We start from the raw sequence: 57236 nt of genomic DNA, 5'->3' as shown, positions 1-57236 counted from the left end.
TCGCTGACATCCACGGCGCAGCACATGCACCCGTTGCTCAGCGACACCATGGAATCGACCTGACCGGCCACCATCATCGAATCGATGTTCACTGCGCCGAAGTCGTTGACGATGACGCCGACCCGGACCCCGCGGTTGTTGCGCAGCACGTGATTGAGCAGAGTGGTCTTTCCCGAACCGAGAAATCCGGCGACGATGACGACGGGAATCCGCTTCTTCGCCAACGCTGCGACCTCCGTGGACCTCGATGAGCTACCGGGCGCCCATCCTAGCGTCCGGCACACGGGTGGGAGTCAGCCCACCGCGGCGAGGATCGCCGCGGTGACGTCGGCAGCGGGTGCCATCGGCAGCGCATGGTGTGTGGCTGCGGGAATCGTCGTGACCGTGGCCGCCGGGAGCAACCGGCGGACGTTCGCCGCCACCTTGCCCGGATCGTGCGCCCGGCTGCTGCCGGCCAGCACCACAGCGGTGTGCGCGGTCAGTCGCTCCAGCGCGTCGGGCTTCGGGCGTGGCGGCACCACGAGCGTGGTGCGGCCGAAGGCCGCCGTCCCGAGCGCGGCGACGCCGAGCCACCTCGGGTCGACTCCGGCGCCGCCGGTCTCCCAGTCGATCAGGCTCCGCTGCCGCGTCTCCGTCGGCCGGATCAGCACCGGCAACGCCCGGAGCAGGTATTTCGAGTTCATGCGCGCAAAGCAGGACGTCGGGTCGAGCAGCACCAGGCTGTCGACGCGACGGGGATCGTGCAGCGCGTAGGCGAGGGCGATCATGGCTCCGTACGAATGGCCGACCACTGCGGACGCGTTCACCCCGAGGTGGTCGAGCACCGCGTCGAGCCACTCGAACAGGGTCTCGACCGTGCGCAGTGGTGCACCGTCGTTCACGCTGCGCCCCACGTCGCCCATGACGTCGACCGCGAACACCCGGTGACTGCGGGCGAGCGCCGCGACGTTCGCGATCCACACGGTCGACGTCGCCCCGCCCCCGGGGAGCAGGAGAAGCGGCGCCCCCGACTCCGGTCCGCACACGTTGACCCGGGTGGGCCCGAACGGTGTCGGGACGTCGACGGGTGTGACGTTCACCGGCCAGTGGTCCAGCAGCGCGTCGTAGGCCCGGACGAAGTCGTCGACCGTCGACATCAGCCCTCCTCGAATTATCTCGATAGTCGAGATACTAGACAATCGAAGGAATAGTCGCAGTAGATTGCGGGGCGTGGACCCGGACGAAGGCGCACAGACCGTGCACCGGCTGCGTGCCCTGGCAGTCGAGCTGAACCTGCTCGGTGCCGAATTCGCACAACTGCACGGACTGCACACCACCGATCTCCGCGCCCTGATCTGCATCCTCGACGCACACCGGGCGGGCCTCGCCGCCACACCCGGATGGCTCGGAAGTCAGCTCGGCATCAACTCCGCCTCCGTGACGGCCCTCCTCGACCGGATGGAGAAAGCAGGCCTGATCCGGCGCGACCGGGATGCCGACGACCGCCGCAGGTCGTTGCTCGCCGTCACCCCCCGGGCCGTCGACCTCGGTCAGACGTTCTTCGGACCGCTCATCGACCGGGTGACCGCCGTCCTCGACGACTTCGACGCTGTCGAAAGAGCCACCATTTCACGGTTTCTCGACGGCGTGAACCGTGCTGTCGCCGTCGAACGCCAGGCCGTCGCTCACCGCACGGACGGCGCGGAGTCGAGGTCGCGGACGCGACGCGCCGGCGACCCCGCATAGAGCCCGTTCGGCTCGCAGTCGCGGGTGACCACCGTGCCCGCCCCGACGACACAGCCGTCCCCCACCGTCACTCCGGGGAGGATGATCGCGCCTGCGCCGATCCAGCACCCGTCTCCGACCACGATCGGACGGTCGACCACTCGCCCGCCCCGGCCGGAACTCGGACCGATCTCGTGAGTGCTCGTGATGAACTGGGCACGGTGCCCGACAGCGACCTGCCTGCCCAGCGTGATGGGTGCGGTGCCGTCGAACAGCACTCCGCGGTTGACGAACGTCCCCAGCCCCATCGTGACGTTCCTGCTGCCGAAATAGCAGCCGGAATAGATGCCGGCTCCCCACACTTTCGCGCCCGCCGCCATCAGCAGCAGGACGCGCAGCCACACGGGGACGAACGCGGAGGCCTGGACGATGGTGACGAACCGCATCCCGTCACCCTATCCCCACGGATCAGGTTCGCTACCGGTCGTTGCTCGTCGTTAACTACGACATCGCCCGAAGATCCGAGGCGCGGCGTACGATGTGGGCGCCATCGTAGATGCCCGAGGGGGGACAGTGACACAACTGGATAGCGACGGATTCGCTGCACTGATGGAGTCCATCCCCCATGCGATCAGCGTTCACGACCGGGAACGAAACCTCGTGTTCAGCAACCCCGCGTGCGCGGCCCTGATCGGCTACGACACCGACGAATTCGCCGACCTCGAACACGAGAAACTCTTCCACCCCGACGACGCCGAACTGTGGGGCACCATGCTCGCCCGGGTCCTGGGCCCGGAAAGCACCAGCGCGACAGCACATCTGCGCATCCGCCACCGGGAAGGCCACTGGATCTGGGTGCGCGTCGCGGCATCCACGTTCACCGCGGGCACCGAAAGGTTGGTCGCCCTCGTACTCCAGGACGAATCAGACACGATCTGGGGCAACCCCACGGCCGCGAGGCAACCGATCCGATAACCACCCGCTCACCGACCATCGCCGGACGCCGCGCCACTGCACGGCGGAGTGCGGACGGTCGCGCCACATCGCCGGCAGAAATGAGTACGGTGCCCACCGTTGTTCGACGTCGCGCACCCGCAGACCTCCCACCCCACCAGGCACGTGTTGGCGGCCAGCGTGTGCCCGTTCGGACAGCGCCCCGGCGCGGTTTCGGTTCTGGCGGCCACACGTCGAATCTACCCGATAGTCGAACATATGTGCGATTCTACCCTGGGTTCCGTCGCCGCGATGGTCGGTCACATGTAGTTGCCGGGCGAACCGTCCTCCTGCCCGTCCTCCCGCTCCACCAGGAACCAGCTCCCGGGGGCGTAGATCAGCTCCCGGGCGGCACGGACGATGACGAGCGCCCCGGACTCGTGGATGCTGTAGCTGTCGTCGTCGCCGAAGTCGGTGACGGCGAACTCCGCCAATTGGTCGAATGATCGATGCGTCACAGTGAATGTCATGACGCCAGTGTCCCACCGGGACAAGAGGATGAACGAGGAAAGCCTCCCACCCGCATGGTCTGCGGATGAGAGGCTTCTCTCGAAAGTGGAGCTAAGGGGACTCGAACCCCTGACCCCCACACTGCCAGTGTGGTGCGCTACCAGCTGCGCCATAGCCCCGTATTCGGTTGTTCTCCGCACTCGGAATGACTTCCTCCGTGCTCGAAGAAAGTTACACCATTGCCGACCTGGCCAACAAATCGCCTGGTCAGAGGCGCTTCGCGCCCGTGCGTGGTTAAGGAGTCCAGACACTCGTCAACCGCGCACGGGCGGCGGAGCCGCCTACAGCTGCGACACCCAGTTCTCGTTGGACAATGCATCGATCACGGTGCCGTCCTCGACCACGGCAGGGGTGCCGGTAGCGCCGCTCGCGGCGAGGGCCTGACGGCCCGCCTCGGCGTGTGTCCGGGCCTGCTCGACCTTCGCGCCGGTGGTGATGCACTGGGCGGCCGCGTCGGACGCTCCGGCGTCACTGGCGATCTGCGCGAGCTCCTCGTTGGTGTGATCGGAGCTGCCGTTCTCCTTCGGCTGGTTCGACGGGGAGAACAGCGCCGCGTGGAACGCCGAATACGCCACGGCGTCACCGGTTTCTGCGACGCACTCGGACGCCGCGACGGCGCGGGTGGAGTAGTCACCGCTGGCCGAGAGCTGGTCGAGGAAGTTCAGGACGTGGTAGCGGACCGCTACCTTGCCGTCGTCGATGGCCTGCGCGAGTTCCTGGCCGTTCTTGTTCTCGAGCTCAGCGCAGTACGGGCACATGGGATCTTCGAACAGGTCGATCGTGGTGGCCGCATCGGGACGGCCGAGAAGCACGACGCCGTCAGCCTGCAGCGCCACCTGGACCTCGGAGTTCTGGACCCCGCCGTAACCGTCGTTGCGCGGCTTGCTGCGGTTGCTCTGCCAGATCACGCCACCGATGACCAGTACGGCGATGACCAGTACGGCGAGCCCACCGAGAATGTAGGTGGACCGGCTGGATTCCGGCTGCGGGTTGTACTTGTTCTTCGAGCTCACGTGGATGCAGTCCTTCGACGTCGGATCGATTTACCGGATGCTTACTCTGCCATCGCCTGCTGAGGGGTCACTGAGAAAGTGGTGCGTGAGCCGAGTCCCAGTGCGACCGGGGTACGGGGAAACACGATCAGCCACACCGCCAGTGCGAGGAAGCCCACATCCCGGAGGATTTCCTTGGTGTAGTCCCAGCCGTTCACGTCGGCCGCACCGCCGCCGCCGAAGCATCCGCAGTCGATGGACAGCCCGCGGGCCCACACCGAGACGATCACGCCGATGAGCACGAGCAGGAGCACGACGGACACCGCGGCCGTGGCGCGGACGGCGAGCCCGATCAGCAGGAGCAGACCGAGGGCGATCTCGAAGAACGGCAACGTGTTGGCGACGGGCCGGACGAGGTCCTCGGGGAGCAGTTGATACGCGCGGACCGCGATGATCGTCTGGGCGGGGTCGGCGACTTTGAGTGCGCCGGAGACCAGCCAGACGGCGGCGAGAGACAGCCGGGCGAGAAGGGAGACGACCTTGATCCACACCCGAACGAGCGTACCGAAGACGCCGGTCAGACCGCCTCGACCGACACCTTGGGCGCCGGCTTGTTCGGCACGAGCAGCCAGCCCACTGCGGCGAGAAGCATGACCCCGCCGGTCACGCCGAATGCGACCGCGTACGACAGGTGCTGGGCGAGCAGACCCGCCCCGACCGGGCCGAGGACCCCGCCGACATCGGCGACCATCTGGAAGGTGGCCAGCACGGGACCACCGCGGGACTTCGCGCCCACGACGTCGGCGACCGCGGCTTGCTGCGCGGGACTCATCACTCCGGAACCGATGCCTGCGATGCCGGACAGCACCAGGAACACCAGCAGGTTCTCGCTGAGGCCCATCCCGACGGTGCTGGCGCCACACACCAGCAGTCCGATCAGGACGAACAGCTTCCGGCCGTAGACGTCGGACAACCGTCCGGACACGATGAGGACGAGCGCATTGCCGACGGCGAAGACGGTGAGGGCGATGCCTGCGAGCGCGGCGTCGCGGTGCAGTGCCTCGACGACGAACAGTGGGACCATCGCCACCCGCACCCCGAAGATCACCCCGCCGAACGCGAAATTCGAGCCGAGCGCGGCGCGGTAGACGGGCTGCCCGAGGGCCTCCCGGAGCGTCATGGCGGCTCCGGCGGCGGTGGCGTCGGGCGCCGTCAGGTGCGAACCCCGCAGGCTGACGAAGACGACCGCGGCCGCGATGACGAGGGCGATCGCGTAGATGACGAACGGAACCCGGAGCCCGAATCCGACGAGCAGCCCGCCGACGAGGGGTCCGGAGATCGATCCCATCAGGAAGCTCGTCGCGTAGAGCCCGGACACTCGACCGCGGCTGTCCACGGGTGCGATGCGGATCACCAGGCCCATCGCCGACACCGTGAACATCGTCGAGCCGATGCCGCCGAGTGCGCGGAAGACGAGCAACTGCCAGTAGTCCCCCGCGACCGCGCAGGCGGCGGTCGAGGCGGCGACGATCAGGAGTCCGGAGATGTAGACCGGCCGCTCCCCCAGTTTCTGCACGAGCCGGCCGCTGACCGGGGCGAAGACCAGGCGCATGAACGCGAAGGACGAGATCACGACGGTGGCCGCCGTCACGCTCACGTCGAAGCTGCGGGCGAATTGTGGGAGGGCGGGTGCAACGATCCCGAATCCGAGTGCGATGACGAAGCTGGCCGAGACCAGCACCCAGATTTCCGAAGGGAGCCGCGGGCTGCGCCCGGCGGGCAGCCCGGCTGCGCGAGTGTTCATAGTTGAATCCGATGGTAGGTGCCCCCGGTTCCGCGGCAGCACCTACCCCGGCCGAGTTCCTACTTCAGGACGTCGGCCACCAGTTCCCTGGCCGCCGCCTGTACCTCCGCGAGATGGTCCGGGCCTTTGAAGGATTCGGCGTAGATCTTGTAGACGTCCTCGGTGCCCGACGGCCGCGCCGCGAACCACGCCGACTCGGTGGTGACCTTCAGCCCGCCGAGGGCTGCCCCGTTACCGGGGGCACTCGTCAGCGTCGCGGTGATCGGCTCCCCCGCCAGTTCGGTTGCCGACACCTGTTCGGGCGACAGTTTCGCCAGTACCGCCTTCTGCTCCCGGGTGGCGGGGGCATCGATGCGCGCGTAGGCGGGGCTGCCGAACTGCTCTGCCAGTTCCCGGTACCGGACCGACGGTGTCTTGCCCGTCACCGCCGTCATCTCCGAGGCGAGCAGGGCCAGGATGATCCCGTCCTTGTCGGTGGTCCACACCCCGCCGTCGTGGCGCAGGAACGATGCGCCCGCACTCTCCTCGCCGCCGAAGCCGAGCGAGCCCTCGAGAAGTCCGGGGACGAACCACTTGAAACCGACCGGCACTTCCAGCAGTTCACGGCCGAGGCTCCCGACCACCCGGTCGATCATCGACGAACTGACGAGCGTCTTACCCACCTTCACCGTCGAACCCCACCCCGTGCGGTGCGAGAACAGGTAGTCGATGGCCACCGCGAGGTAGTGATTGGGATTCATCAGTCCCCCATCGGGAGTGACGATCCCGTGCCGGTCCGCGTCGGCGTCGTTTCCGGTGGAGATGTCGAACCGGTCCTTGGCTCCGATCAGCGAGGCCATGGCGTCGGGCGACGAGCAGTCCATGCGGATCCTGCCGTCGGTGTCGAGCGTCATGAACCGCCATGTGGCATCGACGAGCGGATTGACGACCTCGAGATCGAGCCGATGGGTGTCGGCGATCGCACCCCAGTAGTCGACGCTCGCTCCGCCCAGCGGGTCGGCGCCGATCCGGACTCCGGCGCTCCGGATGGCGTCGAGATCGAGCACGCCGGGCAGGTCGTCGATGTAGAAGCGGAGGAAGTCGTACCGCTCGGCCCGCTGGATCGCCCGGTCCGCGGAGACTCTCCGCACACCCGAGAGGTCCCGGCGGAGTAACTCGTTCGCACGGTCGGCGATGATCGTCGTCGCCTCGGAGCCTGCGGGGCCACCGTGCGGCGGGTTGTACTTGAAGCCGCCGTCGCGCGGCGGGTTGTGCGACGGCGTCACGACGATGCCGTCGGCCCGCGACTCCGGGCCGCTGCGGTTGTAGCGGAGAATCGCGTGACTGACCGCGGGAGTCGGGGTGTACCGGTTCCGCGAATCGATCAGCACCGTCACGTCGTTCGCGGCCAGCACCTCCAGAGCCGACGTCCACGCCGGCTCCGACAGGGCATGGGTGTCGCGCCCGACGAACAGCGGTCCGTCGATGCCCTGGGACGCCCGGTACTCGACGATGGCCTGGGTGGTGGCCAGGATGTGTGCCTCGTTGAAGGCGTTGTCGAGGCTCGACCCCCGGTGCCCCGATGTCCCGAACACCACCTGCTGCAAGGGATTCTCGGGATCGGGCACGCCGCTGTAGTACGCCGTCACCAGGTGCGCGATGTCTACGAGATCCTCCGGCAGTGCCACCTGACCCGCTCTGTCGTGCGCCACGAGACCTCCTGGAAATTCATCGGGATCGAACTCGACTACCCACCCATCCTGCACCCTCGCACCGGAGTCTGCCCTCAAGACGTCAATCGGAATCCCAGCCAGGCGGCGGCCAGTCCGGCCGCCACACTCGCGACCACGTAGACGACGGACGTGAGCACCAGGCGGATCCGCAGCAGTCCCACCGATTCCACCGCGAACGTCGAGTACGTGGTCAGGCCGCCGCAGAAGCCCGTGCCCAGTAACGCGAACGTCTGCTCGGACATCGACGCCCCCGACAGCAGTCCGAGGATCAGGCACCCGGCGACGTTCACGAGGAAGGTGGCCACCGGAAAGCTGCGGTACGAGTCGACGTACCGGCCGGTGAGGTATCGCGCCGTCGCACCGAGCGCGCCGCCCAGCGCGACGAGGAGAACGGTCATGCCGCCGCCTTCCGCGCCAGCCGGTGCCGGTGACCGGCGAGCATCCCGAGCCGCGCCGCGAGCAGGGCAGGAATCAGGGTGGCCACCACGTAGAGCGTCGCGGTGACGGCGTCCTCCCGCACCGCGTCCACAGCGAACGTCGAGAACGTGGTGAAACCGCCGAGGACGCCGACTCCCAGGAACAGTCGCCACAACCGGTCCGGCCCGACCGTCTCGGCGAGGTAGCCGAGCAGCAGTGACCCGACCACGTTGATCAGAAGGACCGTCCAGATGCCCGGCCACAGCTCGGACAACAGGAATCTCGCGGACGCACCGAGCGCGCCACCCAGCGCGACCACGGCCACGGGTTTCGTCAGGGACACGGCACACATCGTGTCACGGCGGCGGGCCGCGGCGTTCGAACTCCGCCGGGCACAAAAAATCCGGGCCGGACACCTGGTGGTGTCCGGCCCGGACCTTGGTGGAGCTGCCGGGAATTGAACCCGGGTCCTCCGCAGCAAAGCTAGGGCTTCTCCGTGTGCAGTTTGCTATGTCTCTACTTGGATCTCCCAGTCTCGCAAACAAGCCAGGATGACGATCCCAGTCGCTGTTGGTTGTCCCATTCGACTCCGCGACCGAGTCGAACGGTAAAGCCCTCTAGCTGATGCCAGTACCCGGACCGAGGGCGAACCCGGACTGACAGACACGCAGTCGCTACTTAGGCAGCGAGTGCGTAGTCGCGCTGATTGGAATCGGCGCTTATATGTTTGCAGCGACGCTTACGGTGGTCTCTTGCCTGCACCGACACGCTTCCCCTACCTCAACGTACGCAGTCGAAACCGTTCAGCCCCGTACGTGCCCCACGAGTCTCGCGGGGCCACCTAGTGTAACGCGAACCCGGTCCGGTTTCATCCCGGTTTTCGTCCCGAGTGTCGGCGGCCGTATTTCAGCTGGCCACGGCGATCATTCCGACGGCCGCGAGGGCGAGGAGCATGCCCGCCTGCTGCATTCTGCTCACCCGTTCGCCGAGCATCACCATCGCCAGCAACACGGTGGCCGCGGGGTACAGCGACCCGATCACGCTGACGAGCGACAGCAGCCCGCCCTGGAACGCGTACATCATGGCCGCGTTGGCCAGGACGTCGAGGAAACTCACGTACACGGCGAGCTTGAGGGGTTCACCGTGGGGCAGCACGAAGTGGCCGGCGGACAACGCGACCAGCCACACCACCGCAGTCGCCGCGGCACGCGACACGGCGAGCGCCCACATCCCGCCGTCGTCACCGATCTGGTGCAACGACACGAACGAGAGCGCGAACGCGATGCCGGATCCGACCGTCAGCAGCGCCACGGTCCGGGTGAAGCGCAGCACCCTGCCCCCGGCCACCTCCCCCGCGGTCTCGTCGGGAGATTCCCGGCTGACGAGGACGACGGCGACGAGGGCCACGGCGATCCCGACGTACGCGACGGGCCCGGGCCGCTCACCGAATGCGAGCCCGATCAGCACCGGAATGCCCGCGACCAGCACGGCCGTCAGCGGCGACACCACCGACATCGGTCCCGACGCCAGCGCGAGGTAGAACCACCAGACAGCCACGCCACCGGCAGCTCCCGCGAGGGCGCCCCAGACGAGGGCGGACGAGGTGAGGGTGCCTCCGGCGAACGGGGCGATCGCGAGCACGATCAGCAGCGACAGCGGGTACGACACGATGACGACGCGAAGCGCCGCCACCCGGCGGGACGCGACTCCCCCGATGAAATCGCTCACGCCGTAACCGATCGCGGCCACGAGCGCGAGCAGGATCGATGTCAGCGCATGCCCTTGACTCGGCGGCCGAGTTCGCGGGTCACCTCACGCTCGGCGGTCCGCCTGGCCAGATCCTGGCGCTTGTCGTAGTCCTGCTTACCCTTCGCGAGCGCGAGCTCCACCTTGACCTTGCCGTCGGAGAAGTACATCGACAGGGGAACCAGGGTCTGGTTTCCCTCCCGCGTCTTGCCGACGAGATGCTCGATCTCCCGCTTGTGCAGCAGCAACTTCCGGGTACGGCGCGGCGCGTGGTTGGTCCACGTGCCTTGCGTGTATTCGGGAATGTGCAGGGAGCGCAGCCACACCTCACCGTCGTCGACGGTGGCGAACGCGTCGACCAGCGACGCCTTGCCCTCGCGCAGACTCTTCACCTCGGTACCGACGAGGGCGATCCCCGCCTCGTAGACGTCGAGGATGGTGTAGTTGTGACGCGCCTTGCGATTGGTCGCAATGACCTTGCGGCCCTTTTCCTTCACGTTCCGGGCCTTTCAGTCCGCGATGTCCGAGGTGAACAGTTCGTACCCTCCAGCATAGGAGAAGAAGCAAGCCGAATTATTCGCGGACGTACAAGCGCAGGGTCACGTACGCGGTGACCGCCGCCATTCCGACGCCCACGAGCACCAGCACCGGTGAGACGAACAGCACGTCGCTGTTGGAGATCCGGGCCACGATGTTGGCCTCGTACACGTCGGCGAGCACGTCGTCGATGAACATGTTCTTCGCGGTGAACAGGCCGACGATGGCGAGGACGGCACCCACCAGCGCGGCGACCACCGCCTCGAGCAGGAACGGCAACTGCGTGTACCAGCGGGTGGCACCGACCAGCCTCATGATGCCGACCTCGGTGCGCCGGGTGAACGCCGCGATCTGAACCATGTTCGCGATCAGCAGGATTGCCGCCACGGCCTGCACGATCGCGATCGCGAACGCGGCGTTGCGCACACCGTTGAGGACGCTGAAGAGCCGCTCCACCAGCTCGCGCTGGTTCAGGACGCTCTCGACTCCCGGGCGGGTGCCGAACTTCTCGTTGATCACGCCGAACCGCTCGGGATCGCTGAGCTTGACCTTGAACGAGGCCGGGAAGCTGTCGGGGCTGACCAGTGCGGCGAGTTCGGGCTGATCCTTGAACACCCGCTCCGTCGCGTCCTTCACGGCGTCGTCCCGGTTGAGGTACTCCACCGACACCACCGACGGCGTCTCCTCCAGTTCCGTGCGCAACGTCTTGCAGATCTCCCCCTCACAACCCGGGTCCGACGTGGAGATGTCGTCGGTGAGGAAGATCTGCACCTCGACGCGGTCCAGGAAGATCTGCTGGGTCTTGCCGGCCATCTGCACCACCAGCAACCCGCTGCCGAACAGGCCGAGCGAGATCGCGGTGGTGAGGATCATCGCGATGGTCATGGTGACGTTGCGACGGAGTCCGGTCAGGACCTCACTGAAAATGAAACTGGCACGCATCGGGGAATCAGAGTCCTTCGTAGGAGACTTGGGGACAGTACTGAAGCTGGAGTGCAGGGAGGGCGGCTAACGCCCCACGCCGTACACACCCCGAGCCTCGTCGCGCACCACTCTGCCGAGGTCCAGTTCCACCACCCGACGGCGCATCGAGTCGACGATGTGGTGGTCGTGGGTGGCCATCACCACCGTCGTTCCGGTGCGGTTGATCCGTTCGAGCAGCAGCATGATGTCCTGGCTGGTCTCCGGGTCGAGGTTTCCCGTCGGCTCGTCGCACAGCAGCACCAGCGGCCGGTTCACGAACGCCCGCGCGATGGCGACGCGCTGCTGCTCACCGCCCGACAGTTCGGTGGGGAGACGGTCCGCCTTACCGGACAGCCCGACCATCTCGAGCACCTCGGGGACGGTCCGGGAGATCATCGCGCGCGGCTTCCCGATCACCTCGAGCGCGAACGCGACGTTCTCGGACACGGTCTTCTTCTGCAGGAGCCGGAAGTCCTGGAAGACGACGCCCATGCTCTGCCGCAGCTTCGGCACACGCCGGGCGGACAGCTTGTTGACGTGGAAGTCCGCGATGTGAATGTCACCCGACGTCGGCGACTCCTCCTTCAGGAGCAGTCGCATGAAGGTCGACTTTCCCGAGCCCGACGGGCCGATGAGGAAGACGAACTCGCCCTTGTCCACCTCGACGCTCACCTTGTCCAGGGCGGGCCTCGTGGAGGTCTTGTACGACTTCGACACATTCTCGACGCTGATCACGAGGAGCCAGTCTAGACGTTATCGAACAGTGACCAAATGGAGCGACGCGCGGGCGTCATCGCCCGCTCGGCGGTGTCGCCGACGTCGTCGGGACGGAAGACGTGGTCGGCGGCATGCCCGTCGGCGGCGGCGGGAACGGATTGGGAATCCCGAACGGCAACGTCGGGGTGGACGTCACCTGACTGGTCCCGGTGGGCGCCGTCTCCTGCGGGGTCGGCTCGGGTGTCGTCTCGGTGGTCGTGACCGTCTCCGACGTCGGCTCGGTGGTCGTCTCGATCTCCGACGTCGGGAGCGTGGTCTCCTGAAGGGGCGCCTCCCGGGTGGGAACGACCGCCGGAGCGACGGGTCCCTGGACCACCTCCTCGGCGGGATTGAGGTACGTGTACAGCGTGTACAGCACTACCCAGAGGATGCACAGCACCAGCGTCGACGTGCGTACCCGTCCACCGAAGATCTTCGCGGGAAGGAACGACGAGTGCAGAATCCGGTCCAGTCCGCGCCGGGGTTCGTCGGTCATCCCTCGCCCTCCGCTGCCCGGACCGTCTGGAGGTCCGGTTCGACGGTGATTCCCTGCCGTCTCATCGCGGTGGCGATGCGCACGCGCAGCGCGCGACCCACCTGGAACTGCTTACCCGGCAGGGTTCGCGCCACGACGCGAACACTGACCTCGTCGACCGTCAGACTCTCCACTCCCATCACTGTCGGCTCGTCGAGCAGTAGTTTCTTCAGTCCGCGATCCGCGAAGGCCTCGACACCGACCTGGTGCAGCACCTCGTTGACCCGGTTGATGTCCGACGTGGCCGGGACGGGAACATCGATCACCGCACGCGCCCAGTCCTTGGACAGATTGATCGCCTTGACGATCTGGCCGTTGGGAACGGTGATGACCTCACCGTCCGAGTTCCGCATCCGGGTGACCCGCAGCGTGACGTCCTCGATCACGCCCTCGGCGTCTTCCGACGATCCCGTCACCGCGAGTTGCACCGTGTCGCCGAAGCCGTACTGGCGTTCGGTGATGATGAAGAAGCCGGCGAGGATGTCCTGCACCACGCGCTGCGCGCCGAAGCCGAGCGCCGCACCGAGCACGGTGGCCGGGGCCACCAGGCTGCCGATCGGCAGGCTCAGCTGGTCCAGCACCTTCATCGTCGCGATGACATAGATGATGGTGATGATCACCCAGGTGATCACCTGGGCCACCGAGTGCCGGTGCTTGGTCGCCTCGGACCGCACGAGGGCGTCGCCCTGCATGTAGTTGCTGTCGATCCGGTCGGTGACCTTGCTGCCGCCCCAATTGACGAATCGCGCCATCAGGATGGCTCCGAGCACGGTGAGCGACACCGCGAGCCCCGTCGACGAGAGCCAGTCGAGCAGGTTCTGGGTGGGAGCGAACATCGCCGCCGTCGCTTCCATAGGTATTAGGACGCCTGATTCTCGCGCATCCGCCACCGGATGCCCGATTCGAGGAATCCGTCGATGTCTCCGTCGAGCACCGACGACGGGTTGTTGACCTCGTACTCGGTGCGCAGATCCTTGACCATCTGGTACGGGTGCAGCACGTACGACCGCATCTGGTTGCCCCAGGAACTGCCGCCGTCGCCCTTGAGCGCGTCCATCTCGGCGCGCTCCTCCTTGCGCTTGACCTCGAGCAGCTTGGCCTGCAGGACCCGCATCGCCGACACCTTGTTCTGCAGCTGCGACTTCTCGTTCTGACAGGTCACGACGATGCCGGTCGGGATGTGTGTCAACCGGACCGCGGAGTCGGTGGTGTTGACGGACTGCCCACCGGGGCCCGAGGAGCGGTACACGTCGACGCGGACGTCGTTCTCGTTGACGTCGATGTGGTCGGTGGTCTCGACCACGGGCAGCACCTCGACCTCGGCGAACGACGTCTGGCGGCGGCCCTGGTTGTCGAACGGGCTGATCCGGACCAGCCGGTGCGTGCCCATCTCGACGGACAGGGTTCCGTAGCTGTACGGCGCCTTGACGGCGAACGTCGCGCTCTTGATGCCGGCCTCTTCCGCGTAGGACGTGTCGTAGACCTCGACGCCGTAGCCGTGCTTCTCCGCCCAGCGGATGTACATGCGCATCAGCATCTCGGCCCAGTCGGCGGCGTCGACGCCACCGGCGCCGGAGCGGATGTTGACCAGCGCGTCACGCTCGTCGTATTCGCCGGAGAGCATCGTCTTGACTTCCATCGCGGCGATGTCCTCGCGCAGGCTGTGCCGCTCGGCGTCGGCGTCCGCGACGGCCTCCGCGCCCTCGTCCTCGGCGAGTTCGTACAGCACCGGCATGTCGTCGAGCCGCGTCCGCAGTTCCTCGACGCGGCGCAGTTCGGCCTGGGAATGCGAGAGCTGGCTGGTGACCTGCTGGGCGTGCTCCTGGTCGTTCCACAGCTCCGGATCGGCGGCCTGGTGTTCGAGCTCGTCGATGCGGCGGCGCAACTCCTCCACGTCCAGCACCGATTCGACGGTACGGAGGGTGGTGTCGAGCTCGCTGAGGTCTGCGGATACGTCGGGATGCACGGTTCCCAAGGTTACCGGGTGCGCGCCCGGGCCCTCTCACCCCTGCTTCCCAGCCGAAGTCACCCCTTCCGATCGCGTCGAGTCAAACCCTTGCGGACCCCGGATGCACCTTGTTGCATGCACGGGTACGCACTTGTTCGTGCCGCCATTCCGGACGGAGTCGACGATGACCGTGACCGACCAGTACCTGAAGAACAACGAGGAGTACGCCGCCGGATTCACCGGGCCGCTGCCCCTCCCCCCGAGCAAGCACGTCGCGGTCCTCGCCTGCATGGACGCGCGTCTGGACGTCTACCGGATCCTCGGCATCCAGGAGGGTGAATCGCACGTCATCCGCAATGCCGGCGGGGTGGTAACCGACGACGAGATCCGGTCTCTCGCGATCAGCCAGCGACTGCTCGGCACCACCGAGATCATCCTCATCCACCACACGGACTGCGGGATGCTTACATTCACGGACGACGACTTCAAGAAGTCCATCCAGGACGAGGTCGGTATCAAGCCGGCCTGGTCGGCCGAGGCGTTCTCCGACCTCGACGAGGACGTCCGGCAGTCGCTGCGCCGCATCCAGTCCAGCCCGTTCATCACGGCGACCACGTCCCTCCGAGGGTTCGTCTTCGACGTCGCCACCGGCAAGCTCGCCGAAGTGAAGATCGACTGAGTCCGCCCCGGCGCGGTACGAGTAATCTGTGCGACCGTGACCGACCTCCACGCCGACCTGCAGCTCGCCCTCCGAATCGCCGACGAGGCGGACGCGATCACCAGGGCCCGATTCGGGGCGCTCGACCTGTCGGTCGACGACAAGCCGGACCTCACACCGGTCACCGACGCCGACCTGGCTGTGGAACGCGCAGTGCGCGCGACGCTGGAAGCCGAGCGGCCCGCCGACGCCGTCCTGGGTGAGGAGTTCGGCGGCGACGCGCAGTTCGCGGGACGTCAATGGGTGGTCGACCCGATCGACGGCACCAAGAACTTCGTCCGCGGCGTCCCCATCTGGGCCACGCTGATCGCGTTGCTCGAGGACGGCGTTCCCACCGTCGGCGTGGTGAGTGCCCCGGCACTCGCGCGCCGCTGGTGGGCCGCGTCCGGCGGGGGCGCCTGGTCGACGTTCGACGGGTCCGAGCCCGCACGCCTCGCCGTCTCCTCCGTCGACCGACTGGGATCGGCCAGTCTCACGTTCTCGAGTCTGTCGGGTTGGAAGGACCTCGGGATCCGCGAACAGTTCCTCTCCCTCACCGACGACGTGTGGCGGGTCCGCGGATTCGGTGACTTCTTCTCCTACTGCCTGCTCGCCGAGGGCGCCGTCGACATCGCCGCCGAGCCCGAGGTGTCGCTGTGGGACCTCGCGCCCCTCGACGTTCTGGTGCGCGAGGCCGGCGGCCGCTTCACCAACCTCGCCGGCGCCGACGGCCCGCACGGAGGCAGCGCACTGGCCACCAACACGCTGCTCCACGACGAGGCGCTGTCCCGCCTGCGCTCGAACCGACACGGGGACTAACACAGACAACGGGTTCCGACAAGACTCCGACGGAGGAGTCCGGCTCACCCATCCTCGGCCCCGAGGAGGACGGAACGTCGGCGTCGGTCCCGAAGAATTTCTCCTGAGCCAATTCCGCCGCGATCCGCGCGGCGACGGAACCCAGGAGAATCGTGACAGCCCTTGCAAGACGTACCTTTCTGATGGGATTGGCGGCCGCGCCGTTCGTGGTGACCGCCGCCTGCGCCTCCGGAGGATCGGAATCCGCCGCCCCCGCCCGCGGGAAATTCGCCCGGCGACTGCCGATTCCGCCGTTGGCCGCGTCCACTGTGGACGATTCCGGGGTCCGCCACTTCACGCTCACTGCACGAGCGGGCACGTCCGAGATCCTGCCCGGTCGCGGGACCCCCACCTGGGGGTACGGCGAATCGATGCTCGGCCCGACCCTTCGCGCCCGGCGAGGTGAAGCGGTCGCCTTCGCCATCGACAACGAATTGCCCGAGCCGACGTCGGTGCACTGGCACGGCATGCACGTCCCGGCCAGGTGCGACGGCGGACCGCACCAGTCGATCGAGCCCGGCGCGCGGTGGGAACCGTCGTGGACGGTGAACCAGCCGGCCGCCACGCTCTGGTACCACCCGCATCCGCACGGCTCCACCGAGAAGCACGTCTACCGCGGCCTCGCCGGACTCTTCCTCGTCGACGACGACACGACCGACACCCTCGATCTACCGAAAACGTATGGGCTGGACGATATTCCGCTGATCATCCAGGACAGGCGGTTCACCGCGGACGGTGCACTGGACGAATCGGACCCGACGGACGTCGGCCTGCTCGGCGACACGATCGTCACGAACGGAATCGCCGGCGCACACCTTCCCGTCAGCACCGGTCTGATCAGATTGCGCGTCCTCAACGGCTCGTCGGGCCGCCTCTACAACCTCGGCTTCTCCGACGAGCGCGAGTTCCACCTGATCGCGACGGACGGGGGCCTCCTCGGCGAACCGGTACCCCTTCGACGGATCCAGGTCAGTCCGGGAGAACGGATCGAACTCGTCGTCGCAGCGGGTGACGGCCGCGCCGTGATGCTGCGTTCGCATCCGATCGAGGGCCGGGGCGGCGTCGACCGCGGCGACGCCGCCGGGTACGGCCTCGAGGATACGTTCGACGTCCTCGAATTGCGCCCGGACCGCGAGCTGCTCCCCTCCCGGCCGATTCCGCCCACGCTGGCGGCCGTCCCGCGACTCGACCCGGCCACCGCTGCCGCGGAGCGGAGTTTCGAACTGCGATGGTTCATGATCAACGGGGCGCGAATGGACATGAACCGCATCGACTTCTCCCCCGTCGTCGGCACCACGGAGGTGTGGACGGTGCGCAACGTCGACAACTGGCCACACAACTTCCATGTCCACGACGTGCAATTCCAGATCGTCGACCTCGACGGCTCCCCACCACCCCCGGCGCTGGCCGGCTGGAAGGACACCGTGTACACGCCTCCCGGAACCGAGATCCGGCTGGCGATGCGTTTCACCGACTACACCGATGCGACGTACCCCTACATGTTCCACTGCCATCTTCTGCTCCACGAGGACCGCGGAATGATGGGGCAGTTCCTCGTCCTGGAGCCAGGTCAGCGGCCGGCTCCGATGACGATGGCGATGCCGTCGGACGACCACCACGGCGGCTAGAGCCGGGTGTGGGCGAACACGGCCAGCCGAACCCGGTTGTCGCAGCCCGTCTTCTCCATCAGGTTCGCCACGTGCGTCTTCACCGTCGTGACCCCGATGTAGAGGCGGGCCGCGATCTCCTGATTGCCCAGCCCTTCCCCCACCAGCGTCAGCACTTCTCTCTCCCGCCCGGTCAGTGCGACCGACGTCGAGGAGCGCTCGTCCGGAGGTGCGGTGTCCAGCGCCCGGTCGACGAGGCGGCGAAGGAGCGCGGGGGTGAAGATCGTGTCACCGGCCGCCGTCCGGCGAATCGCGTTCAGGAGTTCGGCGGGATCGGTGTCCTTGACGAGGAATCCGGCTGCCCCCGCGGCCAGTGCGGGATAGAAGTGGTCGTCGTCGTCGAACGTGGTGAGAACCAGAACCTTCACCGCCGGGTGTGAGCTCGCGATCTGCCGGGTCGCCGCGATCCCGTCGAGTCCCGGCATGCGCAGGTCCATCAGGATCACGTCGGGTGGGCACTCGGCCACCAGCCGGACCGCGTCCAGTCCGTTGGACGCCTCGCCGACCACCTCGATGTCGTCCGTCGCCTCACACAACATCCGCAGTCCGGCGCGGACGAGCCGCTGGTCGTCGACTATCAGTACCCGTATCACTGGCCCACAACCTCATTCGTGCCGGTGTCGTCGCCGACACGACCGGGCAGCCAGGCATCGACCACCCACCCGTTCACGGTATCCGTCACTCCGAGGGTGCCGCCCGCGAGTTCCACCCGTTCGCCCATGCCGATGATGCCGTGCCCCTCCGAGTGATCCGCGGGGGTGGCGCGGTGGCCGGTGCTGGTCACCCGCAGAGCGATTCCGCCGGCGTTCGGTTCGAGTGTCACGGACACGGCACCACCGGGAGTGGAGTGCCGCATCGCATTCGTCAGCGATTCCTGCACCACACGCAGGAGGGTCAGCCGGCCGATCGCGTCGAGCCGGCCGATGCCGGCGTCGATCTCCGCCGACACCGGGAAGCCCGCCGCCCGCGTGCGGTCGACCGCAGCGGCGATCTCGATCGACAGCGCTTCGGGTTCCACCAGCGCCACGTCGCCCATCGAAGGGTCGCGCAACGCGACGAGCAGCCGCCGGATGTCGGCGAGGGCATCGGACGCGGTGCGGTGCACGTCCTCGAGCACCGAACTCGTGCGGTCGTCCACATCCGTCAGCACGTGCTGCGCCACCCCGATCCGGAGCACGATCGACGCCATGTGGTGCGCGACGAGATCGTGCAGTTCCCGTGCCAGCGCGTTGCGCTCGGCGACCACGGCGCGGGACCGGTCCTCCAGCCGGCGCGATTCGGCTTCGGCGGCGCGCAGCCGGTACGTCGCGGCGAGATCTCGTTGCGCGCGCAGATAGAGACCGAGCAGCAGCGGCAGTCCGACGTACGCGACGGTGGACACGACGGTGGCAACCCGCCAGAACGTGCCGTAGGAGTCCCACCGGAGACCTGCCACCACCGCCGCCGTCCAGCAGAGCGTGGCGGCGAGGATCGCCGGCGCCCGCCGGGCGCGCATCGCGACGTCGACCAGTGCGACCGCGCCGAGGTAGGGGACCAATTCGGAGAGCCCCCAGGCGTGCGCCGCGAACATCGGAACCGCGAGCACGGACGTGACGATCGACACCGCCAGCGGCCACCGGCCCCCGGCGGCGAACACGACTGCGGCCGTCATCGCGAGCAGCCAGTAGCTCGGGGGTACGCGGTACTCGCCGGGGAACGTGCTCGCCAGCAGCAGCAACGGCACGAGCAGGAGGGGCGCGAGACGTATGAGGGGACGCAGCCGACGAATCGCGGGGATCTCGATCACCGCTTCACCGTAGGTGAGTGGATTCGCCGCCACCTCCTCCCCGAGCAGGAGCCTGGACGTTTCCCCCGAAGGTCACATCCACCCGAACTTACTCAATAGTAGACACCAACCTTACTGCTGAGTAAGATAGATCGTGTCCACGCCCGAACACCGAGAAACAGCTGGTGATCATGAGCAAGCAAGACACTGTTGCCCCCAACGACAGCGCGAAGCGGAAGCCCCGCGACACGTCCGCCGTCGGACTGAATCCGGTCAAGCGCGACGCCATGGGTGCCGCGATGCGCGTGCTGACCAAGATCACCGGTTCCGATCTGGCCGAGAAGTACAACCTGCGCCAGACGATCGACCGGGTGACCTACGAAGGCACGAAGACCGGCTTCAAGACGCTCGGCGCCGCGACCCGCGGGTTCCAGAAGGTGTCCGGCGGCGGTGCGCCGAAGCGCCTCCCCGACAACCCGACCGCCAAGGCCGGCTACTTCGATCTCACCCCGAGCGACGAGCAGCAGATGATCGTCGAGACCGTGCGTGAGTTCGCGGCCGAGATCCTGCGACCCGCGGGCCACGACGCCGACGCTGCGGCCGCCGCCCCGGCGGACCTCGTGAAGCGCGCCGCCGAACTCGGCATCACCCTCATCAACGTCCCCGAGGAACTCGACGGGGCCGCCAGCGAGCGCGGGGCCGTCACCAACTCCCTCGTCGCCGAGGCTCTCGCCCACGGCGACATGGGACTCGCCCTGCCGATCCTCGCACCGAGCGGCGTTGCCGTCGCCCTCACCCAGTGGGGCACCGACTCCCAGCAGAAGACCTACCTGCCCTCGTTCACGGGCGAGCAGGTTCCGAACGCCGCCGTGGTCGTCAACGAGCCCCGCGCACTGTTCGATCCGTTCGCGTTGCAGACCAAGGCGGTTCGCTCCCCCAGCGGGTACAAGCTCAACGGCGTCAAGAGCCTCGTTCCCGCCGCCGCCTCGTCGGAGCTGTTCATCGTGGCAGCCGAACTCGACGGCAAGCCCTCCTTCTTCATCGTCGAGGCCGACACGAAGGGGCTCGTCGTCGAGGCGGACCCCAGCATGGGTCTGCGCGCCGCGGGCCTCGGCCGGCTCAACCTGACCGACGTCGCCGTGCCCGAGTCGGGTCTGCTCGGCGACGCCGACGCCGACGTGCGGAAGGCCGAGTACGCCGACGCCATCCGGCTGGCCCGCCTGGGCTGGGCGTCGCTCGCGGTCGGAACCGGACAGGCCGTTCTCGACTACGTGATCCCGTACGTCAACGAGCGGGTCGCGTTCGGCGAACCGATCAGCAACCGTCAGGCGGTCGCGTTCATGGTCGCGAACATCGGCATCGAACTCGACGGCCTGCGTCTGGTGACGTTGCGCGGGGCCTCACGCGCCGAGCAGGGGCTCTCCTTCGCCCGCGAATCGGCCCTCGCCCGAAAGCTGGCGTCCGAGAAGGGCATGCAGATCGGCCTCGACGGCGTCCAGCTGCTCGGTGGCCACGGTTACACCAAGGAGCATCCCGTGGAGCGCTGGTACCGCGATCTGCGCGCCATCGGCGTCGCCGAGGGCATCGTCCTGATCTGAGCGGCCGGATTCGAACTAAGGAAACTGTCATGATCAACCTCGAACTTCCCAAGAAGCTCAAAGCCTCCGCGAATCAGGCGCACCAGGTCGCCGCGGAAATCTTCCGGCCGATCTCCCGCAAGTACGATCTCGCGGAGCACGCCTACCCCAAGGAACTCGACACCATGGCCGCCATGGTGGAGGGACTCAACGACTCCGGTAAGGGCGCGGCCGGCGCCGCCCTCGGACGGGGCGACGAGCCGAAGGTCATCGGGAACGTCAACGGCGGCAACATGTCGTCGCTGATGAACGTCATCGAAACCTGCTGGGGCGACGTGGGTCTCACACTGGCGATCCCGTACCAGGGCCTCGGCAACTCGGCCATCGCCGCCGTCGCCACCGACGAGCAGCTCGAGCGTTTCGGCAAGGTGTGGGCGTCGATGGCCATCACCGAACCCGGTTTCGGTTCCGACTCCGCCGCCGTCACCACCACGGCGGTGCTCGACGGCGACGAGTACGTGCTCAACGGAGAGAAGATCTTCGTCACCGCCGGCGAGCGCTCCACGCACATCGTCGTGTGGGCCACCGTCGACAAGACGAAGGGCCGCGCCGCGATCAAGTCGTTCGTCGTCCCGCGGGACGCGCCGGGTCTGAGCGTCGCCCGCCTCGAGCACAAGCTGGGCATCAAGGCGTCCGACACCGCGGTACTGCTGCTGCAGGACTGCCGGATCCCCAAGGACAACCTGCTCGGCACGCCGGAGGTCAACGTCGAGAAGGGCTTCGCCGGCGTCATGCAGACGTTCGACAACACCCGTCCGATCGTCGCCGGCATGGCGGTCGGCCTCGGCCGCGCCGCACTCGAGGAACTGCGCAGCATCCTCTCCGACGCCGGTGTGGAGATCTCCTACGACACTCCCGCGTACAACCAGCACGCGGCCGCCGCCGAGTTCCTGCAGCTCGAGGCCGACTGGGAAGCCGCCTACCTGCTCGCGCTGCGCGCAACATGGATGGCGGACAACAAGAAGCCGAACTCACTCGAGGCATCCATGTCGAAGGCGAAGGCCGGTCGCACCGGAACCGCCATCTCCCTCAAGGCCGTCGAACTCGCCGGCACCTTGGGCTACTCGGAGCGCCCGCTGCTCGAGAAATGGGCGCGCGATTCCAAGATCCTCGACATCTTCGAGGGAACGCAGCAGATCCAGCAGCTCATCGTCGCTCGCCGTCTGCTCGGAAAGTCGTCCGCCGAGCTGAAGTAGCAGTTCGAGAGGACTTTCATCGAGGGGTGTAGCCCCCGCCGCGCTCACCTGCGGCGGGGGCTTCTTCGTGCCGGATTCGGCTGCGCGTCACCGCGAGCGTCCGGCTTCGCCGGACCGCGTGGCTGGACCGTCGTCTTCATCTACGCTGAACGGGAAATCCGTCACTGCAGCCGGAGGGGTTCTCCATGCCAGCTCAGCATTTCCTCACCAAGATCACGGACACCGTGGGAGCTGTGCGGGTGATGAACCGCGCAGGCCTCGTTCCCTTTCCCCGCGTCGACCAGGGCGTCCGATCGATCCTGGCCGTGCGGAAGTACGGTCCGTTCGCCGGGCCCGTCCACGCGAACGCCGAGGCCGGGCTGGATGCGGTGGCCCTGATCGACGAGCGCGGACCGCTCACCTACGCCGACATCGAGGAACAGTCCAACGCCCTCGTGCGGGCGTGGCAGGCCGACGGCATCACACCCGGTTCCGTCATGGGATGTATGTGCCGTAATCATCGCGGCCTGGTCCTCACGATGCTCGCCGCCGCCAAGAACGGCACCAAACTGGTGCTGATGAACACCGGGTTCGCCCGGCCCCAGCTCGTCGACGTCGCCGCCCGCGAGCAGGTTCAGGCCTTCGTGTACGACGACGAGTTCCACGCGGTCGCCGAGGCCCTCCCCGACGAGGTCATCGCCTATCGCTCCTGGGCGGAGGACGATTCGACGTCCGAGGTCCGCACACTCGACGACGTGATGAAGGATCGAGACCGCGGTTCGCTGCCCGCGCCGTCCACGCAGGGCGGATTCGTCCTCCTCACCAGCGGCACCACGGGCACCCCGAAGGGCGCTCCCCGCGGACACACGTCGCCGCTCGCGTCGGCCCAGTTCCTCGACCGGGTTCCGCTGCGACGCGGGCAGACGATGATGATGGCGGCCCCCGCGTTCCACGGGACCGGAGTCTCCCAGTTCGCACTCGCGCTGGCACTGGGCCAGACCGTGGTGATGCACCGCAAGTTCGATCCGGAGAACACGATCCGCCTGGTCGAGAAGCACCGGTGCGACACGCTGGTCGTCGTTCCCACCATGCTGCAGCGCATCATCGACCTCGGGCCGGGGACGCTGGCCAAGTACGACACGTCGAGCCTGAAGATCATCTTCGCGGCCGGGTCCGCACTCTCCCCCGATCTCTGCAAGCGCACCACCGCCGCCTTCGGCGAGGTCCTCCACAACCTGTACGGTTCCACCGAGGTCGCCGTCGCCACCGTCGCGACTCCGGCCGATCTTGCGCTGGCGCCGGGCACCGCGGGGCGGGCACCCGTCACCTGCCACGTGGAACTCTACGACGAGTCGAGTCAACGGATCACCGAACCCGAGACCGTCGGACGGATCTTCGTCGCCAGTGGTCTCAGCTTCTCCGGATACACCGACGGTCGCGACAAGGAGCGCATCAACGGTCTGCTGTCCACCGGCGACGTCGGCCACTTCGACCGCAACGGCCTCCTCTTCGTGGACGGCCGGGACGACGACATGATCGTCTCCGGCGGCGAGAACGTCTACCCCCTGGAGGTCGAGAACCTGCTCGCCGACCGCGGGGACGTGCTCGAGGCCGCGGTGATCGGTGTCGAGGACTCCGAATTCGGCCATCGCCTCCGGGCTTTCGTGGTACCCGGTCCGGGGTCCGCGAAGGACGCCGACGAGCTGAAGGCCCACGTCAAATCCAACCTGGCGCGGTACAAGGTGCCCCGCGAGATCATCTTCATCGAGGAACTCCCCCGCAATGCGACGGGCAAGTTGCTGCGTCGCGTCCTGATCGAGATGGACGTTACGGAGAGCTGATCCCGATTGAGGGATCGGTGAACCGGTTCGTGTAGATCTGTTCCGCGGTCAGCGAATCCGGGATCGCGGCGCCCCCGGCGACGAGGATCGGTTTCAGTTCGTCGACCGTCCCCTGCACTCGCGCCATGTCGTACGTCCCCACGGACCCGTCGGCCTCGTTCGCGATCAGCCCTTCGTCCTTCAGCAGGTGCGCACTGAACTCCGCCTCGCCCTCGGTGTAGGGCGAGAACGAGGAGTCCTGGGACACGACGTCCACGATGGCCTCGTTGGTGGCCTCGGGAGCGAGGACGTAGTCGGCGGTGGACTGCTGAATGATCGGCACCAGCCTCTGCAGGCACGGCGTCAGCGATTCCACCTTGTCCGCGCGAACGGAGACGTTGGACGCGTAGATGTCGAAGCCCGAGTCCTTCAGGAGGTCGTACGCGACCGGCTCGTCCCAGGCGGGAGTCTCGTACTCGTAGGTGTACGGCTCCGAGTTCGCGAAACCCTGTTGCGCGATGGCGGGATCCCCGACGAACCGGGAGGGGGCGCCGTCGTAACTCGTGTCGAGTTGCGACTCCTTCAGCAGACCCCGCGCCACCAGCCACTGGGGAAACAGCTGTTCCTTCGAGACCACCACGGAGGCATCCGACTTTCCGATGTCGGCGACCGTCCGCCAGTCCGGGTGAGTCTCCGGATCCCACATCAGGATCGCCGGGCTGTACTTCAGCAGCGGCGTCACCGCCACGACCGGTTGGCTCGCCGCGGCAGCGATCACCTGGTCCCCGTGAACCACGCCGAGTGCGATCGAATCATCCACGTACATCTGCGACGTCACCGACTGGAAGCCGATCGCCGGACCGCCTGCGCGGAGCGTCAGGTCCACACCCGTGTCCTTGCCGCCTGCCACCAGCGGTCCGGTCACGGACTTGTCGTCGGCGTCGACGGCATATCCGGGGCCGAGCATCCGGAACAGCCCACCCATGTCCGACTGCGGCTGCCACTGCAGCTGGACCACGACGTTCTCCGGGCACACCCCGGCGAGGTTCTGCGCTTCGGCGGCGGGTTCGAGGGGCACCCCGGCGGCGCTGCCGCCGTCGGACGAACTGCACGCCGAGAGGCCGAGTGTGGCCAGTACGACGGCGGACATGCCCGCCTGCCGGAAGGTCCTGCTGTTGCGGTTCATTGTTCTCCTCGCGAACACGATCGATGACGGCCGTCGCCGGGTACCGCGGAGGTGCGGTGAACACACGTGACGACCAAGGGAATTCGGTGCCGAGAGGCGCGTCGGCGACCGGTGCGCCAAGTCTGCATGCGGCGTGATTACATGCAATATCTGTTCTGTTTCATTCACGTGAACAGCAGGCTGCCCAATCATGATCACCCCGTTTTCGTCGATACTTCACCCCAGATCGACCACATGTCACCGCGTGTTAACACTCTGCAACCTGGCAGACATGCATGCAATCCAGACTCTTATCACCGAACAGATCGATTCTTTGCATGCACTTCACTGACCTGGAGGTTGGGATGAAACTCGCCGACACGACACTGGACGTCGACGCACGCCGGCTCACACGGGACGTCGCGATCGCCTTCAGCACTGTCGTCAAACGGTTCGACACGGGAACAATCGCACTGGACGGCATCGACCTCGACGTCCACCGCGGCGACTTCGTCGCCGTCGTCGGGCCTTCCGGCTGCGGGAAGTCGACACTGCTGAGAATGGCAGCGGGACTGGAACGTCCGACCGAAGGATCCGTGGCCCTGGCCACCGACTCCGTCGGGTTCATCTTCCAGGAACCCACGCTGCTGCCCTGGCGGACCGTGCGCGCCAACGTGGAACTCTCGGCCGAGCTCGGCCGCGGCGACGCGGCGGTCCGGAAGGCACGCGCGGCCGAGGCCATCACCGCCGTCGGACTGGACGGCTTCGCCGACCAGCTACCCCGGTCACTGTCCGGCGGAATGAAGATGCGCGTCTCCCTCGCCCGCGCCCTCACGCTCGCACCCGAGGTCATGCTGCTCGACGAGCCGTTCGGCGCACTCGACGAGATGACCAGGCTCGACATGCAGGTCGAACTCCACAGGCTGTACAGCAACAAGGGGTTCACGTCGATGTTCGTCACCCACTCGGTGTCGGAGGCGGTGTACCTCGCCAACCGGGTCGTCGTCATGACCGCGCGGCCCGGGCGAATCGCCTCGGTCATCGACATCGACTTCCCTCACCCACGAAGCCCCGGACTGCGATTCGACCCGAAATACACCGAGTACGTCGCCCAGATCTCGAACAGCCTGCACGGGAGCACACGATGACCGAAGCACCTGCCGTCCTGACCCGTCGCGTCGAGAGAGCGAGGACCCCAGCCGTCACGGCCACGAGCGGCCCCTCGACGCGGCGGCCGCGAACGGTCACGGTGGCCACGGGCCTGCTGTTTCCCGTGCTGTCGCTGGCGGGAGCACTCGCCCTGTGGTCCGCGGTGAGCTGGTTCGTCCTCTCCCCCGAACGACAATTCCTCCTTCCTCCGCCGAATCGCGTTCTCACGCAGTCACTCCTGGACTGGAAGCACCTGTCGCCGATGCTCGAGGCCCTCGCCGTCACTGCCCGCGTCGCGCTGGTCGGCTTCGTCGTCGCAGTGCTCGTCGGAGTCGGTACGGGAGTCCTGATGAGCCGTGCGAAGTGGATCGAACGGATCGTCTACCCCTATGCCGTGGTTCTCCAGGTGATTCCGATCCTTGCGATCGTCCCGCTGATCGGCCTGTGGTTCGGTTACGGGATGACGGCCCGCACACTCGTATGCGTCCTCATCGCGGCCTTTCCCATCATCACCAACACTCACTTCGGACTCCAGTCCGTCGACCGCGGCCTCCACGAACTGTTCACCCTCGGCCGGGCATCCCGATGGGATCGCCTGGTGAAGCTGGAACTTCGCGCAGCACTGCCCGCCGTCCTCACCGGCATCCGCACCGCGTCCGGCCTCGTCGTGGTCGGCGCGATCATCGGAGACATGTTCTTCGCCAAGGGCGAGCCCGGCATCGGCACGCTTCTCGACGTGTTCCGCAGCCGGCTCCAATCCGAGGATCTCATCGCCGCGATCGTGATCGCGTCACTCTTCGGCGTCGCCGTGTTCTCCGCGTTCGGCATCCTCTCCCGACTGCTCGTCGGCAGCTGGCACGCGTCCGGCCACAAGTCCTGAACACCCTTCCCCGAAAGGCCGTCATGCCCACCTCCCCGTTCATCGTCCCGACCGTCGACATCAGCCCGTATCTCGCCGAGGGAGCCCGCGCCCACAACAGTGCCGAATGCGCCCGCGTGGCAGCGGAACTCGACACCGCGTGCCGCGAGGTCGGGTTCGTGCAGATCGTCGGTCACCGGATTCCCGGAGCGACGGTCGATCGCCTGACCCGTGCACTCGACGAATTCTTCGGACTTCCGCTCGAGACCAAGAAGAAGTACCGGCGTTCCTCGTCCGAGAATCGTGGGTACTCGCCGCCGGTGTCCGAGTCCCTGAGCATGAGCCTCGGGGTGCAGTCCGCGAACCGGATGAACGACTTCTACGAAGCGTTCATCGTCGGTACCGAGACCACCGAGTACCCCGACCTCGACCTCCCCGAGGCCAGTTACGCCACCAACACCTGGCCTGGCGACGCCCCGTCCTTCCGTAGCGCGGTGGAGGAATACTTCACCCACGCCCAGGAATTGGCACGAATTCTCCTGGCCGCGTTCACCGATGCCCTTCGGGTGGAACCGGGATACTTCGACGCGATGGTCGATCACTCGATCAACGCATTGAAGATGAACAACTATGCGCTTCCCGAGGGTGAGGTCGCCTTCGACGGCGATGCCACCGGCATGGGCGCGCACACCGACTTCGGAATTCTCACGATTCTCTGGGCCGATCAGGTTCCCGGCCTGCAGATCCTCGGCTCCGACAACGCGTGGCACGACGCGCAGCCCGCCGACGACGCGCTTCTGATCAACCACGGCGACGCCATGGCCCGGTGGACCAACGACCGGTGGCGCTCGACCGTGCACCGGGTGAATCCGCCCATCACCGACGGACAGATCATTCGCCGGCGATCCGCAGCGTTCTTCTTCGACGGGAACCACGATGCCGTGATCGAACCGCTCCCCGGCACCGTCGTCGACGGGGAGCCTGGATACCCGCCGATCACGGTCGCGGAGAACATCGCGGCCAAGGTTGCGGGGTTGAAGGCGGGCGTCAAACCGACTGTGGCACTTCGCGAAGCCGCGCGGGTACTGTCCGCCCGCTAGCAGGATCAGCCGGTGGGACGCCCTCCCGCGGGCGATCGAATAGAGTCGACGCAGGAGCCGGGCCGGGCGGAGGGGCCACGACCCGCCCCGAGGAAAGGGTTCGGAAGGATCGATGACACACACGGAACGAGCCCTGCTCACCGAATCCGTTCACGACACTCTTCGTGAGCAGATCTTTTCCGGCGAGCTGCCGCCCGGCACGCCGCTCAGCGTTCCCGCGCTGGCCGCGAAACTGAACGTCAGCCGCACCCCCGTCCGCGAGGCCGTGCAGCAACTCATCTACGAGGGCATCGCGGTCTACACCCGCAATGCGGGCGCCAAGGTCGATTCGCTCGACGCGGACTCGATCCGCGCCGTCTTCGAGGTCCGCGAGGTACTCGACGGACTGGCCGCATTTCACGCGACTGCCGCCGCCACCCACGAGACGGTGCAGCAATTGAAGAAGATGGTGCAGGTCCAGCGCGAGCTGCTGGACAGTCCGGCCGATCAACGCCGCGATTCACGGCTCGACCTCGAATTCCACACCCTCATCCGGGAAACCGCCCGCAACAAGCCGCTCAGCGAAGCCCTCCTGCGGTTGGACGGGCAATCGCATCTGTACCGGTCGGACATGTGGAGTGCGGATCTGAATCGGAGACTCGCCGTCACCGAGCACGAGCGGATCGTCGGCGCCATCGAGTCCGGCGACGCGGTCGGAGCGCGGGCAGCAGCGTGCGCACACGTGGCGGGGTTACTGGTACGGACGACGCGTATGTGAGACCGCCCCCCTCGGGGGCGAGCAGAGACAAAAAAGAACCGGCGTCCTGGATTCCAGGACGCCGGTTCTTCAGTGGTAGCGGGGACAGGATTTGAACCTGCGACCTCTGGGTTATGAGCCCAGCGAGCTACCGAGCTGCTCCACCCCGCGTTGCATGAACAAAGTTACACGAGCGAACGAACGGATTGCAAATCGCCCGGAAAGCGTCCGGCTAGCAACCTTTGAGCACCACTCGAGTCACATCCGTTACCTAAACGTTATGACGCTCGTCACATTTTGGACGAAATCTGTAACGCCGCCGAAACCTGAAACTTCGGGACGACCTGGGGAAACGCGGGTCGTTAATCCCAGTATTTGGACGCCCGTCACAGAAAATCGACCCGTGACCATTCCGTGATCGCCGCGTACGTTCGTTGCCAGCCCGAAACTACCGGGCAACGCCGACCCGCCGCAGCTCGACCTGCCCCCGCGGGATTCGGAATCCCGACACCTCGAGGGGCAGGGACGAGGACAGATCGAAAAGCGGTTCGGCACACCAGCCGTCACTGCACCACCACCTCGTCAGCAGGCGCGGAGAGGAATCAACCACATGACCAATTCCAGCATCGTCAAGCGGACCATGGGCGCAATCGCACTCACCGGAGCAGTCATCGGAGTGCCGCTCGGCCTGAGCACCGGCACCGCATCGGCCGCTTCCGGAGACTGGGACGCCGTCGCAGCGTGTGAGAGCAGCGGCAACTGGGGCGCCGACACCGGAAACGGCTTCTCGGGCGGTCTGCAGTTCACCGACAGCACCTGGGCGGCGAACGGCGGCTCCGGCTCGCCTGCCAACGCCTCGCGCGAGGAGCAGATCCGCGTCGCCGAGAACGTCCTGGCGACCCAGGGTCCCGGCGCCTGGCCGGTCTGCGGACAGTACCTCTGATCCACACCTTGCTCGGAGTGCCCCCGCGCGCAGTCACGACTGCACGCGGGGGCACTCCTGCATTGCGCGGCCTCGCCCTACACCACTGAGGCCCACTTTCCTGCCATTTCGACGTGAGCCGCTGCACAAATTCGTGGTGATCCCCACCACATAACAACGGGGTAACGAATAGACGCCGAAACGATATCGAGATGGTCTGACCTGCAAAGACAGCGATAATTCGCCTTCGATGCCGGACAGCTGTCCATCATTTTCGCCAGGTGAACTGCGGGCAAAGCTCCCGTACGGTCGCTCTCGGCCCGAAACAACCGGGCGAAAGCCGGCCCGCCGCTGCTAGCTCTGCCCCGCGGGTTCGGAATCCCCGAAACCTTCGAGGGGCAGGGACGCGGCACAGAATCGCAGCCCGGCGTGACGACGCGAACGTCGTCGCCCGCAGGCCGGCCACGCCAGCAAGCGCGGAGAGGATTGACCCCGCATGACCAATCACAGCATCAGCAAGCGTGCCCTCGGCTGGATCGCCGTCACCGGAGCCGTCGTCGCCGTCCCCCTCGGACTGAGCACCGGCACCGCGTCCGCCGCTTCCCACAACTGGGACGGCGTCGCCCAGTGCGAGAGCGGCGGCAACTGGGGAATCAACACCGGAAACGGCTACTACGGCGGCCTGCAGTTCTCGCAGAGCACCTGGGAGGCCAACGGCGGCACCGGCTCGGCATCGAACGCCAGCAAGGCCGAGCAGGTCCGCGTCGCCGAGAACGTTCTCGCGACCCAGGGCCAGGGTGCATGGCCGGTGTGCGGTCAGTACCTGTCCACCGGTGGCGGCGACGTCGCCGAGGCCCCCGCCCCCGCACCGGAGCCCACCCCGGCTCCCGCCCCCGCGGCTCCGGCTCAGGTCCAGGCACCCGCCCCGGTCCAGCCCGCCGCACCGGAGCCCACCCCGGCTCCCGCCCCCGCGGCTCCGGCTCAGGTCCAGGCACCCGCCCCGGTCCAGCCCGCCGCACAGCAGGCGCTCGACGCCGCGCGTCAGGTCGCCGATCAGAACGGCTACGGACAGCAGTTCCAGCAGCTGGTGGACGCCAACCCGCAGTTGGTCGACGCACTGCGCTGATCTTCCGATCAGATACGACGAGGCCCTGTCATCCGGTTCGGATGACAGGGCCTCGTTCTCTCTGCGGCTGAAGCGCCCTTACTTCGGGATCGCCTCGTACGCGGCAACCGCCTTCTGGACGCGAGCGAGGGCTGCGCCGTAGGCCGCGAAGTCACCGCTGCGCTGCGCCGACGTCAAGGCGTCGAGCGACGCGTCCAGCTCCGCCACCGCCGCCGAGACGTCCGTTCCGGACGGCGGTGTCGCCGGGGCGGTCGGCGCCGGGGCCGCGCCCTGATCGACCGGCGGCGTGGTACCGGTCTCCGGAGGGGTCCCTTCTTCCGCACTGGGTGCCGTCGCCACCGAGCCCGTGCCGGCACCGAACACCTGGTCGAGCGCCTGAGCCAACGTCGGGGCGTACCCGACCCGCACACTGTTACTCGGCGGCGGCTCGCGGTAGCTCACCAGCACTCGGGACAGCTGCGGGAACGTCGACGTGTTCGGGCCCGTCGAACTTCGCTCCGTATACATCGGTTCGACGTAGAGAATGCCGCCGTCCGCGATCGGCAAGGTCAGCAGGTTGCCGTACTGAATCTTGTTCGATCTCTCGAGCAGGGTTCTCTCCGACGCCACCCGTGGATCCGAGATCATCGAGTTCTGCGTCTGCTGCGGACCCTGGGTCTGCGTGTCCGTCGGCAACTGGAGCACCGTGAACTTGCCGTAGTTGTCCGGATCCGATTTCACCGACAGATATGCGGACAGGAACTCGCGACTGTAACCCACCATCGCACTGGTCAGATTGAACGACGGTTTCCCGGTCTCGGGATCACCGACCAGCACGTAGTACGGCGGCTGGTTCGCGCTCGTGTCGATCGTGGGATCGCTCGGCACCGACCAGAACGCGTTGTTGGTGAAGAACTCCTTCGGATCGTCCACGTGGTACTTGGCGAGCATCTCGCGCTGCACCTTGAACAGGTCCTCGGGATAGCGGAAGTGCGCACGCAGTTCGTCGGGAATCGAGTCCGCCGGCTGAACCGCATCCGGGAACACGCCCATCCACGCATCGAGGACCGGATCGTTCTGGTCCACCTGGTAGAGCTTCACGGTGCCGTCGTACGCGTCGACGGTGGCCTTCACCGAGTTGCGGATGTAGGACACCTCCTTGCGGGGCAGCAGGCGGCCGGTGTTCTGGTCGATGCTGTCCTCGACGAGTCCGTCGAGCGAACTACGCTGGGCGTACGGGTAGTCCTGCAACGTCGTGTACGCGTCCACGATCCACACGACCTTGCCGTCGACGACGGCCGGGTACGAGTCGCCGTCCGCGGTCAGCCACGGGGCGACATGTGTGACCCGGTCCCGCGGGTCCCGGTTGTAGATGATCTTGGAATCCGAACCGATGGCACCCGAGAACAGGATGTTGCGCTCGGTGTACTTGGCCGCGAACGCCAGCCGGTTGAACCAGTTGCCGATCGGCACGCCACCCGAACCCGTGTACGTGTAGCGCGAGGTGTCGGTGTCGTACTCCCGCGGATCCGAACCTTCGGATCCGCCGACGATCGCGTAGTCGGCGTCCGTGTCGGCGATGACCTCGCCGTAATAGATGCGCGGCTGCTCGACCGGAATGACCTGATTACCCGCCTCCTGCGAGGCGATGTCGCTGACCATGTAGACGGGGTAACCGCTGTTGCTGTTGGCGGCTTCCTCCGCGGACTCGCCGGCAGCGGCGTTCACCCGGTTCGCGGGGGCCGCGACCAGTCCGTTGCCGTGCGTGTAGACGGTGTGCTTGTTGATCCAGTCCGTCTGGTTACCCGTCAGGCTCTTGGACGACAACTCGCGGGCCGCGACGATGTAGTCCCGCAACTGACCGTCGATGTCGTACCGGTCGATGTCGAGCGTCGGCGGGAAACCGTAGAAGTTCTTCAACTGCTGCTGCTGGGTGAACGTCCGCGACAGGATGTTCGGATCGAGCAGTCGCGTGTTCTCGATGGTGGTGACGTCAGCGGGCACGTCCCGCGGCGGCTTCGTTCCGTACCCCTGATAGTCCTGGTACTCCACCTTGTCGTCGGTGATGCCGTACGCCTGCCGCGTGGCGGCGATGTTCCGCTCGATGTACGCGCTCTCCTTGTCGGCGGCGTTGGGGCGCACCGAGAACTGCTCCACCACGAGCGGCCACACGGCGCCGACCAGGATCGAGGAGAGCACGAGAAGCGCTGTCGCCATTGCGGGAATCCGCAGATCGCGGAGGAAGATCGCCGCGAAGAACGCGCCCGCGCAGATGACCGCGATGGCCAGGAGGATCAGCTTCGCCTGCAGCACCGCATTCATATCGGTGTAGCTACCACCGGTGAACGTGGGTTCCTTGCGGCTGCTCGACAGCAGTGAGTAGCGGTCGAACCAGTACGCGACGGCCTTGAGGAGAATGAACGTTCCCGCGAGGACCGCCAACTGGACTCGCGCCGCATTGGTCAACGCCCCGCCCCGGCCCGCCAGCTTCAGCCCGCCGAAGATGTAGTGCGTCACCAGGCTCGCGAAGAACGCCAGTAGAACGGCGACGAACAGCCAGTTGAGGACGAAACGGTAGAACGGCAGATCGAACGTGTAGAAGCCGACGTCGAGACCGAACTCGGGATCGGCGACGCCGAATGCGCCGCCGTTGACGAACAACTGCACCGTCACCCAGCTGGACTGGGCGATCAGCCCCGCGAGCAGACCGACCGCGATCGGAACGGCCAGGCCGAACAGGCGCAGTCGAGTCATCACCGTGGTGCGGTACCGCGCCACCGGATCGTTGGGACCCGACACCGGAACGAACACCGGCCGCGAACGGTAGGCGAGCAGCAGTGCCAGCCAGACGATTCCGCCGACCACGACCCCGACTACGAGGAAGAGGAGCAGGCGGGTGACGAGAACCGTGGTGAAGACACCACGGAATCCGACCTCACCGAACCACAACCAGTCCGTGTAGGTACTGATGAGCCGAGGGCCCACCAGCAACAGGGCCGCGACGACAAGCGCCAGCACCAGCAGCACTCGGCTGCGTTTGGACAACGACGGTAAACCTGCGGGGGGCCGCATGCCCACGTGCCACACTCCAAGAACTCGGCGACGCTGTCGCGCCGCGATCAACTGCACCGTTCGTTCGTCCACACCCGAACAGCGAGGGCGTGACCGTTTCGTCCCACTCTACGTAACAACCGAGAGATGCGGCCGTCGGTCCTGTTCCGGGGGTGCGAAGATGGGTCTCGTGAGTGAAGAGAATGTGAACCCAGAGACGGACGCCCTCGCCCGCTGTGTGCGCGAGGTGATCGAATTCGTCGATGCCGGAGGGTGGGATCAGCCGCCCCAGATGTTCGCACTCGTCCCGACCGAACTGCTCGCGGCCGCCGAACCCAGCCTGCTCGACCAACTCGCCGACGGTGCGGAATTGACCCCGGTGGAACAGGATCCGTTCCCCGACGACATCGACGGCGGGTCGCGCGCACTCGACGAGTTCCTCGCCACCACCAGCTGGCCGGAGTCCGTGGTGGGGTGCGCCCTCGTTCAGGAGATCGTCGTTCTGCCGCCCGAGGCGGAGTCCGATCTCGACGACGCGCTCGTCCCCCTGCTGTCCGATCGGGACGCCGCCGACGACGCCGCGCGGGCCGCGGCCGAGTCGCATCCCGACCGCCGGTCCGCCCGGTTGATCGCCGCCGTGCTGCGCGACGGACCGTCGTTGTGCCTGATGCAGTTGCGCCCCGACGAGGACGCCGACCCGTACGCCGGGATCGAACTGCTCACCTACGAGGATCTGGCGCCGAATCTCATCAGCGCGTTGTACGCCACCCTCGACGCGACCGAGGACGACTGACCGCTCAGCAGTGCGGCGCGTCGGCTCCGGCGCTGATGGCCTCGAGCGCGTCGACGGCTCCGTCGAGATTCTCGACCTTCACGAGCCGGAGCCCGTCGGGTGCGCCCTGGCGTGCCTCGTCGCAGTTCTTCGCCGGCACGAGGAACGTCTCGGCGCCCGCCTCCTCCGCGGCGATCAACTTGTACTTGATGCCGCCGATGGGGCCGACGTCGCCGTCCGAGTCGATCGTGCCGGTGCCGGCGACGAACTTGCCGCCGTTGAGTTCACCCGGGCTGAGTTTGTCGATCACGGCGAGGGTGAACATGAGCCCTGCCGAGGGGCCGCCCACGTCGGCGAGGTTGAAGTCGATCGTGAACGGGACGTCCGGGATCTCCTCGGGAGTGATCCCCAGGTAGCCCTTGGACTCGTCGTCCGGGCGTGCGCCGAGGACCACCCGCACCGTCGTCTCGGCGCCGTCGCGCCGGATCACGATCGGCACCTCGGTGTTCGGGGGCACATCGGCCACCGCCTCCTGCACGCCACCGACCGTCGATACCGGCTTTTCGTCGACACTCACCAACACGTCGCCCTCACGCAGCAGTCCCTGGGAGGGGCCGTCCTCACCGACCTTGGCGATCCGCAGGTCCACCGGCTTGCCGAGGAAGTGGAGTGCCGCGAGTTCGGCGCTGTCCTCCGACTGCTGGAAGTCGGCGTCGTTCTCCTGCTTGACCTCGTCCTTCGACTTGTCCGGCGGATAGACCTCCTCACGGGGGACGATGCCCTGGCGCCCACTGGCCCACAATCCGAACGCTTCGAACACGTTGAGGTCGTCGCGCACGGCCACCGTCGTCATGTTGAGGTGGCCGGTGGTGTCGTCGACCTCCGTTCCCGCGATGGCGACCACTTCCTCACCACCCACTTCGCCGAGCGTGTTGAACGTGGGTCCCGGCCCGAGGGCCACATACGGCACCGTGATCACCGTGCCGAGAATTCCGAGTACCACGATCGGGGCCAGCGCAGCCAGAAGCGTCACGATCCGTCGATTCACCTGGACCAGCGTAGAGCGCGAACCGGCGGACACGACTGTCGGCCGTCCGCGTGTTCGCCGTCAGCGTGACGTGGTGGACAGCCACGGAACCATGCGCCTTGTACCGTTGAGTCATGAGCAATCCGCCCTTCGGCTTCTCCAAACCCGACGATGATCCCGATCGTGACAAGAACACGGGGGATCAGAACGGGCCCGACCGCGACCAGAACGCGGGCGGTTCCGGCGACTTCGGTTTCGGGGCGGGTGGTTTCCCCGCCGGGGGCTTCGACCCGGCCGCCCTCGGCCAGATGCTGACCCAGTTCGGCCAGATGCTGAGCGGGATGGGCACGTCGATGGGGTCCGGTGAGCAGACCGGCCCGGTCAACTACGAGATCGCGAAGAAACTTGCGCGCCAGCAGATGGGGTCCGTCGCACCCATCACCCAGGGCAACTCCGAGGCGATCGCCGATGCGTCACGGCTCGCCGAACTGTGGCTCGACGCCGCGACGACGCTGCCCGCGGGCGCGACGAAGACGGTCGCGTGGACGCCCAACGACTGGCTCGACAACACCCTCGACACCTGGAAGCGGCTGTGCGACCCCGTCGCGGAGAAGGTGTCCGGCATGTGGGTGCAGGGACTGCCCGAAGAAGCGCAGCAGATGGCAGGCCCGATGATCGGCATGATGAGCCAGATGGGTGGCCTCGCGTTCGGCTCCCAGCTCGGCCAGGCCCTGGGCCAGCTGTCGAAGGAGGTACTCACCTCCACCGACATCGGTCTCCCCCTCGGTCCGGCAGGCACGGGCGCACTGCTTCCCGCTGCGGTGGAGCGGTTCAGCAAGGGGCTCGAGCAGCCCGACCGCGAAATCCTCGTTTTCCTCGCCGCGCGTGAGGCCGCCTACCAGCGCCTGTACAGCCACGTCCCGTGGCTGCGTCAGCGTCTCCTCGCCACCGTCGAGGAGTACGCCCGCGGCATCACGATGGACTTCTCGGCCATCGAGGACATGGCGAAGGGACTCGACCCGTCCGCGTTGACCGATCCGTCGCAGCTCGAGAACATCCTGCAGCAGGGGGCGTTCGAACCGCAGACCACACCCGAGCAGAAGCAGGCACTCGAGCGACTCGAGACGCTGCTCGCCCTCATCGAGGGCTGGGTCGAGGTCGTCGTCGCGTCGGCGCTGAACGACCGCCTCCCCGGTGTCGCGGCCCTCAGTGAGACGCTGCGCCGGAGGCGTGCGACCGGCGGACCCGCCGAGCAGACGTTCGCCACGCTCGTCGGACTCGAACTGCGTCCCCGAAAGGTCCGGGAGGCCGCGCAGCTGTGGACTCGCCTCACGTCCGAGTCGACCGTCGACGCCCGTGACGGTGTGTGGGCACACCCCGACCTGTTGCCCGACTCGTCCGATCTCGACAGCCCGGATGCGTTCGTCCAACGTGTACTCGGCGGCGGCGACGGCGGCGATTTCGACAATCCGATGGCGCAGCTGGAGGCAACCGAGGCCCGCGAGCGGGCCGAGGAGGCCGAACGCGGCAAGTCCGGCAAGGACGACGAGTCCGAATCCTGACCACCTGATCCCACCAGTTTGTAGATAACGGGAAACCCACAGGTCGAAGTACGTTTCGGCCTGTGGACAACCCGTGTTTTCCGGGCCGACGCCCGCGTGTGGCCTGCGATCCTCAGCGTGTGACCATCCAGCCCACACCCCACGTCGGTGTCACTCTCGATCCCCGGATCGCCGTACTCGTCCGCCCCGACGGGCGCGTGCAGTTCGGCTGGGATCCCGAGCGCGCGCTCGTTCTCTCGCCGCCGCCCGGGGTCCGGACCGAGCAACTCCTCGCCGTCGTCCGACTGCTCGACGGCAAGAACTCGCGGCCGCACATCCTGTGGACTGCCGTCGGGTACGGCCTGGCGCCCACGGACGTGTCGAAGCTTCTCGGCGATCTCGACCGGGCCGGGCTGATCGATGTCGCCGGCACGTCACCCGTCGCGGACACGATCACCATCCGCGTGCACGGGCGCGGACCGCTGTCGGATGCGGTGTCGGCCGGGCTCACGGACAGCGGAATCCGGGTTTCACGCTCCTTCCGATATTCCGCCGACGCCGACGTCCGGCGGTGGAACGCCCTGTGCGTCGTGCTCGCGGACGACCTGGTGGCGGAACCTCGGCTCGTCGCGGATCTGGTCCAGAACGGGATACCGCACCTGCAGGTCCGGCTGCGTGACGGTCGTGGTGTGGTCGGCCCGCTCGTGCTCCCGGGCCACACCAGCTGCCTGCGGTGCGCCGACCTCCTCCGCGCCGCGTACGACGAGGACTGGCCGCACCTGTCCGCTCAGCTACTCGGGGCGGTCGGGCACGCCAGCCCCGCCGTGATCATGGCCACGGCCGCGGTCGCACTCGGCCAGCTCGAGGCCGTCTTGGCCGCACCGCGAGGTGCGCCGCCCAGCAGCCTCGACGCGACGCTCGAGATCGATCTCGGCGCGCACCGGCTGGTGACCCGGCGCTGGCCGCGGCACGCGAGCTGCAGCTGCACGTACCTGGCACCCGCTGTGGGCGAATCGAACAGGCTTCGGTCATGATGCATGATGGTGGGGTGTCCGACATCCCCCGCAGGAGTTCCGCCCGCACCGCCAAACTCGCGAGCATCCCGTTGGGGATCGCGGGGCGTGCTGCGATGGGCTTCGGCCGGAAGCTGACCGGCGGCGACAAGGACGAGATCGACGCCCAGCTGAGCGCGAAGGCCGCCGAGCAATTGTTCGCGGTCCTCGGCGAACTCAAGGGCGGCGCCATGAAACTGGGGCAGGCGCTCAGCGTCATGGAGGCGGCGATCCCCGAGGAGTTCGCGGAACCGTACCGTGAGTCGCTGAACAAGCTGCAGGCGCAGGCGCCTCCCCTACCCGCGCGGGCCGTCCACCGAATGCTCGACCAGCAGCTGGGTACCAAGTGGCGTGACCGATTCCAGTCGTTCGACGACACCCCGACCGCATCGGCCAGCATCGGCCAGGTGCACCGCGCGGTGTGGGCCGACGGTCGTGACGTGGCCGTCAAAGTTCAGTATCCGGGCGCCGACGAAGCCCTGCGCGCCGACCTGAAGACGCTCGGCCGGTTCGCGGGTCTGTTCGCCTCGGTCATGCCGGGCGTCGACGTGCGCCCGGTCATCGACGAGTTCACGGCCCGCACCGAGGAAGAACTCGACTACCGCATCGAGGCGAACAATCAGCGCCGCTTCGCCAAGGTGTACGACGGCGATCCGCAGTTCGCGATTCCGCACGTGGTCGCGAGTGCCCCCAAGGTGGTGGTCACCGAATGGATGTCGGCGAAGCCGCTGTCCGCCATCATCGCCGATGGCACCCCCGAAGAACGCAACACCGCGGGCGCACTGCTCGCGGAGTTCCACTTCGCCTCCCCCACCCGCGTCGGCCTGCTCCACTGCGACCCGCATCCGGGTAACTTCATGCTGCACAGCGACGGCCGCCTCGGTGTCATCGATTTCGGTGCCGCGGCACCGTTTCCGCACGGCCTTCCCCCGGTGCTCGGGGCCATGGTCCGGCTGGCGCTCCACGAGCAGTTCGACGAACTGACGGAGTTGCTGCACGCCAACGGATTCGTTCTGCCGGGCCGAACGGTCACCGACAAGGAGATCGCGGACTACCTGCGTCCGGTCACCGACCCGATCCGTACCGAATCGTTCCACTTCACCCGCGCCTGGTTGCAGAAGGCCGCGGGTTCCGCGACCGACTTCAACAGTGCGCAGTTCCGGACGGCACGGGCACTGAATCTGCCGGCGGAGTATCTGATGATCTTCCGGGTTCTCGTCGGCTCGGTGGGAATCTGCGCTCAGCTGGACGCATACGCGCCGTACATGGAGATCCTCACGCGGTGGCTCCCCGGGTTCGCCGAGCCCGCCCCCGAGGACGAAGACACCGTCTGACCGAACACACAGAACGGGCGTCCGCCCGGCCCACTCGTGTGAGTGGCCCGGCGAACGCCCGAATTCTCCCGCCCCGTACCGGTTCCTACGCACAGACCAGAGTCTGAGTCTTGCGCGGACGTCCCCGGGGACGCTTGCGGGCGATCACGACACCCTGGTCGAAGATCTCCCCACCCCACACGCCCCACGGCTCACCCCGATCGAGGGCCGCGTCGAGGCAGCGGGAGCGGATCGGGCAGGACGCGCACAGCGCCTTCGCCTGTTCCAGCTCGGTGGGAGAGTCCGCAAACCACAGGTCGGGATCATCGACCCGGCAGGGCAGGTCACCACGCGCGGACACTATCTGAACAAATCCGCTTGCGGCGGTTGAGGTTTCGGATACCCCTCGGCATGTCACGGTAGACACGTCCTTCTCCTCTGCTCTCATTGCGACGGTCAATCTCTTCGGTTCGATGAAATGGGTGCGAACCAGAGCCGAGGCTGCGAGCGGGAAGGGTGCTCGAACTACAAAGGCCACGGTCCGCGATGCGGGTCCGTGGCCTTGAAAAGACGGTAGGAGTTGGTCTACCGAGGGATTCCTCGACAACTCCGATACACGGACTCGACTGCTGCTGCGGGACGACGACGGGCTGCCGACCAGACAATCGCCGGTGCCGTTTCCGCCGCGTTCATGCCGAACAGTGCGGAGGCAGCAGCGACTGCCGTCTCATGTGCTTGGAACTTCGTCATTTCACTGCCACCTCCATTTCTTCTCGATCCGATGTGAACCACACGGGTCTCCCCGCGCACTGAAACCACAGTAGGCAATTCTCCAGAACCGCACAACCTATTTTTGACCTGCAGTGATGCGCGCTACTCCCCTGCGGCGTGGGAGTCGTTCAGGGACTACCGCTTCCCTTGATCACACCGAGGACGTCCTCGCCGAACTGCTCGAGCTTCTTCGCACCGATCCCGGGGATCGCGACGAGCCCGCGATCGTCCTGCGGCCGCTGCTCGGCGAGGGCCGTCAACGTGTTGTCGCTGAACACCACGTACGCCGGGACCTTCAGCTCCCGCGACTTCTCCAGCCGCCACGACCGCAGCGATTCGAGCAATTCGACGTCGACGTTCGACGGGCACCCCTCGCAGCGACCGAGCATGGTCGCGGTCGTCCCGATCAGCGGTTTTCCGCACAGCCGGCACCGTGGACGCTTCTTGTTGCTCTTGACGGGCGCCGCGATCCGCGAGGCAGGGGAATCTTCGGGGATGAGTCCGTGCAGGAACCGCGAACGACGCCGCGACTTGCGGCCGCCCTCGTTCCGGGACAGCGCCCACGACATCTGCAGGTGCTCCCGGGCGCGGGTCACGCCGACGTACAGCAACCGGCGCTCCTCCTCGACGGCCGCTTCGTCCGGTGCCGAGTTGGAGTCGCCGAGCACGTGCTGAATGGGCAGCGTTCCGTCGGTGAGCCCGACGAGGAACACGGCGTCCCACTCGAGCCCCTTGGCGGCGTGCAGGGACGCGAGTGTCACACCCTGTACGACGGGTGGGTGCCGTGCCTCGGCCCGCAGACTCAGTTCGCGCAACAGCGCGTCGAGGGTCAACTCCGGGTCCTGGGTCAGCTGTTCCTCGGTGAGCGCGACCAGCGCCGACAGCGACGACCACCGTTCGCGAGCCTGTGCACCCGCCGGTTCCGCGTCCGTCAGCCCCAGCGGGGCGAGGACGGCTCGGACGAGCGTGACCAGGTCGGCGCCGACCGCATCCGGCAGGTCGTCGCGGCCTGCGGCCTGGCGGAGCGCCGCCACCGCCTGGCGCACCTCGGTTCGCGTGAAGAACCCTTCTCCGCCGCGCACCTGGTACGGGATGTCGAGTTTGGTCAGCGCCTGCTCGTGCACCTCGGACTGGGCGTTGATCCGGTACAGCACCGCGATCTCCGCGGCCGGCGTGCCGGACGCGATGAGCCGCTTGATCGTGCGCGCCACCCCGGCGGCCTCCGCCGGCTCGTCGTCGAACTCGACGAAACTCGGCTCCGGCCCGGAATCGCGTTGGCCGATCAGCTGCAGACGGGTGCCCGCGATCCTGCCGCGGGCCGCTCCGATCACCCGGTTCGCCATCGACACCACCTCGGGGGTCGATCGGTAGTCGCGCTCGAGACGCACGACGGTGGCCTCGGGGAACCGGCGCGAGAAGTCGAGCAGGTAATTGGGTGTGGCGCCGGTGAAGGAGTAGATGGTCTGGTTGGCGTCACCGACGACGGTGAGATCGTCCCGCTCCCCGAGCCACGCGTCGAGGACACGCTGCTGCAGCGGAGTGACGTCCTGGTACTCGTCCACGACGAAGCACCGGTAACGGTCGCGGAACTCCTCCGCGACAGCCGAATGCTCCTCGAGGGCCGCCGCCGTGTGGAGCAGGAGATCGTCGAAGTCGAGAAGCATCCCGTCCTGGCCGCGGGCCTTGAGCTGCTCGTAGCCGTGATACACCTCGGCGACCTTCGCGGCGTCGACCGGCGCCTCCCGGCGTAACTTCGCCACCGCTCGCGGGTAGTCCTCCGGCGCGATCAGCGAGGCCTTGGCCCACTCGATCTCGCTCGCCAGGTCGCGGACGCTTTCCGTGCTGGTGGACAGCCCGACCCGCCCGGCGGCGGACGAAACGACCGCGAACTTGCGGTCCAGCAGCCGCCACTCCGTGTCGCCGATCACCTGCGGCCAGAAGTACCTCAGCTGTCGCAGCGCGGCGGCGTGGAACGTGCGCGCCTGGACCTGCGCTCCCCCGTCACCGATCCCCAGGCTGCGCAGCCGGCCGCGCATCTCGCCTGCCGCGCGGGCCGTGAACGTCACCGCCAGCACCTGCCCCGCCGCGACGTGTCCGCTGGCCACGAGGTGCGCGATACGCCGGGTGATGGTCCGGGTCTTCCCTGTTCCTGCCCCCGCCAGCACACACACCGGACCCCGGGGAGCGAGTACCGCTGCGGACTGTTCGGGATCGAGACCGGTACTCGTCACCTCTGCTGCGCCGGCTGCTGACATGGCGTCCATCATGACAGGGGCAACCGACACGGCGCGAAGCGGACGAACACCGCAGTGGGAACACACGACGGAGTCGTGGTGTTATATCCGCCGTGACTGCTACCGACACCCCCGCCCTGACCATCTACTCCACCACCTGGTGCGGCTACTGCCGGCGCCTGAAGACGCAGCTGGACGAATCCGGCATCGGCTACGTGGAGATCGACATCGAGGACGATCCGGCATCGGCAGAGTTCGTCGGCAGCGTCAACGGCGGCAACCACGTCGTCCCCACCGTCAAGTTCGCCGACGGCAGCACCGCGACCAACCCGTCGTTGTCGCAGGTCAAGAAGCTCCTCGGCGTCTAGGACTCCGTCGCTGCTCCCGCCCAGGACTCGATGATTCCGCGCGCGATGGAAATCGAACCCGGGAGCAGCAGCGGGGCGTCGGTGTCCGACGCCCAGTCGCCGAGTTCGAGTGCCGTGCGCACCTCGTCCCGGGTGAACCAGCGGGCCTCGGCGATCTCGCCGTCCGCGAACGTCAGCGGGGCGTCGGGATCGCCCACGGCCGCGAACCCGATCATCACCGAACGGGGAAACGGCCACGGCTGGCTACCGAGGTAGCGGACGTCACGGACGTCGACACCCACTTCTTCCTTGATCTCCCGGACGACGCACGTCTCGAGCGATTCGCCGGCCTCGACGAATCCGGCCAGGATCGAGAACCGCCGCGCCGGCCACGTGGGCTGCCGGGCCAGCAGGACCCGATCTCCGCCGTCGTGCACGAGGCAGATGACCGCCGGATCGGTGCGAGGAAATTCCTCGTGCCCGGTGCTCGTCGAGATCCGCGACCACCCCGACATCGTCGGCTCCGACGGGGCGCCGTCGAGTGCGCTGAAGCCTGCGCTGTCGTGCCAGTTGAGCATCGCGAGGGCCCCGGTGAGCACGCCGGCGTCCGCGTCGTCCAGCGTCCCGCCCAGCGTCCGGAGATCGGCCAGCTCGCCGGTCAGCGCCTGCACTCGCACCGCCCACACGTGCCGGTCCTTGCGGATGCCGAGGAACACCGCCCCCCGTTGCGGTTCGGGGCCGAGTTCGGTGGCGTCCGCGAACACCAGGCCCTCGTCGCCCACCCGCACCTGTCCGCGGTGATTGACGCGCAGCAGCAGCGCATCCCGCCAGCCCGCTCGCAGCGCGTCCGTGTCCGAACGCAATTCCTCGGCCCGGCCGACAGCGGAGCGGGACAGGAGCGGGGTGTCGTTCAGCCGGAATGCAGTCACGCCGTCGACACTACTGCCGATCAGTTGGCGACCCGACGGATGTACAGCAGTCGGTCGTTCTCCTCGATCGAATCGACCTCCGGCGAGCCGACCCGGATCAACCGCCCGTCCCGCACCACACCGAGCACGATGTCCGCGAGGTGACGCGGGGAGCCGCCGATCTCGTCCCGCTCCACCGGGCGCTCCGCGATCGCGAATCCGGCCTCCGGAGTCAGGAGGTCCTCCATCATCTCGACGACACTCGGCGTCTTCGTGGCGATGCCGAGGAGCCGGCCCGCGGTCTCGGAGGACACCACGACCGAATCGGCGCCGGACTGCCGCAGCAGGTGCGTGTTCTCGGATTCGCGGATCGCCGCGACGATCTTCGCCTTCGGTGCGATCTCGCGCGCCGTCAGCGTCACCAGCACCGCGGTGTCGTCGCGGTTGGCGGCGACGATGATCGCCGACGCGTTCTGCGCGCCCGCCAACCGCAGCACGTCCGATTTGGTGGCGGACCCGTGGACCGTGACGAGGCCCTTGCTGGCCGCCGAGTCGAGCACCGCGTGGTCGGTGTCGACCACCACGATCTCCGACGGCGGAACGTCGTCGCCGAGCATCGCGTCGATCGCGGTGCGTCCCTTGGTTCCGTAGCCGATCACCACGGTGTGATTGCGCACGTGCTGCCTCCAACGCTGAATTTTGAACGCCTGCCGGGAGCTCTGCGTGAGCGCGGAGAGAGTCGTACCGACCAGGACGATGAGGAAGAAGATTCGAAGAGGCGTGATCAGGAGAACGTTCACGAGCCTCGCGGACGGTGTGAACGGGGTGATGTCGCCGTAGCCCGTCGTCGACAACGACACCGTCGCGTAGTAGATGCAGTCGAGCAGCGACAATTCGTTGTCCTGCGCGTCGCGGTAACCCGCCCGGTCGATGTAGACGATGAGAACCGCCAACGCCAACGCCGCCAGGGCGATACCCACGCGGCGGTAGATCGCCCGCGCCGGACTGGTCTGCAGTTCCGGAATCCGGAGCACACCCACCAACGCGAAGTCAGGCCGGTCGGTCAGGGTGTCCGACCTGCTCAATCTCTCACGCAGCCTACCGGCCATATGTTCGTCTCCACGTTGCACTGAACTCCGACATCGGCTGGCAGCCTAACCCCGATTGCCCCATCGGTGACACGTCGGAGCCTCGTTGTCGCGAACCGAGTCGTTCGGGCAAGCTGACGTCATGCAACGAGAGAGCAACACACCACGACCGAGCCAGAAGCCCGCACTCCGCCTTGCCGCGCTGCTACTCGGCGCGGGCACGATGCACTTCGTCGCCCCCAAGTTCTTCGACTCCACGGTCCCCACCCAACTTCCGGGCGAGGCCCGCACCTACACATACGTGTCGGGGGTCGCCGAACTCGCCATCGGCACCGCGCTCGCCGTGCCGCGAACCCGCAGGCTCGGTGGCGGCCTCGCTGCACTCCTGTTCGTCGCCGTCTTCCCTGCCAACGTCAACATGGCGGTGGACTGGCTGAAGAGCTCCAAGACGACGAACGTGCAGAAAGCCGGTGTGCTGCTGCGCCTTCCGCTGCAGATCCCGTTGGTCACCGAGTCACTGAAGGCTCGGCGTCAGGCCTGACCTCCTCCTCGGGAGAACCGGCGGAACGGAGGAGACGGGCGAGTGCGTCGGCGTCGGGCAGGTGTTCCGGCGCGATCGTCCGTCCGGTCCGCACGTAGTGGAACGCGGCGCGCACCCGCTCGATCGGAACGTCCATCAGCTCGGCCCACGCCAGCCGGTACGCGGCCAGCTGCATCACGACGGCCTTCTCGTTGGCCGCGCTCGGCTCGGCGCCGGTCTTCCAGTCGATCACCGTCCACCCGCCGTCGGGGTCGGTGAACACCGCGTCGATCCGGCCGCGCAGCACCGTCCCCGCCACCGACGTCTCGAACGGCACCTCCACCTCGGTCGGGTTGCGGTCCGCCCAGGACGAGCGCAGGAACGCGTCCTGCAAGGTCGCGAGGTCGGTGTCGGGGCCCGCACCCGTGTCGGCGGCACCGGGCAGCTCGTCGAGGTCGAGCAGCCGGGTGGCCCCGAAGCGGCGCTCCACCCAGGCATGGAATGCGGTACCGCGGCGGGCCAGCGGATTCGGCGGGTACGGCAGCGGACGCCGCAGCCTGGCGGCCAAGGCGTCCGGGTCGGCTTCGAGTTCGACGAGCTGGCTCACCGACAACTGACCGGGTAACACCACCTCGGTGCGCGCATTGGCCCGCGCTTCCCGCTCCGCGAGAAGGGCGTCGACGTCGGCGGCCCAGTTCTCGGGATCGTCGTCCTCGCCGGCCGGTGCCGGCTCGCCGGCACCCTTCAGCGCCGCGACGACCAACGCCGCGCCCCGCTCGACCGACTCCCGGCGGAGGCCGAGCGGATCCCGCGGCCACACAGCCGACTTGGGGGTGCTGGTCAGCGGGTTCTGCTCCTCGGGTTCGGGTGCGGGCGCCCAGATGTCGACGATCCCGATTCCCTCGTGCTCTTCGTCGGTCACCGTGTCGCGCAGTTCGGTGAGGAACTCGGAGGGACCCTTGGGCTCGGTTCCAGATTCTGCCCAGTGGTGACCCGAAGCGAACAGCACCCGTTCGGTACGAGTGAGTGCAACGTAGAACAGCCGGCGGTCCTCGTCGAGTTTGCGCGCGGCCAGCGCCGCCTTGTGCGCCTTCACGGCCTCCTCGAGGTCCTTCCGGTCGTACAGGTTCTCGAGGTCGAGAACGGGCACGCCGTCGGCCGACTCCCCCGGCCGCGCACGATCTCCGCGCAGCGAGGGTGGCAGTTCACCGACGGCACCGAGCCAGGACCCGGACGCCGTCCGCGACGGAAAGACCCCGGCCGTGAGGTGCGGTACCGCCACCACTTCCCACTCCAGCCCCTTCGCCGAGTGCACCGTCAGCACCTGCACGCGATGCGGGTCCACCTCGACTTCACCCGGCGCCAAACCCTTTTCGACCGACTCCGCGGCCGACAGGAACGCGAGCAGTCCGGTGACGGTGGCCGACGTGCGGCTCGCGTACCCGGCGACGACGTCGGCGAAGGCGTCGAGATGTTCGCGGCCCGCACTTCCCCGCGCCGACCGCCGCGTCCGCGCCTGCGCTTCGATGCCGATACCCAGCGTCCGTTCCACCTCGGCCACCAGCTCGGTGAGTGGCTGCCCGATTCGCTCACGCAGAGACGCCAACTCCGCCGCGACGGCGGTGATCCGTGCGTAGCCGACCTGCGAATAGCGTTCGGCAGGACCGGGATCCGCCAGAGCGTCTGCCAGCCCGGCCTGCTCCGCGTGTTCACCGGGCAGCGCCTCGCCGACGGCGTCGGCCAGAGCGGTCGAATCGGTGACGGCGCCGGTGGTGCCGTAGCCGGTTCCGATGGCCAGTTCGGAGGCTCGCCGCGACAGCGCCGTCAGATCGGCGGCCCCGATCTGCCATCTCGCCCCGGTCAGCATCCGCACGGCGGCACTGCCCGCCATCGGGTCGGCGACCACCCGGAGCATCGCGATGACGTCGGCCACCTCGGGGGTGTGGAGCAGCCCGCCGAGACCGACCACTTCGACCGGCAGACCCCGGGACCGCAGGACCTCCGCGATCGGTGCGGCGTCCGCGTTGCGGCGGATCAGCACCGCGGCGGTCGGTGGGTCCTCGCCCCGGCTCGTGGCGTTCGCGTACTGTTCGGCGATGCGGTCGGCCACCCATGCGCGTTCCTGCACGACGTCACCGGTGAGGGCCAGCCGCACATCACCCGGGACGGCCTGTGGTCGCGCCCGCAGGGTGCTGACCGACACGCCCCGCTCACGCAGGGACGCCGACGCCATGTTGGCCAGGGCCAGGGCCTCCGGCGGGTTGCGCCAGCTCGTGAGCAGTTCCAGCGTCGGCCCCGGATCTCCGTTCGTCAGCGGGAAATCCGTGGCGAAGCGCGGTAGGTTGGCCGCCGAGGCACCACGCCAGCCGTAGATCGACTGCATGGGGTCGCCCACCGCGGTGAGCGCGAGTTCGCCGTCGAGACCGCCGCCGAACAGGGACGACAGCAGCACCCGCTGCGAGTGTCCCGTGTCCTGGTACTCGTCGAGCAGCACCACCCGGAAGCGTGTGCGCTCGGCGACTCCAACCTCGGGGTGGTCCGCGGCGACCCGTGCCGCCAGCGACATCTGGCTGCCGAAGTCGAGCGCACCTTCGCGGCGCAGAGTGTCCGAGAGACGCTGCACCAGTGGTAGGAGCTCCACCCGCCGGTGCTGGGTGTCGAGGATGTCGAGCAGTTCCTTGCCGGGGCCGCCGCGCTGCCGCGGTCCGGCGGGCAGGGTGTGGACGAGCTTGTCGAGCTCGGTGTGCGCCTCCCGCAGATCGTCCGGTTCGACGAGGTGCTCGGCCAGCTGCCCCGACAATGCGAGCACGGCTTCGGTGACGGACGCCGGATTCCGGTCGGTGTCGAGGTCGCCGTCCCACGAGCTGACCACCCGGTGCGCCAGCTGCCACAGTTCCGTCTCCGACAGGAGCGTCGCCGAGGGTTCGATGGGCAGCAGCAGCCCGTGCTCGGACAGCAGTCGTCCGGCGTAGGAGTGGTAGGTGCTGACTTCCGGTTCGCCCGCGAGGATTCGCGATCGCAGGTCGCCGCTCGGGTCGACCCTGCGGAGCAGGTCCGAACCCGCCAGCCGGGCAAGGCGTTTCCTGATCCGGGCGGTCAGCTGCTGCGCCGCCTTGCGGGTGAACGTCAGCCCCAGCACCGCCTCGGGGTCGACGACACCGTTGGCCACCAGCCACACGACGCGGGCCGCCATCGTCTCGGTCTTGCCCGCGCCTGCCCCCGCGACGACGAGGGTCGGGCCGAGGGGTGCCGCGATGACGGCGGCCTGCTCCGGGGTCGGTGGGTGCTGACCCAGGCCGAGGGCGAGTTCCACCGGGTCGATACGGATCGTCATTCCGACGTCACCTGCCGTCCCTCGTCGTGCGCGGGGCAACTCGTGCGCACCGGGCAGTGCCGGCAACCGTCGTTGACGCGGGCGAGGAACTCAGGCCCCTTGGTGGCCGCCGCTGCCGCGTGGATGACCGCGAGCCACGTCTCGAGGTCCTCGTCCGACAGCGGTGCCTGCACCCGCTGGGTCGCGCCTTCCTTCTTGTGTGGTTTGGCGACGAAGACCAGCCGCGCCCCACCGGGTTTCGACGCCGGCTCCCCGTCGATCGCACCGGTCGCCGCCGCCACCTGGTACGCCGCCAGCTGGGCGTGCTGCTGGGCGTCGTCCTTGGTGACCGGCGTGCGGGCGGTCTTCACGTCGACGATGACGGGCCTGCCCTCGGCATCGCGCTCGAGCCGGTCGATCCGCCCCCGCAGCCGGATCGTCGGGGAACCCTCTTCCCGCGGTTCCAGGACGCCGTCGACTGCCACCTCGACACCGACCTCGGTGAGTTCGGACCGGGTGTTACCCAGCCAGGAAGTGAAGGTGGCGAGCATGTCCCGGGTCCGGTCGAGTTCGCGCCGCGAGTACCACTGAGATCCCAGATCGATCGACTCCCAGGCGTTCTCGAGCGCGCGTTCCACCTGATCGGCCGGGATCCGCCCGGCGAGCGCCTGCACCAGCGTGTGCACGAGCGTTCCGGCGATGGCGTGGGTGTTGTCGCCGTCCGTCCCGCCGTGCCGTTCGAGCAACCACCGCAGCGGGCACGTGTTGAGCAGGTCGATGGTGGACGGCGACAGCGACACCGGTCCGCCCTCCTCGTTCCACAACGCCACGCCGGTGCTCGGTTCGGCTGTGCCGTACCACTGGTCCGGGTGTGCGCCGCGCACTCCGGCGTCGGCGAGCCGGGCGAGCTGGCGCGCCGCACGTTCCTGCCGGTCGGGGTCGGATTCCGCGACGTCCGGATCGCAGACGACGCTGCGCAATTCTGCGACGAGGGCAGGGAGGGCCAGGACCCGGGTCGCCGGATCCTCCGCCTGCACGACTGCCTCCTCGACGTCCGCATCCTGGTCTCCGGCGAGCAGTTCGTCGACGAAACGGGAGTGAACGAGATCGGCGTCGCCGCTGGCGGAGTCGACCGCGGTGACGAGCAGACTCCGCCTCGCCCGGCTGCACGCCACGAGGAACAGCCTGCGTTCCTCGGCCAAGAGCGGTGCGGTGCGCGACATCCGGTCGGCGGCCGTCTCGCTGCCGTCGGACACTCCCGCCGTCAGGTCGATCAGCGCCTCGGTGCCGAGCAGGCTGCCGCGGGCCCGCAGACTCGGCCACAGCCCTTCCTGCACACCCGCGACCGCGACGACGTCCCATTCACGGCCGGCAGCCGAGTGGGCGCTGAGCACCGAGACGGCGTCGACCGGGACCGCGGAGACGTTCCGGGTGGTGGGAATGGCCTGCCCGGTCAGATAGTCGACGAACCCGGCGAGCTGCGCGCGCGGGAGGCGGTCGACGTAACTCGCCGCCGCGTCGAACAGGGCGACCACGGCGTCGAGGTCGCGGTCGGCCTGTGCCCCGATCGGCCCCCCGCGAGCGGAGGCCGCCGACCAGCGGCGTTCGAGTCCGGTGGCCTGCCATGCCGCCCACAGCACGTCCTCGATGCCGCGCCCGCGGTCCAGAGGCACCTTCGCCTTGCGCAGCACGGACAGCACCCGGTTCAGGGATGCCGCTTCGACGTCGGTCAATTTGGCGGTGACCCTGCGGGTGCTGTCGGTCTCGCCCACCAGCACGAGACGAAGGAGCTCCGCCGAGTCGCGATCGCCGCCGGACGCCAGCTCGGCGCGCCGCAGGCCCCGGCGTAGACGCCGGAGCGCCACGGGTTCTGCGCCGCCGACCGGGCCGGCGAGCAGAGCGAGTGCGTCCTCGCCCGTGAATTCCTGCCCCGACAGTGCCCGCAGCACCAGCATCAGTCCCGACACCCCGTGTTGACGGGCCAGCGGCAACTCGGATGCCGCGGTGGTGACGGGCACACCCGCACCCAGCAGGGCGCGACGCAGCGGCGCCAGGGCCCGCGGAACCGAGCGCACGATCACCGCCATCTCCGACCACGGCACCCCGTCGAGGAGGTGGGCGCGACGCAGGGTGTCGGCGATGAGCGCGGCCTCCTTCGCCGCCGTGCTCAGCACCCGGACCGAGGTTCGTCCGCCGTCCTGCGCCGGGCTCCAGATCCGGTGCGGCAGATGCCCCGGAAGCCGGGACGTGATCCGGGCCGCCGTGGCCGCGACCTCCGTCGAACTACGAAAGTTGACCGGTAGCAACACCTGCCGGGGATCGCCCTTGTCGGCCAGCTCGGCGAGGAACGTCGGATCGGCCCCGCGGAAGCCGTAGATCGACTGGTCCGGGTCGCCGGCGACGACCGTGGTGCGGGTACCGGTGCCGACGAGCCGGACGAGTTCCGCGGCTTGCGGATCGAGGTGCTGGGCGTCGTCGACGAGCAGGTGCCGCACCCGGGCACGCTCGGTGCGCAGTAGGTCCGGGTCGGTGGCGAACGCGGTGAGGGCCGCGCCGATGAGTTCGGCGGCGTCGAGCGCAGGCGCCGTGGCCTCGGGGGCCTCGACCCCGACGGCACCGCGCAGCAGCATGCCGTGCTCGTACCGGGCGGCGAACATTCCCGCCGCCACCCACTCGGGACGGGCGTGACGTTGCCCCAGCTTGATCAGGTCTTCGGGGCCGAGGCCCCGCTCGCTCGAACGCAGCATGAGGTCGCGCAGCTCGACGGCGAAGCCGCCCAGTGCCAGTGCTGGACGCAGCCGTTCGGGCCACATCTCACCGCCGTCCGCGATGTCGCCGTGCAGCATCTCGCGCAGCACGGCGTCCTGTTCGGCGCCGGTGATGAGGCGCGGCGGCGGATTTCCGTGGGCGGCGGCCTGCAGTCTCAGCACCGCGAAGGCGTAGGAGTGGACAGTGCGCACGAGCGGTTCGCGCGTGGCGCGGGGGCCGTGGTGTTCGTCATGGCCGACGAGGGCGCCGGTGACCTCTTCGCGGACCCGGCCCGCCGCTCGCTTCGACTGCGTCAGGACGAGCACCGACTCCGGGTCTTCGCCACCGGCGATCCGGTCCACCGCGACGTCGACGAGAAGCGACGTCTTTCCCGTTCCGGGGCCGCCGAGCACCTGCCAGGGATTCCAGCCCAGGCCGAGGGGCGGCGCGGTGAGGACCCGCTGCGTGGCGTCGTCCCACACCCGCGCCTCGCGGACCGGGTTCCGGCGGTGCACGAGCCGAGCACGGGGAACCGACGTCCTGGTGCGCACCGCCGATTCCGTCATGGGTGGCATTCCACCAGAACGGTCCGACATCTCGTACGGCGACCCGATCCGGCATCATGGGTCACGTGTCAGCACTGAATACGTACCTGTTCGGCGCCGAGGACGGCACGGAGATCCTCGCCCTGCACGGACTCACCGGTCATGGCAGACGGTGGGAGGCGCTGGCCACCGACCAGCTGCCGGACGCCCGCTGGATCTCCCCCGACCTGCTCGGGCACGGCCGCTCCACGTGGTCGCCGCCATGGAATCTCGAGGCCCACGTCGCGAGTCTCGTCGACACACTCGACGCACACGCGCGGGGACCGGTCCTGGTGGTGGGCCACTCGTTCGGGTGCGCCCTGGCACTGCATCTGTCGCGGGCCGTCCCCGACCGCGTCCGGGGACTCGTGCTGCTCGATCCCGCGATCGGACTCGATCCCGAGCTGATGCAGTCCGTGGCGGATCTCACCATCTCCTCCCCCGACTACACCGACGTCGCAGAGGCCCGGTCCGAGAAGGTGCACGGCTCGTGGGGTGAGGTGGCACGCGAGGTCCTCGAGAACGAGATCGCCGAACACCTGGTGCCGCTGGCGAACGGCCGGGTGAACTGGCGGCTGTCCACCCCGGCGGTCGTCACGGCGTGGGGCGAGCTCGCACGCGAGGCCGTCCTGCCGCCCGCGCACCTGCCGACCGTCCTCGTGCAGGCGTCGAGGGTGCAGCCGCCGTACGTCACACCCGAGTTCCGCAAGGCTCTCACCGACCATCTGGGCGACAACCTCACTGCCGTCGACCTCGACTGCGATCACATGGTGCCGCAGGCCCGGCCAGACGAGGTCGCCGAGCTCGTCCGCACGCTCCTCTGATGGTCGAGTGATGGTCGCGACGACGGAGGAACAGGTCGAGGCGGTCCGCGCGCTGGTCGCGGCGATTCCGCCCGGCCGGGTTGCCACCTACGGCGACATCGCCTCGGCGGCAGGCCTGTCCAGCGCGCGGACGGTCGGCTGGATCATGCGTACCGACTCCGCCGACCTCCCCTGGCACCGGGTGCTGGGCGCGTCGGGACGACCGGCGCCGCACCTCGCGCACCGCCAGATCGCGAAACTCGAACTCGAGGGTGTTCCCATCCGGGACGGCCGCGTGGATCTCGCGGCCGCACGGCACCGGTTCGATCAGGCCGGCTGACGTCCCCGCCGCCTCAGCAGGTGCTCGGCGCGGGATCACCGCGGAACCGGGCGTCCATCCAGTCCAGCCCCTGGGGCAGTCCCAGCGCCGCCGCCGACAGGTGGTCGGGGGTCGGAGTGAGCAGCGTCTGCACCGGAGTGCCCGCGTCGCAGTACCGCCGCAGGGTGGTGTCGATCGAATCGACCGGGATCAGCGCGTCGGTCGGGCTGTGCCATTCGAAGATCGGCGTGGTGGGCACGCCCGGATAGAGCTCCAGGCTGTTCTCCTCCATCACCTTCCACGCTTCCGGGTCGTCCATGAAGTTCTTGTTGTCGGTCATCTGTGATGCGCTGCGCCCGATTCCGAACAGCATGATCTCGTTGGTGCATCCGTTGCCGATCATCTGCTTCATCCAGCGGCCCTGATCGTTGAGCTGGCCGCTGACGTCGATGCGGTCCGGGTATTCGCGTTCCAGCCCCAGCGCGGCGGCCATCGCGAGACCGAACGCGGGGTGCGGGTTGGTGCCCAGCGCCTCCGCCATCTTCACCAGGTTCATCGGGGTTCCGCCTTCGGCGGCGCCGACGATGTTCAGTTCGGGGGCGTAACTCGGGGCCAGCGCCGCCGCCCAGGCCGTGGCCATGCCGCCGCCGGAGTATCCGCCCAGTCCGACCTTGCTGTTCTGCACCTGGAGTTCGGGGACCTGCTGGACGGCGCGGATGCCGTCGAGGGTGATCTGGCCTCCGAGCTTCGCCGCGCCGTACGCCATCCTCGGTCCCAGATGGTCGGGCAGCGCCACTGCCCACCCGCGTGCGAGTGCGATGTTGAGTCCGGCGGCTTCGCGGATCTGGTGCAGCGGGTCGGTGGTGTAGAGCTCGGTGACGATCTTGCACTTGTTGCCCAGCGAATTGATGATGTGCTGGTACGACACCAGCGGACCGTCCGGGACGTGGTTCGGGGGCAGCACGTATGTGGTGTTCGCCGCGATCGGCCTGCCCTCGGAGTCGGTGGTCCGGAACAACAGCTCCCACATCGCGCTACCGGGGAAGTAGTACGACGGCGGCAGCTGGCGGATCTTCAGGACTTCGCCCGGAGCATGGTCGGCGACGTCCGCGGGTTGGATGTAGAACGGGTCCGGGTCGGCGACGGGGAAGATCGCGTCGGCAGCGGGTGGGGACAGCAAGGGGGGCAACAGCAACGGCGGTTGTGCCGCGGAGGTGCCTGCGCCCACGAGGGCGGCAGTCAGCGCGAGGACCGAGCCGAGTACAGCGGTGCCGAAGGATCTGCGGAACAACGAGCCCATGACATACCCCACAATTCAGCGAGCGGGTCGACGGCATCACTATGCCAGAGCGTCGATAAAGATCAGCCCCTTTCCCGGTACCGAAGTGGTCTCTGACCGATACTTCGATTCACAGGTACTTCACACGACGAGCGTCGGCGTCGCGGACATCGAGGCGTCGCCGGACACGACCAGGGTGGCAAGGACATTCACGGCCGCGGTCAGCTCGGACACCGGCCGCGTGAAGGGCAACCGCTGGTGGTCGTCGAACAGATGACCGGTACCGAACCGGGGCCCGGGAGCCAGGAGCAAGCCCCTCGACCGCGCCGAGGCGACGAGTTCCGTCGAACTCGTTCCGGCAGGAAGCGTGCACCACAGGGACAGTCCCCCGGCGGGCAGCACGTAGTCCCACCCGGGCAACCGCTCGTCCACCGCCGCCGCGAGCGCGTTCCGCTGCACCCGCAGGTCGCGGCGGCGCTGCGCGACCAGGCGGTCGTGCCAGGCGAACAACCGCACGGCGGCAAGCTGATCCAGCACCGAGACCGACAATTGCCTGCGCGCCATGATCTTGGCCATCTGCGCGGTGCGGGCGGCCTCGGCGCGCACCCAGCCGATGCGGATACCTCCCCACACGGTCTTGCTGAGGCTGCCGATCGCCACGGTCGCCGATTCCGGGACCGGGACGCCGAACGGCTCGAGGTCGTCCGAACCGTCCAGCACGAGTTCCGCCGCCACCTCGTCCACGACGGTCACCACGCCGTGGCGGGCCAGGGTCGCGGCCAGCCGCCGCCTGCCTTCGAGAGTCCCCCTGGCCCCCGACGGGTTGGAGAAGTCCGGCATCAGGTACGCCACCGTCGGGGCGCTCTGCCGCGCGGCCCGGTCCGCCTCGGCGACGAACGCGTCCGGGTCGGTCGCATCGATCGGCACCGGAACGGGTCTGCCGCCGGCCGCCTGCACGGACTCGACCGCGCCGGGGTAGGTCGGGTGTTCGACCAGGACGCGGTCGCCCGCCTCGACCAGAGCCTCGAAGACCACTTCGGTGGCATCGCCTGCGCCACCGGTGACGAGGATCTGGTCCGCGGTGGTGGGTCGACCCCGCCGCGTGTAATGGTCTGCTATCGCCGCCCGGAGCGTCGTCAGTCCGCCGGGGTGGTAACCGTGCTGGGGCATGAAACGGGGCAGCTCGTCGACTGCGTCGAGATACGCCTCCCTGAGCTCGGGGGCGGCCGCAGGCGCGGCGTTGACGAGGTCGATGACACCGTCCACCGGCGCGCCCACCATGCTCCCCCACGCCGGCGGACCCGACGGCATCGCCACGAACGTGCCCGATCCGTGCCGCGCCGACACCCAACCGGACTCGCGCAGTTCGCGATACGCGGCACTGACGGTCACCCGGCTGAGCCGCAGCTCCTCCGCGAGGGCCCGTTCGGCGGGCAGCCGGACTCCCACGGCCATCGACCCGTCCGCCACCCTCTCGCGGAGGGCGTCGGCGAGCCCGCGGTACAGCGGTTGCCCGCCGGTAGGCGCCGCACCGAGCAGCACCGCCAACTCGGCTGCCGAGACGCTTCGGACTGGTTCGACACTCATACAGGCCACTTTCCCACAGAGGACTGGAATTCGCGGTCCACTTTGCCCCGACAATCGATACATGCTGGTAATTGGAATCCTCTTGGCCCTCAGCCTGGCGTCGGTGGCCTGGCTCTGCGTCAGCACGGCGCACGGCGGACGGTCCGGGCTCGCCGGACCTCCGCGCAGCCACCTGCACAGCGACTGAGGGTGTGCGGCAGCATGAGGGAATGAACTCTGCCGCACCCGTTCACGCGATCGTCCTCGCCGGTGGACGAGCCACTCGGATGGGCGGCGTCGACAAGCCGGCCGTGGTGGTCGGCGGACGCCGGATGCTCGACACCGCTCTCGACGCCGTCGACGACTGTGAGCGCATCGTCGTCGTGGGACCTCGGCGCGCCGACCTCGATTCGACGGTGCTCCAGACGCAGGAGACGCCGCCGGGCGCCGGGCCGGTCGCGGGGGTGGCCGCCGGACTCGCCGTGCTCGACGCCGAACCGGACGACCGGGTGATTCTGCTCGCGTCGGACCTGCCGTTCGCGGAACCCACGATGGTGGCGGCCCTCGCCGCCGCCGTGCAGGACGCCGACACCGTGTTCGCGATCGACGAGTCGGGCCGCCTGCAGTTCCTGTTGTCCGCGTGGCGCGTCGGCGCGTTGACCGACCGTGTGCGCTCGCTCGGATCGGCGGTCAACCAGCCCATGAAGGCACTCGTTCCGGACACGTTC

53 protein-coding genes, 2 tRNA genes, 1 other RNA gene and 1 pseudogene (2 of these 57 running past the window's edge) are annotated in these 57236 nt (G+C 68.0%); 24 read left to right on the top strand and 33 right to left on the bottom strand.

The window, feature by feature from the left end; genetic code table 11:
* Both DTA22_RS10100 and DTA22_RS10095 read right to left on the bottom strand, forming a co-directional pair.
* Positions 1-224, bottom strand: the start of a protein-coding gene (locus tag DTA22_RS10100; RefSeq protein WP_112299342.1) for a CobW family GTP-binding protein. 814 nt of this gene lie to the left of the window's left edge; 224 of the gene's 1038 nt are visible here — the first part of the coding sequence; the start codon lies at positions 222-224; its stop codon lies off the left edge, out of view.
* A 69-nt stretch (positions 225-293) separates the two neighbouring features.
* On the bottom strand, positions 294-1136 hold the full coding sequence (locus tag DTA22_RS10095; RefSeq protein WP_112299341.1) for an alpha/beta fold hydrolase: 843 nt from the start codon (positions 1134-1136) through the stop codon (positions 294-296).
* A gap of 64 nt (positions 1137-1200) precedes the next feature.
* Here DTA22_RS10095 and DTA22_RS10090 point away from each other — a divergent pair, with 64 nt between their 5' ends.
* Positions 1201-1725, top strand: a complete 525-nt coding sequence (locus DTA22_RS10090) for a MarR family winged helix-turn-helix transcriptional regulator (protein ID WP_112299340.1) — start codon at positions 1201-1203, stop codon at positions 1723-1725.
* Here the strand turns inward: DTA22_RS10090 and DTA22_RS10085 are convergent.
* Positions 1665-2150 carry an acyltransferase gene (locus tag DTA22_RS10085; RefSeq protein WP_037245311.1) on the bottom strand — a complete coding sequence of 162 codons (486 nt, stop codon included), beginning with the start codon at positions 2148-2150 and terminating at the stop codon, positions 1665-1667. The two genes, DTA22_RS10090 and DTA22_RS10085, sit on opposite strands and share 61 nt — an antisense overlap.
* Positions 2151-2277: 127 nt before the next feature.
* On the opposite strand from DTA22_RS10085, the gene DTA22_RS10080 reads away from it, so the two are divergent.
* Positions 2278-2679: a PAS domain S-box protein gene (locus DTA22_RS10080; RefSeq protein ID WP_037245308.1), complete on the top strand. Its 402-nt coding sequence runs from the start codon at positions 2278-2280 to the stop codon at positions 2677-2679.
* A gap of 278 nt (positions 2680-2957) precedes the next feature.
* Here the strand turns inward: DTA22_RS10080 and DTA22_RS35920 are convergent, their stop codons facing one another.
* From DTA22_RS35920 to prfB, 16 genes are all read right to left on the bottom strand, one after another.
* Positions 2958-3167 (bottom strand): hypothetical protein, encoded by a 210-nt coding sequence (locus DTA22_RS35920; protein ID WP_011598322.1) that lies wholly within the window; start codon positions 3165-3167, stop codon positions 2958-2960.
* Between the two features lie 86 nt (positions 3168-3253).
* Positions 3254-3326: transfer RNA gene (locus tag DTA22_RS10075), tRNA-Ala, on the bottom strand.
* Positions 3327-3488: 162 nt separating this feature from the next.
* Entirely contained in the window at positions 3489-4220 is a 732-nt protein-coding gene (locus tag DTA22_RS10070; protein WP_112299339.1) for a DsbA family protein, read from the bottom strand.
* Between the two features lie 41 nt (positions 4221-4261).
* Positions 4262-4750 (bottom strand): MauE/DoxX family redox-associated membrane protein, encoded by a 489-nt coding sequence (locus DTA22_RS10065; protein ID WP_037245303.1) that lies wholly within the window; start codon positions 4748-4750, stop codon positions 4262-4264.
* Positions 4751-4776: 26 nt separating this feature from the next.
* Positions 4777-6003: an MFS transporter gene (locus DTA22_RS10060; protein WP_112299338.1), complete on the bottom strand. Its 1227-nt coding sequence runs from the start codon at positions 6001-6003 to the stop codon at positions 4777-4779.
* 59 nt (positions 6004-6062) lie between these two features.
* Entirely contained in the window at positions 6063-7694 is a 1632-nt protein-coding gene (gene pgm, locus DTA22_RS10055) for a phosphoglucomutase (alpha-D-glucose-1,6-bisphosphate-dependent) (protein WP_112299337.1), read from the bottom strand.
* Positions 7695-7768: 74 nt separating this feature from the next.
* Positions 7769-8113, bottom strand: a complete 345-nt coding sequence (crcB, locus tag DTA22_RS10050) for a fluoride efflux transporter CrcB (protein ID WP_112299336.1) — start codon at positions 8111-8113, stop codon at positions 7769-7771.
* Positions 8110-8484, bottom strand: coding sequence for a fluoride efflux transporter FluC (locus DTA22_RS10045; RefSeq protein ID WP_112299335.1), 375 nt, complete (start codon positions 8482-8484; stop codon positions 8110-8112). The genes crcB and DTA22_RS10045 overlap by 4 nt, the downstream gene beginning before the upstream one ends.
* 87 nt (positions 8485-8571) lie before the next feature.
* Positions 8572-8943: a transfer-messenger RNA gene (gene ssrA / locus DTA22_RS10040) on the bottom strand.
* Positions 8944-9038: 95 nt separating this feature from the next.
* A complete protein-coding gene (locus tag DTA22_RS10035) occupies positions 9039-9893 on the bottom strand; it encodes a DMT family transporter (RefSeq protein WP_112299334.1) in 855 nt (284 codons plus the stop codon).
* 8 nt (positions 9894-9901) lie between these two features.
* Positions 9902-10375, bottom strand: coding sequence for an SsrA-binding protein SmpB (gene smpB / locus DTA22_RS10030; RefSeq protein ID WP_005240226.1), 474 nt, complete (start codon positions 10373-10375; stop codon positions 9902-9904).
* 76 nt (positions 10376-10451) lie between these two features.
* Positions 10452-11357: a permease-like cell division protein FtsX gene (gene ftsX, locus DTA22_RS10025; RefSeq protein ID WP_112299333.1), complete on the bottom strand. Its 906-nt coding sequence runs from the start codon at positions 11355-11357 to the stop codon at positions 10452-10454.
* A 66-nt stretch (positions 11358-11423) separates the two neighbouring features.
* Entirely contained in the window at positions 11424-12113 is a 690-nt protein-coding gene (gene ftsE, locus DTA22_RS10020) for a cell division ATP-binding protein FtsE (RefSeq protein ID WP_005240222.1), read from the bottom strand.
* Between the two features lie 55 nt (positions 12114-12168).
* Complete coding sequence (locus tag DTA22_RS10015) at positions 12169-12630, bottom strand: hypothetical protein (protein ID WP_112299332.1); 462 nt, start codon at positions 12628-12630, stop codon at positions 12169-12171.
* Positions 12627-13523 (bottom strand): mechanosensitive ion channel family protein, encoded by an 897-nt coding sequence (locus DTA22_RS10010; protein WP_005240218.1) that lies wholly within the window; start codon positions 13521-13523, stop codon positions 12627-12629. The genes DTA22_RS10015 and DTA22_RS10010 overlap by 4 nt, the downstream gene beginning before the upstream one ends.
* 5 nt (positions 13524-13528) lie before the next feature.
* Positions 13529-14635: a peptide chain release factor 2 gene (gene prfB / locus DTA22_RS10005; RefSeq protein ID WP_037245280.1), complete on the bottom strand. Its 1107-nt coding sequence runs from the start codon at positions 14633-14635 to the stop codon at positions 13529-13531.
* A 166-nt stretch (positions 14636-14801) separates the two neighbouring features.
* On the opposite strand from prfB, the gene DTA22_RS10000 reads away from it, so the two are divergent.
* The 3 genes from DTA22_RS10000 (at position 14802) to DTA22_RS09990 (ending at position 17800) form a co-directional block, all read left to right on the top strand.
* Positions 14802-15296: a beta-class carbonic anhydrase gene (locus DTA22_RS10000; RefSeq protein ID WP_037245277.1), complete on the top strand. Its 495-nt coding sequence runs from the start codon at positions 14802-14804 to the stop codon at positions 15294-15296.
* A gap of 36 nt (positions 15297-15332) precedes the next feature.
* Positions 15333-16133, top strand: a complete 801-nt coding sequence (gene hisN, locus DTA22_RS09995) for a histidinol-phosphatase (RefSeq protein WP_015890159.1) — start codon at positions 15333-15335, stop codon at positions 16131-16133.
* A 152-nt stretch (positions 16134-16285) separates the two neighbouring features.
* Entirely contained in the window at positions 16286-17800 is a 1515-nt protein-coding gene (locus DTA22_RS09990; protein WP_112299331.1) for a multicopper oxidase family protein, read from the top strand.
* Here DTA22_RS09990 and DTA22_RS09985 read toward each other — a convergent pair.
* Both DTA22_RS09985 and DTA22_RS09980 read right to left on the bottom strand, forming a co-directional pair.
* Positions 17797-18432, bottom strand: a complete 636-nt coding sequence (locus DTA22_RS09985; RefSeq protein WP_112299330.1) for a response regulator transcription factor — start codon at positions 18430-18432, stop codon at positions 17797-17799. The genes DTA22_RS09990 and DTA22_RS09985 overlap by 4 nt on opposite strands.
* The gene (locus DTA22_RS09980) at positions 18429-19658 is read right to left on the bottom strand and encodes a sensor histidine kinase (RefSeq protein WP_112299329.1); all 1230 of its coding nucleotides are present in this window, start codon (positions 19656-19658) and stop codon (positions 18429-18431) included. Before DTA22_RS09980 ends, DTA22_RS09985 begins: the two co-directional genes overlap by 4 nt.
* A 131-nt stretch (positions 19659-19789) precedes the next feature.
* On the opposite strand from DTA22_RS09980, the gene DTA22_RS09975 reads away from it, so the two are divergent.
* The 3 genes from DTA22_RS09975 to DTA22_RS09965 all read left to right on the top strand — a co-directional run bounded on the left by DTA22_RS09975 (position 19790) and on the right by DTA22_RS09965 (position 24257).
* Positions 19790-21202: an acyl-CoA dehydrogenase family protein gene (locus DTA22_RS09975; protein WP_037245266.1), complete on the top strand. Its 1413-nt coding sequence runs from the start codon at positions 19790-19792 to the stop codon at positions 21200-21202.
* Positions 21203-21231: 29 nt separating this feature from the next.
* A complete protein-coding gene (locus tag DTA22_RS09970) occupies positions 21232-22437 on the top strand; it encodes an acyl-CoA dehydrogenase family protein (protein WP_005240205.1) in 1206 nt (401 codons plus the stop codon).
* Positions 22438-22622: 185 nt separating this feature from the next.
* Positions 22623-24257, top strand: a complete 1635-nt coding sequence (locus DTA22_RS09965) for an acyl-CoA synthetase (RefSeq protein WP_112299328.1) — start codon at positions 22623-22625, stop codon at positions 24255-24257.
* Here the strand turns inward: DTA22_RS09965 and DTA22_RS09960 are convergent.
* Positions 24244-25422, bottom strand: coding sequence for a nitrate ABC transporter substrate-binding protein (locus DTA22_RS09960; protein ID WP_112299327.1), 1179 nt, complete (start codon positions 25420-25422; stop codon positions 24244-24246). The genes DTA22_RS09965 and DTA22_RS09960 overlap by 14 nt on opposite strands.
* Before the next feature lie 344 nt (positions 25423-25766).
* Here DTA22_RS09960 and DTA22_RS09955 point away from each other — a divergent pair, with 344 nt between their 5' ends.
* The 4 genes from DTA22_RS09955 (at position 25767) to DTA22_RS09940 (ending at position 29266) form a co-directional block, all read left to right on the top strand.
* A complete protein-coding gene (locus DTA22_RS09955) occupies positions 25767-26549 on the top strand; it encodes an ABC transporter ATP-binding protein (RefSeq protein ID WP_037245256.1) in 783 nt (260 codons plus the stop codon).
* Complete coding sequence (locus DTA22_RS09950; protein WP_112299326.1) at positions 26546-27430, top strand: ABC transporter permease; 885 nt, start codon at positions 26546-26548, stop codon at positions 27428-27430. The genes DTA22_RS09955 and DTA22_RS09950 overlap by 4 nt, the downstream gene beginning before the upstream one ends.
* 23 nt (positions 27431-27453) lie before the next feature.
* On the top strand, positions 27454-28509 hold the full coding sequence (locus tag DTA22_RS09945) for an isopenicillin N synthase family dioxygenase (RefSeq protein WP_112299325.1): 1056 nt from the start codon (positions 27454-27456) through the stop codon (positions 28507-28509).
* 112 nt (positions 28510-28621) lie between these two features.
* Entirely contained in the window at positions 28622-29266 is a 645-nt protein-coding gene (locus DTA22_RS09940; protein ID WP_005240192.1) for a GntR family transcriptional regulator, read from the top strand.
* Between the two features lie 73 nt (positions 29267-29339).
* On the opposite strand, the gene DTA22_RS09935 is transcribed toward DTA22_RS09940, so the two are convergent.
* Positions 29340-29416 (bottom strand) — tRNA-Met (locus DTA22_RS09935).
* A 439-nt stretch (positions 29417-29855) separates the two neighbouring features.
* Between DTA22_RS09935 and DTA22_RS09930 the strand changes: the two are divergent.
* Positions 29856-30185, top strand: a pseudogene (locus DTA22_RS09930) (transglycosylase family protein); the annotation flags it as partial.
* Between the two features lie 478 nt (positions 30186-30663).
* Entirely contained in the window at positions 30664-31293 is a 630-nt protein-coding gene (locus DTA22_RS09925; protein WP_112299324.1) for a transglycosylase family protein, read from the top strand.
* 78 nt (positions 31294-31371) lie between these two features.
* Here the strand turns inward: DTA22_RS09925 and DTA22_RS09920 are convergent, their stop codons facing one another.
* Positions 31372-34350, bottom strand: coding sequence for a UPF0182 family protein (locus tag DTA22_RS09920; protein WP_112299323.1), 2979 nt, complete (start codon positions 34348-34350; stop codon positions 31372-31374).
* A gap of 154 nt (positions 34351-34504) precedes the next feature.
* Between DTA22_RS09920 and DTA22_RS09915 the strand changes: the two genes are divergently transcribed.
* Positions 34505-35116 carry a PPA1309 family protein gene (locus DTA22_RS09915; RefSeq protein WP_037245242.1) on the top strand — a complete coding sequence of 204 codons (612 nt, stop codon included), beginning with the start codon at positions 34505-34507 and terminating at the stop codon, positions 35114-35116.
* A 4-nt stretch (positions 35117-35120) separates the two neighbouring features.
* Here DTA22_RS09915 and DTA22_RS09910 read toward each other — a convergent pair whose 3' ends face one another.
* A complete protein-coding gene (locus DTA22_RS09910; RefSeq protein ID WP_181910939.1) occupies positions 35121-36143 on the bottom strand; it encodes a YlbL family protein in 1023 nt (340 codons plus the stop codon).
* A 113-nt stretch (positions 36144-36256) separates the two neighbouring features.
* On the opposite strand from DTA22_RS09910, the gene DTA22_RS09905 reads away from it, so the two are divergent.
* The 3 genes from DTA22_RS09905 (at position 36257) to DTA22_RS09895 (ending at position 40049) form a co-directional block, all read left to right on the top strand.
* Entirely contained in the window at positions 36257-37684 is a 1428-nt protein-coding gene (locus DTA22_RS09905; RefSeq protein ID WP_112299321.1) for a zinc-dependent metalloprotease, read from the top strand.
* Between the two features lie 119 nt (positions 37685-37803).
* Entirely contained in the window at positions 37804-38697 is an 894-nt protein-coding gene (locus tag DTA22_RS09900) for a hypothetical protein (RefSeq protein ID WP_112299320.1), read from the top strand.
* Positions 38694-40049, top strand: coding sequence for an ABC1 kinase family protein (locus tag DTA22_RS09895; protein ID WP_037245231.1), 1356 nt, complete (start codon positions 38694-38696; stop codon positions 40047-40049). The genes DTA22_RS09900 and DTA22_RS09895 overlap by 4 nt, the downstream gene beginning before the upstream one ends.
* 85 nt (positions 40050-40134) lie before the next feature.
* Here the strand turns inward: DTA22_RS09895 and DTA22_RS09890 are convergent, their stop codons facing one another.
* Together DTA22_RS09890 and DTA22_RS09880 are read right to left on the bottom strand one after the other, a co-directional pair.
* Positions 40135-40476, bottom strand: a complete 342-nt coding sequence (locus DTA22_RS09890) for a WhiB family transcriptional regulator (protein WP_235214468.1) — start codon at positions 40474-40476, stop codon at positions 40135-40137.
* A 451-nt stretch (positions 40477-40927) separates the two neighbouring features.
* Positions 40928-43066, bottom strand: coding sequence for an ATP-dependent DNA helicase UvrD2 (locus DTA22_RS09880; protein WP_112299319.1), 2139 nt, complete (start codon positions 43064-43066; stop codon positions 40928-40930).
* A gap of 80 nt (positions 43067-43146) precedes the next feature.
* On the opposite strand from DTA22_RS09880, the gene DTA22_RS09875 reads away from it, so the two are divergent.
* Positions 43147-43401 (top strand): mycoredoxin, encoded by a 255-nt coding sequence (locus tag DTA22_RS09875; RefSeq protein WP_037245224.1) that lies wholly within the window; start codon positions 43147-43149, stop codon positions 43399-43401.
* Here DTA22_RS09875 and nudC read toward each other — a convergent pair.
* Entirely contained in the window at positions 43398-44309 is a 912-nt protein-coding gene (gene nudC / locus DTA22_RS09870) for an NAD(+) diphosphatase (RefSeq protein ID WP_112299318.1), read from the bottom strand. The genes DTA22_RS09875 and nudC overlap by 4 nt on opposite strands.
* 20 nt (positions 44310-44329) lie before the next feature.
* Positions 44330-45397: a potassium channel family protein gene (locus DTA22_RS09865; protein WP_037245219.1), complete on the bottom strand. Its 1068-nt coding sequence runs from the start codon at positions 45395-45397 to the stop codon at positions 44330-44332.
* 121 nt (positions 45398-45518) lie between these two features.
* Between DTA22_RS09865 and DTA22_RS09860 the strand changes: the two genes are divergently transcribed.
* On the top strand, positions 45519-45917 hold the full coding sequence (locus DTA22_RS09860; protein ID WP_112299317.1) for a DoxX family protein: 399 nt from the start codon (positions 45519-45521) through the stop codon (positions 45915-45917).
* On the opposite strand, the gene DTA22_RS09855 is transcribed toward DTA22_RS09860, so the two are convergent.
* On the bottom strand, positions 45883-49230 hold the full coding sequence (locus tag DTA22_RS09855) for an ATP-dependent helicase (RefSeq protein ID WP_112299316.1): 3348 nt from the start codon (positions 49228-49230) through the stop codon (positions 45883-45885). The two genes, DTA22_RS09860 and DTA22_RS09855, sit on opposite strands and share 35 nt — an antisense overlap.
* Positions 49227-52523 carry an ATP-dependent helicase gene (locus DTA22_RS09850; protein ID WP_112299315.1) on the bottom strand — a complete coding sequence of 1099 codons (3297 nt, stop codon included), beginning with the start codon at positions 52521-52523 and terminating at the stop codon, positions 49227-49229. Before DTA22_RS09850 ends, DTA22_RS09855 begins: the two co-directional genes overlap by 4 nt.
* Before the next feature lie 56 nt (positions 52524-52579).
* Here DTA22_RS09850 and DTA22_RS09845 point away from each other — a divergent pair, with 56 nt between their 5' ends.
* Positions 52580-53365, top strand: a complete 786-nt coding sequence (locus tag DTA22_RS09845) for an alpha/beta fold hydrolase (protein WP_112299314.1) — start codon at positions 52580-52582, stop codon at positions 53363-53365.
* 10 nt (positions 53366-53375) lie between these two features.
* Positions 53376-53684, top strand: coding sequence for an MGMT family protein (locus DTA22_RS09840; RefSeq protein ID WP_037245209.1), 309 nt, complete (start codon positions 53376-53378; stop codon positions 53682-53684).
* Between the two features lie 13 nt (positions 53685-53697).
* Here DTA22_RS09840 and DTA22_RS09835 read toward each other — a convergent pair whose 3' ends face one another.
* Both DTA22_RS09835 and yczR read right to left on the bottom strand, forming a co-directional pair.
* Positions 53698-54963, bottom strand: coding sequence for a lipase family protein (locus tag DTA22_RS09835; protein ID WP_112299313.1), 1266 nt, complete (start codon positions 54961-54963; stop codon positions 53698-53700).
* A 120-nt stretch (positions 54964-55083) separates the two neighbouring features.
* The gene (yczR, locus tag DTA22_RS09830) at positions 55084-56529 is read right to left on the bottom strand and encodes a MocR-like transcription factor YczR (RefSeq protein ID WP_112299312.1); all 1446 of its coding nucleotides are present in this window, start codon (positions 56527-56529) and stop codon (positions 55084-55086) included.
* 61 nt (positions 56530-56590) lie between these two features.
* Here yczR and DTA22_RS36710 point away from each other — a divergent pair, with 61 nt between their 5' ends.
* Together DTA22_RS36710 and DTA22_RS09825 are read left to right on the top strand one after the other, a co-directional pair.
* Positions 56591-56716, top strand: coding sequence for a hypothetical protein (locus DTA22_RS36710; protein ID WP_255221814.1), 126 nt, complete (start codon positions 56591-56593; stop codon positions 56714-56716).
* Between the two features lie 22 nt (positions 56717-56738).
* Positions 56739-57236: the beginning of an NTP transferase domain-containing protein gene (locus DTA22_RS09825; protein WP_112299311.1), read on the top strand. Its footprint extends 1251 nt past the window's final position; 498 of the gene's 1749 nt are visible here — the first part of the coding sequence; the start codon lies at positions 56739-56741; its stop codon lies beyond the right edge, outside the window.

This window comes from Rhodococcus wratislaviensis (genome assembly GCF_900455735.1).
Lineage (GTDB): Bacteria > Actinomycetota > Actinomycetes > Mycobacteriales > Mycobacteriaceae > Rhodococcus_F > Rhodococcus_F wratislaviensis.
Note: the sequence above shows the minus strand (reverse complement) of the source record. Positions and strands in the feature narration are given on the sequence as shown.

Bases quoted from the DNA above. Each gene is read 5' to 3' on its own strand.
- DTA22_RS10095 (WP_112299341.1), bottom strand. From the start codon at position 1,136: ATGTCGACGGTCGACGACTTCGTCCGGGCCTACGACGCGCTGCTGGAC.
- DTA22_RS10085 (WP_037245311.1), bottom strand. From the start codon at position 2,150: ATGCGGTTCGTCACCATCGTCCAGGCCTCCGCGTTCGTCCCCGTGTGG.
- DTA22_RS35920 (WP_011598322.1), bottom strand. From the start codon at position 3,167: ATGACATTCACTGTGACGCATCGATCATTCGACCAATTGGCGGAGTTC.
- DTA22_RS10060 (WP_112299338.1), bottom strand. From the start codon at position 6,003: ATGAACACTCGCGCAGCCGGGCTGCCCGCCGGGCGCAGCCCGCGGCTC.
- crcB (WP_112299336.1), bottom strand. From the start codon at position 8,113: ATGACCGTTCTCCTCGTCGCGCTGGGCGGCGCGCTCGGTGCGACGGCG.
- DTA22_RS10045 (WP_112299335.1), bottom strand. From the start codon at position 8,484: ATGTGTGCCGTGTCCCTGACGAAACCCGTGGCCGTGGTCGCGCTGGGT.
- ftsX (WP_112299333.1), bottom strand. From the start codon at position 11,357: ATGCGTGCCAGTTTCATTTTCAGTGAGGTCCTGACCGGACTCCGTCGC.
- DTA22_RS10015 (WP_112299332.1), bottom strand. From the start codon at position 12,630: ATGACCGACGAACCCCGGCGCGGACTGGACCGGATTCTGCACTCGTCG.
- DTA22_RS10010 (WP_005240218.1), bottom strand. From the start codon at position 13,523: ATGGAAGCGACGGCGGCGATGTTCGCTCCCACCCAGAACCTGCTCGAC.
- DTA22_RS10000 (WP_037245277.1), top strand. From the start codon at position 14,802: ATGACCGTGACCGACCAGTACCTGAAGAACAACGAGGAGTACGCCGCC.
- DTA22_RS09970 (WP_005240205.1), top strand. From the start codon at position 21,232: ATGATCAACCTCGAACTTCCCAAGAAGCTCAAAGCCTCCGCGAATCAG.
- DTA22_RS09965 (WP_112299328.1), top strand. From the start codon at position 22,623: ATGCCAGCTCAGCATTTCCTCACCAAGATCACGGACACCGTGGGAGCT.
- DTA22_RS09960 (WP_112299327.1), bottom strand. From the start codon at position 25,422: ATGAACCGCAACAGCAGGACCTTCCGGCAGGCGGGCATGTCCGCCGTC.
- DTA22_RS09955 (WP_037245256.1), top strand. From the start codon at position 25,767: ATGAAACTCGCCGACACGACACTGGACGTCGACGCACGCCGGCTCACA.
- DTA22_RS09950 (WP_112299326.1), top strand. From the start codon at position 26,546: ATGACCGAAGCACCTGCCGTCCTGACCCGTCGCGTCGAGAGAGCGAGG.
- DTA22_RS09945 (WP_112299325.1), top strand. From the start codon at position 27,454: ATGCCCACCTCCCCGTTCATCGTCCCGACCGTCGACATCAGCCCGTAT.
- DTA22_RS09940 (WP_005240192.1), top strand. From the start codon at position 28,622: ATGACACACACGGAACGAGCCCTGCTCACCGAATCCGTTCACGACACT.
- DTA22_RS09925 (WP_112299324.1), top strand. From the start codon at position 30,664: ATGACCAATCACAGCATCAGCAAGCGTGCCCTCGGCTGGATCGCCGTC.
- DTA22_RS09915 (WP_037245242.1), top strand. From the start codon at position 34,505: ATGGGTCTCGTGAGTGAAGAGAATGTGAACCCAGAGACGGACGCCCTC.
- DTA22_RS09905 (WP_112299321.1), top strand. From the start codon at position 36,257: ATGAGCAATCCGCCCTTCGGCTTCTCCAAACCCGACGATGATCCCGAT.
- DTA22_RS09895 (WP_037245231.1), top strand. From the start codon at position 38,694: ATGATGCATGATGGTGGGGTGTCCGACATCCCCCGCAGGAGTTCCGCC.
- DTA22_RS09890 (WP_235214468.1), bottom strand. From the start codon at position 40,476: ATGAGAGCAGAGGAGAAGGACGTGTCTACCGTGACATGCCGAGGGGTA.
- DTA22_RS09880 (WP_112299319.1), bottom strand. From the start codon at position 43,066: ATGATGGACGCCATGTCAGCAGCCGGCGCAGCAGAGGTGACGAGTACC.
- DTA22_RS09865 (WP_037245219.1), bottom strand. From the start codon at position 45,397: ATGGCCGGTAGGCTGCGTGAGAGATTGAGCAGGTCGGACACCCTGACC.
- DTA22_RS09860 (WP_112299317.1), top strand. From the start codon at position 45,519: ATGCAACGAGAGAGCAACACACCACGACCGAGCCAGAAGCCCGCACTC.
- DTA22_RS09855 (WP_112299316.1), bottom strand. From the start codon at position 49,230: ATGACGATCCGTATCGACCCGGTGGAACTCGCCCTCGGCCTGGGTCAG.
- DTA22_RS09850 (WP_112299315.1), bottom strand. From the start codon at position 52,523: ATGACGGAATCGGCGGTGCGCACCAGGACGTCGGTTCCCCGTGCTCGG.
- DTA22_RS09845 (WP_112299314.1), top strand. From the start codon at position 52,580: ATGGGTCACGTGTCAGCACTGAATACGTACCTGTTCGGCGCCGAGGAC.
- DTA22_RS09840 (WP_037245209.1), top strand. From the start codon at position 53,376: ATGGTCGCGACGACGGAGGAACAGGTCGAGGCGGTCCGCGCGCTGGTC.
- DTA22_RS09835 (WP_112299313.1), bottom strand. From the start codon at position 54,963: ATGGGCTCGTTGTTCCGCAGATCCTTCGGCACCGCTGTACTCGGCTCG.
- yczR (WP_112299312.1), bottom strand. From the start codon at position 56,529: ATGAGTGTCGAACCAGTCCGAAGCGTCTCGGCAGCCGAGTTGGCGGTG.
- DTA22_RS36710 (WP_255221814.1), top strand. From the start codon at position 56,591: ATGCTGGTAATTGGAATCCTCTTGGCCCTCAGCCTGGCGTCGGTGGCC.